This window comes from Pseudomonas sp. 32A (assembly GCF_052682255.1).
This window is the reverse complement of record NZ_JBQYLY010000001.1, coordinates 3,655,689-3,712,822: the sequence shown is the minus strand read 5'-3', so window position 1 is coordinate 3,712,822 and position 57,134 is coordinate 3,655,689. Positions and strand designations below refer to the sequence as shown.

The following is a 57,134-nucleotide window of genomic DNA, read 5'->3' as shown; positions in this document are numbered from 1 at the left end:
GATCGCGTTCTTTGACCTGCCGATGTCGGACTTCGCCCGCGGGCCGTCCGACCAGGCTTTGCTGCAAGCCAAGGGCTATCAGATTGCGCCATTCATTTGCTATGAAGTGGTGTACCCGGAGTTCGCCGCCGGCCTGTCGGCCCGTAGCGATTTGTTGCTGACCATCAGCAACGACACCTGGTTCGGCCGCTCCATCGGCCCGCTGCAGCATTTGCAGATGGCCCAGATGCGCGCCCTGGAAGCGGGTCGCTGGATGATTCGCGCCACCAACAATGGCGTGACCGGCCTGATCAACCCGTACGGGCAGATTACCGTGCAGATCCCGCAGTTTGAACGCGGGATTCTCTACGGTGAAGTGGTGCCGATGCACAACCTCACGCCCTATCTGGAATGGCGCTCGTGGCCGTTGATCATCCTGTGCCTTGGCCTGTTTGGCTGGGCGCTGTTGGCGGGCCGGATGTCGAAAACGGTTTAATAGAAATACTCGAATAAATGTGGGAGCTGGCTTGCCTGCGATAGCATCACCTCGGTGTAACTGACAAACCGAGGTGCCTGCATCGCGGGCAAGCCCGGCTCCCACAGAAGCCCGCTCCCACATTTGCCCGGCGGTGTTACCTGTAAAACATCCGGTAGCCCACCTGCCCCACCGCTTCATTCAGCAACTGCCCGCTCTGCCAGATTGACTTGAATTCCGGCATCCAGCCACCCACTGGCCGGGCATTGTCTAAACCGAGAAACCCCATCGGCGCCGGAACCACCGTAAACCCAGCCTTTTCGAAGCTCCATCGCGAACGCGGCATGTGCCAGGCCTGGGTTACGACGACCACACGCTTGATCCCCTGCGGCAATAAAATCTCGGCGCTCATCTGCGCGTTTTCCCAGGTGGTGCGGCTGCGCTCTTCCTTCCAGCGCACGCTCACGCCAAAGTCATCCTGCATCGACACCGCCATCAACTCCGCCTCACTCGGTGGCGTGCCGTAGTGCAAACCACCGCTGGTCAGCACCGGCAAGCCCGAAGCCTTGGCCAAGCGGGCCGCATAGCGCTGGCGCTCAAGACCGATACCCGTGGGCTGATCGGAGCCCCACGCCGGATCCCCGCGCTCACGCCCGGAACCCAACACCACAATCGCATCAGCCCGCTGCGCCAGGGTCGCCCATTCGTCACGGGCCAAAGGCGGCTCGGTCTCCAGCGCCTTTGCCCCCCATTGCACCACCACCGGCAGGCTCATCAACCACATCCCGCCAAATCCCAGGGCAAAGCACACCGCCGCCAGTCGCGGCCGACTGCGGCGAAACCACCAGGCAAGCGCCAGCAACAGCAACAGAATGCCGGGCGGCAACAGCAATTGTTTAATGAAGTAACGAATAGGCATCGGGCATCTCCAAAGATGCCCGAAGCCTAAGGTGAAACGAGGTTTAGCGACAATCTTTACAAGAACAAACGTTGAGAAGGCTACAGATCACTAACGCGGTGCTTCACTTGAAACGCACGGACCGGAGTTTTTCCGGGCTGCGACCGGCCGAGAAATCCTTGAGCCATACCACCTTGGCCGAGCGCGAAAACTCCTGGGCTGGCGGGGAGGCCATGCCATGGGGCGCGCGATGCTCATTTAACTCCAGATACACCCTGATCACGTCCAGCTCTGCCTGGCTCAAGCCACGCAGTTCCAACTCCAGAGGCCGTTCATCACACAATCGGCCTGCGGTTTTTGCTGCATCCAGTGCTCGACCCAAACGGTCGATCAGCCCTTCGTACACCTGCGGTTTCGTTAAAGTCCTCTGCAAATCAACCATCCCTCACCTCATTAAAGATAAGACCCACTCCCCACTAAACAGCGTAGTCCTGCTGGCCCCGCCTGCGCGACGCCGCGACCAACGGCCTCGGCCGCGCAATCAGGGTTTCCCTCGATAGAGTGGGGTCATGTATGCTACGGCGCTTCCTGTAACTCCACTTCCCGCAGGGTTTGGGCACGGACGCGCCGCTTTTTGGTGTCGATCAACCTGAACGTTGCACCGAAGAGGATTAGGCCACCCCTATTCAGTTCAAAAGTAGCCATGCACGAACAATATCAGCCCCGTGAAATAGAAAATGCCGCCCAGTCGTTCTGGGATGAGCAAAAGTCCTTTGAAGTCAGTGAACAGCCAGGCAAGGAGACTTTCTATTGCCTATCGATGTTCCCTTACCCCAGCGGCAAGCTACACATGGGGCATGTGCGCAACTACACCATCGGCGACGTCATTTCCCGCTACCAGCGCATGCTGGGCAAGAATGTCCTGCAACCCATGGGTTGGGACGCCTTCGGCATGCCGGCGGAAAACGCCGCGATGAAGAACAACGTAGCGCCCGCCAAGTGGACCTACGAAAACATCGCCTACATGAAGACCCAGCTGCGCAGCCTGGGCCTGGCGGTGGACTGGTCCCGCGAGGTGACCACCTGCAAGCCTGATTACTACCGCTGGGAACAATGGCTGTTCACTCGCCTGTTCGAAAAAGGTGTGATCTACAAGAAGAGCGGCACCGTGAACTGGGACCCGGTGGACCAGACCGTACTGGCCAACGAGCAAGTGATCGACGGCCGCGGCTGGCGCTCCGGCGCGCTGATCGAAAAGCGCGAAATCCCGATGTACTACTTCAAGATCACCGCCTACGCGGATGAACTCTTGTCGAGCCTCGACGATTTGCCGGGCTGGCCCGAGCAGGTCAAGACCATGCAACGCAACTGGATCGGCAAGTCCAAGGGCATGGAAGTGCAGTTCCCCTACAACGTCGACTCCATCGGCGCAGAAGGCGTACTGAAAGTCTTCACCACCCGTCCGGACACCCTGATGGGCGCGACCTACGTCGCCGTGGCCGCTGAACACCCGCTGGCCACCCAGGCTGCACAGAACAACCCCGAACTGCAGGCGTTCATCGCCGAATGCAAAGGCGGCAGCGTGGCCGAAGCCGACGTCGCCACCCAGGAGAAAAAAGGCCTGCCGACCGGGCTGTTCGTCGAGCACCCACTGACCGGCGAGAAGCTGCCGGTATGGGTCGCCAACTACGTGTTGATGCACTACGGCGATGGCGCGGTAATGGCCGTGCCAGCCCACGACGAACGCGATTTCGAATTCGCCACCAAGTACAGCCTGCCCATCAAGTCCGTGGTGCGCACCAGCTCCGGTGACACCAACCCGGCCCCGTGGCAAGACGCCTACGGCGAGCACGGCACCCTGATCAATTCCGGCGAGTTCGATGGCCTGGATTTCGAAGGGGCCTTCGACGCTATCGAAGTCGCGCTGATCAAGAAAAACCTCGGTGCCTCGCGCACCCAGTTCCGCCTGCGTGACTGGGGCATCAGCCGCCAGCGCTACTGGGGCTGCCCGATCCCGATCATCCACTGCGAAACCTGCGGTGACGTGCCGGTGCCGGAAGACCAATTGCCCGTCGTGCTGCCGGAAGACGTGGTGCCGGACGGCGCCGGTTCGCCCTTGGCGCGCATGCCTGAATTCTACGAATGCACTTGCCCGAACTGCGGCGCCCCGGCCAAGCGTGAAACCGACACCATGGACACCTTCGTGGAGTCCTCGTGGTACTACGCCCGCTACGCCTCGCCGCACTATGAAGGCGGCCTGGTGGAAAAATCCGCGGCCGACCACTGGTTGCCGGTTGACCAGTACATCGGCGGTATCGAACACGCCATCCTTCACCTGCTGTACGCGCGCTTCTTCCACAAGCTGATGCGTGACGAAGGCCTGGTGAGCTCCGATGAGCCGTTCAAGAACCTGCTGACCCAGGGCATGGTGATTGCCGAAACTTACTACCGTCGCGAAGCCAATGGCGCCTACACCTGGTTCAACCCGGCGGACGTCGAGCTGGTGCGTGACAGCAAGGCCAAGGTGATCAGCGCCAAGTTGATCTCCGACGGCCTGCCGGTGGAAATCGGCGGCACCGAGAAGATGGCCAAGTCGAAGAACAACGGCGTCGACCCACAGTCGATGATCGACCAGTTCGGCGCAGATACCTGCCGCCTGTTCATGATGTTCGCCTCGCCGCCCGACATGAGCGCGGAATGGTCCGACTCCGGCGTAGAGGGTTCGCACCGTTTCCTCAAGCGCGTCTGGCGCCTGGCGCATGCCCATGTCAGCCAGGGCTTGCCGGGCAAACTGGACGTGGCAGCCTTGAGCGATGAGCAAAAAGCCATTCGCCGCAGCACCCACCTGGCCATCAAGCACGCCAGCCAGGACGTGGGCCAGCACCACAAATTCAACACCGCCATCGCCCAGGTGATGACGCTGATGAACGTGCTGGAAAAAGCACCGCAGGCCACCGAGCAGGACCGCGCGCTGGTACAGGAAGGCCTGGAAACGGTCACCCTGCTGCTGGCACCGATCACGCCTCACATCTGCCACGACCTATGGAGCCGTTTGGGCCACAGTGGCGCCGTCATCGATGCCGGCTGGCCGGTACAGGATGACAGCGCCCTGGTACAGGACACGCTGCAACTGGTGATTCAGGTCAACGGCAAGCTGCGTGGCCAGATCGACATGCCAGCCAGCGCCAGCCGTGAAGAAGTCGAAGCCGCCGCCCGTGCCAATGAGAACGTGCTGCGCTTCACCGAAGGCCTGACGATCCGCAAAGTGATCGTGGTGCCCGGCAAACTGGTCAATATCGTCGCTAGCTAATCGGATCGGGCGCCAAGGGAATAACCCTGGCGCCGAACAAAACCTCCAGGGCCTCGATAAGGCCCACATGGTTTCAAGGGGAGCATCAAAATGATCAAACGCAATCTGCTGGTTATGGGCCTTGCCGTGCTACTGAGCGCTTGCGGCTTCCAGCTGCGCGGCACCGGCCACACCGAACTGGCGATCAAGGAACTGGACGTCACCGCCCGTAACTCCTACGGCGAGACCGTTCAACAGCTGCGCCAGGTCCTGGAAAGCAGTGGTGTCAAAGTCTATTCAGGCGCAGCTTACAAACTGAACCTGGTGGATGAGAAAGAAGATCAGCGCAACCTCAGCTACGCCAGTGCCGGGCGTGCTTCGGACATTGAGCTGAGCACCACGCTCTTCTTCGAAATCCAGGGCCATGACAACCTGCCGCTGATGGGCGACAAGATCCAGGTACAGAAAGTCGTGAGCCACGACGGCAACAACCTGGTGGGTTCGGACTCCGAAACCATCCAGGTGCGCAAGGAAATGCGTCGTGAGCTGGTGCAGCGCATGGTTCTGCGCCTGCAACTGATCACCCCGGAAAAACTGGATCAACTGCAGCAAACGGCAGATAACAAGGCCAAGGCAGATGCCGATGCGCTGAAAGCGGCGCAAGAGTATGAAAACAGCCAGCCTAAACAGTCGCCTGTCGAAGTCCCTGTCGAGTAAGCCAGACGGGGCGCCCCAGGCGCCCCGTTCGCCCTGCCTATGAAACTTGCCCCCGCCCAACTCGCCAAGCATCTGCAAGGCAGCCTCGCGCCCGTCTACATCGTCAGCGGTGATGACCCGCTGCTGTGCCAGGAGGCTGCGGACGCGATTCGCACGGCCGCCCGGCAACAGGGCTTCGATGAACGCCAGGTATTCAGCGCCGACGCCAGTTTCGACTGGGGCACGCTGCTGCAAGCCGGGGCGAGCATGTCGCTGTTTGCCGAAAAACGCCTGCTGGAACTGCGCCTGCCTTCGGGCAAGCCTGGCGATAAAGGCGCGGCAGCATTGATGGAGTACTGCGCACGCCCTGCCGAAGACACGTTGCTGCTGATCAGCCTGCCCAAGCTTGATGGCAGCGCGCAGAAAACCAAGTGGGGCAAGGCGCTGGTGGAAGGCGGTCAGACCCAGTTCATACAGATCTGGCCAGTGGACAGCAGCCAGCTGCCGCAATGGATTCGTCAGCGCCTGTCGCAATCCGGGCTGACTGCCAGCCAGGACGCCGTAGAGCTGATCGCGGCGCGGGTGGAAGGCAACCTGTTGGCAGCCGCCCAGGAAATCGAAAAGCTCAAGCTGATGGCTGAAGGCGGCCAGATCACCGTCGAAACCGTACAAGGCGCCGTGGCTGACAGCGCGCGCTTTGACGTATTTGGCCTGGTGGACGCGATCCTCAACGGCGAACCCGCCCACGCCTTGCGCATGCTCGAAGGGCTGCGCGGCGAAGGCGTCGAGCCACCGGTGATTCTCTGGGCCCTGGCTCGGGAATTACGCCTGCTGGCCAATATTGCCCTGCAATACAGCCAGGGCATCCCGCTGGACAAGGCTTTCAGCCAGGCACGGCCACCGGTGTGGGACAAGCGCAAACCGCTGATCAGCAAAGCCCTGCAACGGTACTCGGCGCAACGCTGGGCGCAATTGCTGCTCGAGGCCCAGCGTATTGACGCGCAGATCAAGGGCCAGGCGGCTGGATCGCCGTGGATGAGCTTGAGTCGTTTGTCACTTTTGATGTCAGGACAGCGCTTGGCGCTGCCTGCTGAATAGTCCTACGTATCGCTGGGCTGGACAGAATCCAAACTTCGGCCGATGATTCGCACCGCATCATCAACCCGCCAAAGAGTACCCATCATGAGCAAAAAGCCATCCAAGCATGGCCCCAACAAGGCCAAATCCATCATCGCCCAGCCGTTGTTCCGCAGTCGCCAGGAACGAGCCGGCAAAGGCAAAGGCAGCTACCGCCGCGAAGCCTTCCAGTCTAATAGCTGGGAGGCTTCTTACTTTCTGGCTGCCTGAAGGCAAGCGCCCCTCTGGCATGATAAGGTCTGTACCTGATTCGTACTCCCTGGACCTGTGCATGCCCTCTAGTCTTTCCCGTCGTTGGCACCTTCGCCAACTGATCGCTGCCTCCAGCCTCATTCTGTTAGTCGCCTGCGCGGAAAAACCCACCGCCGCCGATGCTCAACCCCTGCCCCCGCTCCAGACTGCACCGGTAGCCGCGCCTGCCGTCGTTGCGCCACTGGCGGTGGACAACCTTGATATCCAGCCGACCCAGACCTTTGCTGAATGGCAGGCAGGCTTTCGCGTGGAAGCCCTGAAGGCCGGGATCACGCCCCAGGTTTTCGACACAGCCTTCGCCAATGTCGTACCCGACATGGCGGTGATCCGCGCCGACCGCAGCCAGCCGGAGTTCTCCCGCCCGGTATGGGAATACCTGGATGGCGCCCTGTCCCCACTGCGTGTACGCAATGGCCAGGCGTTGCTGGTGAAGTACGCCGACATTCTGCAACGCATCGAAGATCGTTATGGCGTCGACCGCCAGGCGCTGGTCTCGGTGTGGGGCATGGAAAGTAACTTCGGCCAGTTCCAGGGCAACAATTCAGTGATCCGCTCCCTGGCGACCCTGGCGTATGAAGGCCGTCGCCCGGCGTTCGCCCACGCTCAACTGCTGGCGGCGCTGCAAATCATCCAGCATGGCGACATCGCCGCTGACCAGATGAAAGGCTCCTGGGCCGGCGCCATGGGCCAGACCCAGTTCATCCCGACCACCTACAACACCCACGCCGTGGACTTCGACGGCGACGGTCGCCGCGACATCTGGAACAGCCCGGCCGACGCCCTCGCTTCCACCGCGCACTACCTGCAAAGCTCCGGCTGGCAGAAAGGCCAGCCGTGGGGTTTTGAGGTGCAGCAACTGCCGTTGAATTTCGATTACGCCTTGGCCGATGGCAGCGTGCGTAAAACCGTAGGCGAATGGCTGAAGCTCGGCATCCAGGTACCGCCTGGCGCCAGCGTGCCGGCCAATGTCGACCAGCTTTCTGCCGCCCTGCTGCTGCCCGCCGGCTATCGTGGCCCGGCGTTCCTGGTGCTGGATAACTTCCGCGCGATCCTCAAGTACAACAACTCGTCGTCCTATGCGTTGGCGGTTGGCTTGTTGTCGGAACGGTTCGGTGGCGGTGGTGTGATTCGTGGGGGCTGGCCGAAAGATGAACTGCCGTTGAGCCGCTCACAGCGGATTGATTTGCAGACGGTGCTCAGCGCTCATGGTTACGATGCGGGCAACCCGGACGGGATCATCGGCGCCAACACCCGCAAGGCGATTCGTGCGGCACAGCAATCGCTGGGCTGGCCGGCCGATGGGTATCCGACGGTGAAGTTGCTGGAGTCGCTGCAAAGCCGATAGATCGGCGTATGGCTGCTACCGCATTCGCGAGCAAGCCCGCTCCCACATTTTGACCGTGCACTTCCTGAAGGAACGCGATCGAAATGTGGGAGCGGGCTTGCTCGCGAAGAGGCCTTTATCGGCGCTACAAAGTTCAGGCCTTAAACACCACATCCTGCTCCAACACCAACCGCCTCTCCCCCGCATCCAGCCGCACCCTCGCGCCCATCGGCAAGGTCAGGTTCGGATTGCAGTGCCCACTGCGCCAGCCGGACAGCACCGGAATGCAAAACGGCTCGAAGGTCTGCTTCAGCAAGCGCTCAAGTGCAGCACCATCAACCCCCGCCACATCCCCCACCACCACACCCGCCACCTGAGCCAACTTGCCGGCCAGGCGCAAATGGGTGAGCAACCGATCAATGCGGTACAACGGCTCGTTAACATCTTCGATAAACAGAATGATGCCCTCGGCATCAATCTCATATGCCGTGCCCATCACCGCTGCGATCATCGATAGATTGCCGCCCAGCAGACGCCCACAGGCGATGCCCGGCTCGACGGTGGTCAGCGGGTAGGCCACTGGGTGAGTCAGCTGGCTACCGGCTTTCACCTGCCCCCGCAGCATGCTGAACAGCGACGACTCGGTAGGTTGTTGCTTTTCGCCCAACAGGTCAGCGTTGTACATCGGCCCGTGGAAGGTGACGAAACCGGCATAGCGGTTGATCGCCAGGTGTAAGGCGGTGATATCGCTGTAGCCGACAAATGGCTTGGGATTGGCCCGCAGCAGGTCAAAGTCCAGGCGGTCCAGCAGGCGTGGGGTGCCGTAGCCGCCGCGCAGGCAGAAAATCGCGTCGATGGACGGATCGGCGAACGCCGCGTGCAGGTCATTAAGGCGTACGTCATCGCTGCCGGCCAGGTAACCATCCCGCTCGCCTACACCCGGGAAAATCCGCAGTGTGTAGCCCCGGGCGCGCATCCATTGCGTGGCCTTGTCGATATCCAGCTCGGCCGGCCCGGCAGGGGCAATCAGCCCGATCACGCCTTCGGCGCGCAGCGCAGGTACCGCACAAGTGGTCAATTGAGTCGTCATCCATGGTTCTCCTCGTGTGGATTGCCCAAGGCACTCTAAACAGCAATGGTTGCAAACAGAAGAGGATGACTTAACGGTAACCTGTAGGAGCGAGCTTGCTCGCGAAGGTCGTAAACGATAACGCGCGCATCCTGGATGCGCGCGGTGCTTTTGAGTTCTTCGCGAGCAAGCTCGCTCCTACAGTGAGGGCGAGACTTACGAAACCAGGCTGGCCTTGACCAGTTTCGCCTGCTCGTCGGCGTGGTACGAGGAGCGTACCAGCGGGCCGGAAGCGACGTTCTTGAAGCCCATCTTGTAGCCTTCTTCGGCAAACCAGGCGAACACGTCCGGGTGCACGAAGCGCTGTACTGGCAAGTGGCTACGGGATGGCTGCAGGTACTGGCCGAGGGTCAGCATGTCGATGTCGTGTTCGCGCATGCGCTTCATGACTTCGATGACTTCTTCGTCGGTTTCGCCCAGGCCCAGCATCAGGCCGGACTTGGTCGGAATGTGCGGCATCATCTGCTTGAATTTCTGCAGCAGGGTCAGCGACCACTGGTAATCCGAACCCGGACGCGCAGCCTTGTACAGGCGCGGTACGGTTTCCAGGTTGTGGTTGAACACATCCGGCGGCTCGGCGGCGGTGATTTCCAGCGCCACGTCCATACGGCCACGGTAGTCCGGGACCAGGGTTTCGAGCATCACGTTCGGCGACAGCTTGCGGATCTCGCGGATGCAGTCGGCAAAGTGCTGGGCACCGCCGTCGCGCAGGTCGTCACGGTCTACCGAGGTGATCACGACGTACTTGAGTTTGAGGTCGGCGATGGCGATGGCCAGGCTTTCCGGCTCGTTGACGTCCAGTGGCTTCGGCCGGCCGTGGCCAACGTCGCAGAACGGGCAGCGACGGGTGCAGATGTCACCCATGATCATGAAGGTCGCGGTGCCACCGGAGAAGCACTCGCCCAGGTTCGGGCAGGACGCTTCTTCGCACACGCTGTGCAGCTTGTGTTTGCGCAGCAGGGCCTTGATGCGGTCGACTTCCGGCGAAACCGGGATACGCACGCGAATCCAGTCAGGCTTTTTCGGCAGTTCGGTGGTCGGAATGATCTTCACCGGGATGCGTGCAACCTTCTCGGCGCCGCGCAGCTTGACGCCGGCTTCTACCTTGGCACGCGGGGCCGGACGCTCGGTAACATCCAGCGTCGGGATCATGGTTTGCACTGCATCAGTAGTCATAATCAGTCGATTCCGCCCGTTAGGGTCGTCTGCTCAGCATAGTCGAGGTGTTTGACGAGCTGCGCGCGCAGCCGGACACTTACCTCGGCAAATTCTAGTGGTGTTGCGTGATCACTCAACTGGGTCATCGCCAAACCGGCGTAACCGCAGGGATTGATCCGTCGAAACGGCGCCAGGTCCATGTCCACGTTCAAGGCCAGGCCGTGAAAGGAACAGCCGTGGCGAATCCGCAGGCCCAGGGAGGCGATTTTCGCGCCCTCTACGTAAACCCCCGGTGCATCCGGCTTGGCCGCTGCGGTCACACCGTAGCTGGCCAGCAACTCGATCAGGCATGACTCCATGCGACTGACCAGCTCACGTACGCCAAAACCCAGCCTGCGCACGTCCAGCAACAGATAAGCCACCAATTGGCCTGGGCCATGGTAAGTCACCTGCCCGCCGCGGTCGACCTGCACCACCGGGATTTCTCCCGGCAGCAGCAAATGCTCGGCCTTGCCGGCCTGGCCCTGGGTGAAAACCGGCGGGTGTTCCACCAGCCAGATTTCATCCGGGGCTTCGGTGCCGCGCTCGTTGGTGAACCGCTGCATGGCGTGCCACACCGGCTCGTATGCCATTTGGCCGAGCTCGCGAAAGCCCAGGGTCTGTGACATCACAACACCATGTGCACGAAGCCGGTGGCCCGCAGTTCGCTGTTGATGTTGTAGAGCTGGTCCTGGTCAGTCGCAACGATGTGCAACTGAATGGTGGTGTACTTGCCGTTGGTGCTTTGACGCTCATCCACACGGTCATGGTTGATCGTTGCGTGTTTCTTGACGATCTCGATGATCTTGTCTTTGTTGCCCACACCCGTATCGCTGATCACCTTGACGGGATAGTCCACGTTTGGGAATTCGATCTTTGGCGCCTTTACTTCGGTATCGGTCATGGCGTAACGGCCTCGTAAGCGTAAGCCGTGGCGACGGGCATAACCCCGCGCCGGATCAGCGCGGGGTCATGCAGGTGCACACTATCAGTTGAACAAGCTGTAGAAGAATAGACGGATGCTATCCCACACGCGCCGGAAGATACCACCTTCGTCGACGGCGTCCAGAGCGATCAGGTCGGCGCTGTGCACCACCTTGTCGTCCAGCTTCACTTCGACCTTACCGATGACATCGCCCTTGGCGATCGGTGCGACCAGCTGCGGGTTCATGGTCATGCTGGCCACCAGCTTCTTGAGCTGGCCTTTAGGCATGGTCAGGGTCAGGTCTTCAGCCAGGCCGGCCTTGACTTGATGGGTCGCGCCTTTCCACACAGGGGCTTGAGCCAGCTCGGTGCCTTTCTGGTAGAAGGTCTGAGTTTCGAAGAAACGGAAGCCATAGGTCAGCAGCTTCTGCGTCTCGGCCGCACGGGCCTGCTCGCTGTTGGTACCAAATACCACGGCAATCAGGCGCTGGCCGTCACGGACAGCGGACGACACCATGCAGTAGCCCGCTTCGTCGGTGTGACCGGTTTTCAGACCGTCGACGGTCTTGTCACGCCACAGCAACAGGTTGCGGTTAGGTTGCTTGATGTTGTTCCAGAAGAACTCTTTCTGGGAGTAGATGGCATAGTGCACCGGGTCGACACGAATGATCGCGCGGGCCAGGATTGCCATGTCGTGAGCCGACGAGTAGTGCTCCGGGTTCGGCAGGCCGGTCGGGTTCATGAAGTGGCTGTTGGTCATGCCCAGGTCGGCCACGGTTTTGTTCATCATGTCGGCGAACGCGTCTTCGCTGCCGGCGATGTGCTCGGCCAAGGCCACGCTGGCATCGTTACCGGACTGGATGATGATGCCGTGCAGCAGATCGCTGACAGTCACCTGCGAGCCGACCTTGATGAACATCCGCGAACCGCCGGTGCGCCAGGCGTTTTCGCTGACGGTCACCGGATCGTTTTCACCGATCTGGCCGCGACGGATTTCCAGGGTCGCGATATAGGCGGTCATCAGCTTGGTCAGGCTGGCTGGGGGCAGGCGCTGGTCACCGTTGTTCTCCACCAGCACGTTGCCGCTGGCGGCGTCCATCAGGACCCAGGCCTTGGCAGCCAGTTGCGGGGAAGCTGGCACCATTTCAACCGCCCAGGCGGCCGGGGTGATGATCAGCGAAAGAAGCAGGCACGTGCGTTTGGCTAAGGTGGTGATGTTCATCCGTCTCTCGAAATTGCTTATGGAAACTTGCCCTCGCGGGCAAAACTATTCAGACAGCCCGTCGCCAGACTGTCGCGTGTTCGGTTGTACGCCCACCCCTTGCCCCTGGGTTTTTATTGTTCAACGAGCCAACAACCAGGGTTCAAACCCGCGTGCGAGCCTGAACCATCAATCCTTTGTATCGCTTATTCGGCGGTGACCACGCTGGGTTGCCCCAGGTTGGCCAGGCGCACGCTGTTCTGTACTTGCGCAACCTCGCTCGGCGAGCCGATCGGGCCCATGCGCACACGGTGCAGGGTCTGCTGGTTACGCACAATAGAGCTGATAAAGACCGGCGCGTTGACCATCCCGCTGAGCTTGGACCTTAACAGCTCTGCCGCGTCCGGGTTGGCGAATGCGCCGACTTGCAGGTACTGCCCGCCCACGGTAGACGCCCCGGGCGCTGCATGCGGAACCACGACCGTATCCGGGGCATGCTGCGCCGGGGGGGGCGTCCACTGTTCGATCTTGCCGGCCGAAGCGGTCACTTGCGGTTGCGGGGTTTGCGGCTCGTTAAGCATCAACGGCGCCGGCTTGCCACGCTGGGCCCAGTACTGCGCCGGGTCGATGCCTTCAACCTTCACGCGCGCCGTGCCGATCTCGGCATACCCGAGCTTCTTCGCGGCGGCGTAGGACAAGTCGATGATCCGGTCCGAATAGAACGGCCCACGGTCATTGACCCGCAGGATTACCGAGCGGTTGTTGTCCAGGTTGGTCACGCGTACATAGCTGGGCAGTGGCAGGGTCTTGTGCGCCGCGCTCATGCCGTAGAGGTCATACACTTCGCCGTTGGCAGTGTTCTGGCCATGGAACTTGGTCCCGTACCAGGACGCCGTACCCGATTGCACGTAGGTCTTGGAGTCTTGCAGCGGGAAGTAGTTTTTGCCCAGCACGGTGTAGGGGTTGGCCTTGTACGGGCCGGTGTGCAGGGTCGGTGTGGCATCCGGGATCTTCGACACATCCACATCCCACCACGGCGCGCCGTCTTTGTGGGCGCGGTTGATGTCCAGCCCCGGTTGGGAGCGGACGGCAGTGCCACCGGTTTTCTGCACCGGCGCACGGCTGGTGGAACAACTGACCACCAATAACGACAATGCGGCGTAAGCCACCAGCTTCAGGGGTTTGTACATCGGTGATACCGGCATTACTTGACGCCCCGTGCTTGGACCAGCATGTCTGACAGCTGATGCACGGCCATGGCGTACATCACACTGCGGTTATAACGCGTGATTGCGTAGAAATTCTTCAGGCCCATCCAATATTCCGGGCCGTTCTCGCCTTCAAGGCGGAACGCCGTCACCGGCATATCATCGCGTGGCGCATTCTGACTCGACCAGCCCAGCGCCCGCAACTCCCCCACCGTCTTGACGGGCTCGATACCCTGGGTCAGGCCTTCGTCGGCGCGATCACCCGTGACATCGGCGCGGATCACCACCGGCTCGCCGGCTACCCACCCATGACGCTTGAAGTAGCTGGCAACACTGCCGATGGCATCATCGGGGTTGCTCCAGATATTGATATGGCCGTCGCCGTCAAAGTCCACGGCGTAGGCGCGAAAGCTGCTCGGCATGAACTGCGGCAAGCCCATGGCCCCGGCGTAGGAGCCCTTGAGGGTCAACGGGTCGACCTGCTCTTCACGGGCCAACAGCAGAAACTCGCGCAGCTCTTTGCGGAAGAATTCGGCACGCGGCGGGTAATCGAAGCCCAGGGTCGACAAGGCGTCGATCACCCGGTAGCTGCCGGTGTTGCGGCCGTAGAAAGTTTCGATGCCGATGATAGCCACGATCACTTGGGCCGGCACCCCGTATTCCTGCTCGGCGCGGGCCAGCACGGCTTCGTGCTGACGCCAGAAGTCCACACCACGCGCCACACGGGCATCGGTCAGGAACATCGGGCGATATTCCTTCCACTGCTTCACGCGTTCGGCGGGCCGGGAGATGGCGTCGAGAATTGCCTGCTTGCGCTGGGCCTCGCGGAACACGCCCATCAGCTGTTCACCGGCGAAACCATAGTCACGGGTCATCTCACCGACAAATTCGGCGACCTGGGGCGAGCCGTCGTAGTCGCCGGCCTGCGCTTCCTGCACAGCGGCCCCCAGCAGGCCCAACAGGCCCATCCAGGACACGTGCCGAGCAGCCCAGCCGCGCATTACTTGCATTGACATCTTCACCTTATTCAAACCTGTGCGATCCACTTACGATGGGTATGGATCGACATCAAAACCCCAAACGCTGACATCAATGTCACCAGCGAAGTTCCGCCGTAGCTAATGAACGGCAACGGCACCCCAACCACCGGCAACAGGCCACTGACCATACCGATGTTGACGAAAACGTAAACAAAAAACGTCATGGTGAGGCTGCCGGCGAGCAATTTGCCGAACAGCGTTTGCGCCTGGGCGGTAATCACCAGGCCGCGGCCGATCAGCAGCAAGTAAATCAGCAACAGTGCGCAGATGCCCACCAGGCCGAACTCCTCGCCCATCACCGCGATAATAAAGTCGGTGTGGCTTTCCGGCAAAAAGTCCAGGTGCGACTGGGTGCCCAGCAGCCAACCCTTGCCGAACACACCGCCGGAACCGATGGCGGCCTTGGACTGGATGATGTTCCAGCCGGTGCCCAGCGGATCGCTCTCCGGGTCGAGGAACGTGAGGATTCGCTGCTTCTGATAGTCGTGCATGAAAAAGAACCACATGGCCACGGCCACCGGCACGGCGGCGGCCAGCACGCTGAGGATCCAGCGCCAGCGCAAGCCACCCATAAACAGCACGAACGCGCCGCCCGCGAGGATCAGCAGCGAAGTGCCGAGGTCGGGCTGGCGCACGATCAGGATAAACGGCACCCCGATCAATATCAGGCTGATGCCCACGTGCTTGAGCTGCGGCGGCAATGTGCGTTTTGACAGGTACCAGGCGATGGTCGCCGGCATCAGGATCTTCATGAATTCCGACGGCTGGAAGCGAATCACCCCTGGGATGTTGATCCAGCGGGTCGCGCCCATGGCGTTGTGCCCCATCACATCCACCACCACCAGCAGCAACACCCCTGCGACATAACCCAGCGGCACCCAGCGCGCCATGAAGCGCGGCTCGAGCTGGGCGATCACCACCATCGACAACAGGCCCAGGCCAAACGAGGACGCCTGCTTGATCAGCAGGTCCCAGTTCTTGCCACTGGCCGAATACAAAACAAACAGGCTGCCGGCCGCCAGGGTCAGCAGCAGGATCAGCAACGGGCCATCAATGTGCATGCGCTGCAGCAAGGTGGCGCGACGGCGCATCACATCCTCGCTGGAGAGGATGCGGTCAAAGTTACTCTTCACGGGCCGTAGCCTCCACACTGGATGGGGTGCCGCCATATTCGGGCTTGAGCTTGCCGTCTTCGGTCAACAGCCAGGCATCCATGACTTGACGCACCACGGGCGCTGCCACGCCGGAACCGGATTCACCGTTCTCGACCATCACCGCCACGACGATCTTCGGGTTGTCGGCCGGGGCAAAACCGACGAACAAGGCGTGGTCACGGTGGCGCTCCTGAACCTTGGAGCGGTCGTACTTCTCGCCCTGCTTGATCGCGACCACCTGGGCCGTACCGCTCTTGCCGGCAATCCGGTATTGCGCGCCGACCGCCGCTTTACGCGCGGTACCCCGGGCGCCGTGCATCACTTGCTGCATGCCGTGGTTGACCTTGGTCCAGTCGGACGGGTCGCGCAGCACAATGTCGGGAATCGGGTTTTCATCCACCGGGCGTTCGCCCTCGATGGTCTTGGCCAGGTGCGGGCGGTTCCATACACCCTTGTTGGCCACCAGCGCGGTGGCCTGGGCCAGTTGCAGCGGCGTGGCCTGCATATAGCCCTGGCCGATCCCCAGGATCAGGGTTTCACCCGGGAACCACGCCTGCCTGCGGGTTGCTCGCTTCCACTCGCGGGACGGCATCAGGCCCGGGGATTCTTCGAACATGTCCAGGGAGACTTTCTGACCGAGGCCGAACTTGCCCATGTAGGCCGACAGCCGATCAATCCCCAGCTTGTGGGCCAGGTCATAGAAGTAGGTGTCGTTGGAACGCATGATCGCCGTGTCCAGGTCCACAAAGCCGTCGCCGGTGCGGTTCCAGTTACGGTATTTGTGATCGTAGTTGGGCAGCATGTAGTAGCCGGGGTCGAACACGCGGCTCGACGCCGTGACCACACCCGAGTCCAGGCCGGCAATCGCCACCGCCGGCTTGATGGTCGAGCCCGGTGGATACAGGCCGCGCAGCACGCGGTTGAACAGCGGCCGGTCAATGGAATCGCGCAGCTCGGCGTAGGCCTTGAAGCTGATCCCGGTGACAAACAGGTTCGGGTCAAAACTCGGCTGACTGACCATCGCCAGCACTTCGCCAGTACTCGGATCCAGCGCCACCACGGCGCCACGGCGACCACCCAGGGCCATCTCCGCCGCTTCCTGCAGCTTGATGTCCAGGCTCAGCACGATGTCCTTGCCGGGCACCGGATCCGTTCGCTTGAGCACCCGCAGCACGCGGCCTCGGGCGTTGGTCTCAACTTCCTCGTAACCCACCTGGCCGTGCAGTTCCGGCTCGTAGAAACGCTCGATGCCGGTCTTGCCGATATGGTGGGTGCCGCTGTAGTTGACCGGGTCGAGGGTCTTGAGCTCTTTCTCGTTGATCCGGCCCATGTAGCCGACCGAATGCGCGAAGTGCGCCCCTTGGGGGTAGTGCCGCACCAATTGCGCCACCACTTCCACACCCGGCAGCCGGAACTGGTTCACCGCGATCCGGGCGATCTGCTCTTCGGTCAGCTCGAACAGGATCGGCACCGGCTCGAACGGCCGGCGCCCCTGCTTCATACGTTTCTCGAAGATCACCCGGTCTTCCGGCGTCAGTTGCAGCACCTCGACGATCACATCAAGGATCTGCTGCCAGTCGCCGGAACGTTCGCGGGTCATGCTCAGGCTGAAGCTGGGCCGGTTATCCGCGACCACCACGCCATTGCGATCGAAAATCAGCCCACGGGTCGGCGGAATCGGCTGCACATGCACCCGGTTGTTTTCCGACAATGTGGAGTGATAGTCGTACTGGATCACCTGCAGGAAATACAGGCGCGCAATCAACACCCCCAGCAGCACCACCACCAAAATCGCGCCAAACACCACCCGCGCGCGTACAAGACGTGCGTCTTTCTCGTGGTCCTTGATGCGGATCGGCTGGGTCATCAGGCAGGGCGCAGATTATTTGTGGTAAGGGTGCCCGGACAGAACTGTCCAGGCGCGATACAGCTGTTCACCGATCAGGATTCTTACCAACGGGTGCGGCAGTGTCAGGGGCGACAGCGACCAGCGCTGGTCCGCCCGCGCGCACACTTCCGGCGCCAGCCCCTCGGGGCCGCCGACCATGAAGTTGACCGTGCGCGAATCCAGGCGCCAGCGATCCAGTTCCACCGCCAACTGCTCGGTGCTCCAGGGCTTGCCGTGCACTTCGAGGGTCACGATCCGCTCGTTGGGCCCGACCTTGGCCAGCATGGCTTCGCCTTCCTGACGGATAAAGCGGGCCACGTCGGCATTCTTGCCCCGGGTGTTGAGCGGTATTTCCACCAGTTCCAGCGCCAATTCGGATGGCAGGCGCTTGGCATATTCATGCCAGCCTTCTTCCACCCACTTGGGCATGCGTGAACCGACAGCGATCAGACGCAGGCGCACAGCCGTTCCTTATTCCTGGTCTTTGTTGAGCTTGTCGAAGTGCGCGTGGCCGACTTCAGGGCTGTGGTGCTTGCCATCCGCGGCACGGCTCTGCTCTGCGCCTTTCCACAGACGCTCCAGGTCGTAGAACTGACGGGCGTTGCTGGTCATCATGTGCACGATCACGTCGTCCATGTCCAACAGGACCCAGTCGCTGTCGCCCTTGCCTTCTTCACCCAATGGCTTGACGCCCTGGGCTTTGACCGCTTCGCGAACCTTGTCCAGCATCGCGCCGATCTGGCGGTTGGAGGTACCGGTGGCGATGATCATGAAGTCGGTGATGCTCTGCTTGTCGCGCACGTCCAGGACTTGAATGTCCTGGGCCTTCACGTCTTCCAGGGCAGCCACGGCAACCTTGACCAGCTCTTCGCCGGCCAGCTCAGGGCCGGTGTGGGCTTCTACTGGCAGAGGAGCGCTCTTGAACGTGCCTTTGCGCTTAACTTTGCTTACGTCTTTGTTCGTCATATAAAACTCGTTTTGCTCGTATGTTCGGGCGCTCGCTGCACGACTGTTCGTGCGTTCAAGCGCGCCTTTTCAGTTCGACGCACGGTAAAGCCCGTGCGCATCGATGTAGGCCAGGACCGCGTCAGGCACCAGGAAACGTACCGACTTCCCGCTGGCCAGCAGTTGACGGATCTGGGTGGCAGACACCGCAAGCGGGGTTTGCCAGACGAATGCAATATTCCCGCTCGGCCCGGTCAGGGCCAAAGGGTCACTTACCGACCGCGCTGCCAGCAGGTTGCGCAAGGCATCCGGCGATTCTGCGTCGGCATCCGGGCGTTGCAGCACCAGGATGTGGCAATGCTGGAGCAACTCTTCCCAGCGGTGCCAAGTGGGCAGGCCGCAAAACGCGTCCCAGCCCAAAAGTAGAAATAACTGGTCATCCGCGGCCAACTCGGCCCGCATCAGTTCCAGGGTGTCGACAGTGTAGGACGGTTTGTCGCGCTTGAGTTCGCGGTCGTCCACCACCAGCGGTGCAATGCCGGCCACCGCGAGGCGAACCATCTCCAGGCGCTGCTGCGCAGACACCTGCGGCGTGTCGCGATGGGGCGGCCGGGCATTCGGTGCCAGGCGCAGCTCATCCAGCCCGAGGGCGTCCGCGACTTCCAGTGCACTGCGCAAATGGCCGATGTGCACGGGGTCGAAGGTGCCGCCGAGCAGCCCGATGCGTTTACCCATCAAGTGCGCACATGACCGTCACCGAACACCACGTACTTCTCGCTGGTCAGCCCTTCCAGGCCAACCGGGCCGCGTGCGTGGAGCTTGTCGGTGGAGATACCGATCTCCGCCCCCAGGCCATACTCGAAGCCGTCGGCAAAACGCGTCGAAGCGTTGACCATCACCGAAGCGGAATCCACTTCGTTGAGGAAACGCCGGGCGTCGCTGAAATGCTCGGTGACAATGGCGTCGGTGTGCTTGGAGCCGTAGTGGTTGATGTGTTCGATGGCCTGGTCCAGGTCGTCGACGACGCGGATCGACAGGATCGGCGCCGTGTATTCGGTGTACCAGTCCTGCTCGGTGGCTTCGATCACGTCACTGCCGAGGATCGCCCGGGTACGTTCGCAGCCGCGCAGCTCAACGCCCTTGTCGCGGTAGATGGCAGCCAGCGGCGGCAGCACGCGATCGGCAATGCCGGCGTGCACCAACAGGGTTTCCATGGTGTTGCACGGGGCGTAGCGATGGGTCTTGGCGTTGTCGGCGATGCGGATCGCCTTGTCCAGGTCGGCGGCGATGTCGATGAACACGTGGCAGACGCCATCCAGGTGCTTGATAACGGGCACCTTGGCATCACGGCTCACGCGCTCGATCAGGCTCTTGCCGCCGCGCGGCACGATCACGTCAACGAATTCAGGCATGGTAATCAGCGCACCAACGGCAGCGCGGTCAGTGGTCTCGACCACTTGCACCACTTCGGCCGGCAGCTCGGCCACGGCCAGGCCCTGCTGAATGCACGCGGCGATGGCACGGTTGGAATTGATGGCCTCGGAACCGCCCCGCAGGATGGTGGCATTGCCGGACTTGAGGCACAGGCTTGCGGCGTCGATGGTCACGTTCGGGCGCGACTCATAGATGATGCCGATCACGCCCAGGGGCACGCGCATCTTGCCCACTTGGATACCCGATGGCAGGTAGCGCATGTCGCGGATTTCACCGATGGGGTCAGGCAGCTTGGCCACCTGACGCAAACCTTCGATCATGTCGTCGATGCGCGCCGGCGTCAGCGCCAGGCGATCCAGCAAGGCAGGCTCCAGACCATTGGCCCTGCCGTTGGCCAGGTCTTGCTCGTTGGCGGCGGTCAGCTCGGAGCGCGAAGCATCCAGAGCGTCGGCAGCCGCCAGCAAGGCGCGGTTCTTCTGCGCCGTGCTCGCACGGGCGATCAACCGCGAGGCCTGACGGGCAGCGCGACCCAGGCGGGTCATGTAGTCAAGAACGGACTCAGTCATGGTCTGGTGGGGTCTTGGCAAAGAGGAAAGCGGCAGATTATAGCTGTGACGCCGTCCTACGGACAGCGGTGAGGGGCGGATGGTCGAAATGAACTGTAAAAACCCGACGTTCAGCGGGAATTAAGGCTGGAGTTGTTATCATCCTGTCACATTTAGCCGTATTACCTTTGATCGCCATGTCCAGTTTTTCGCCACTGATCCCCGCCAACGCCCTGCCCGACGGCTTTTTCGACCGTGACGCGCAATTGCTTGCGCGCGAATTGCTGGGAAAAGTCATTCGCCACCGTGTCGGTGATTTGTGGCTGTCGGCGCGCATTATCGAAACCGAAGCCTATTACCTCGCCGAAAAAGGCAGCCACGCGTCCCTCGGCTACACAGAAAAGCGTAAGGCTTTGTTTCTGGATGGCGGCCACATCTATATGTACTACGCCCGTGGCGGCGACTCACTGAACTTCAGCGCCCATGGCCCAGGCAATGCGGTGCTGATCAAATCGGCCTATCCGTGGGTCGACGAAGTGTCCGGCCCGGCCAGCCTGGCGCAGATGCTGTTGAACAACCCGGACGCCAGCGGCAAGCCGCGCCCCTCGCAAAAGCTGTGTGCCGGCCAGACTTTGCTGTGCAAGGCGCTGGGTTTGAAGGTGCCGATGTGGGATGCCAAGCGCTTTGACCAGGAGCAGCTCTACGTGGAAGACGTGGGGCTGGCGCCGGCGCAGATCATCCAGACCACCCGCCTGGGCATCCCCGGCGGGCGCGATGAACACCTGATGTACCGCTTCGTGGATGCCGGTTATGCGCCGTATTGCACACGGAACCCGCTGCGCCGGGGCCAGGTCGAAGGCCGCGACTATTTTTTGATTTGAAACACTAGCCCCCTGTAGGAGCGAGCTTGCTCGCGAAGAACCCGAGAGCGCCGCGCTAAACCTGATAGCCCGCGTCAGCGTTAACGACCTTCGCGAGCAAGCTCGCTCCTACAGAGGGGGCAATATTCACAAAGGGAGTTTGATTGTATGGGCCCATGGCTCGATAGCATTACCGGCTGGCTGACCCTGAACCCGCAATGGCTGGCCGTGGCGGTGTTTATCGTGGCGTGCGTGGAGTGCCTGGCCATTGCCGGCCTGATCGTACCGGGCACGGTGTTGCTGTTTGCCATCGCCGCACTGGCCGGCAGCGGCGCACTGTCCCTGGGAGAAACCCTGTTGCTGGGTTTCCTCGGTGGCTTGCTGGGTGACGTTGCTTCCTACTTCCTCGGTCGCCATTTCCACCAGAACATCCGGCGCCTGCCCGGCCTGCGGCATCACCCGGAATGGATGAGCGGCGCCGAGACTTACTTTCACAAATACGGCATTGCGAGCCTGCTGGTAGGACGCTTCATTGGCCCGCTGCGCCCGATGCTGCCGATGGTCGCGGGCATGTGCGACATGCCCTTCCCACGCTTTGCGGCCGTGAGCCTGCTGGCCGGCGCGGGATGGTCGGTGGCGTATCTGCTGCCGGGCTGGGCCACCGGCGCGGCCTTCCGCCTGCCATTGCCCGAGGGCTTCTGGCCGGAGGCCGGGATTGTCGCCGCCTGCCTGGCGGTGCTGATCGGCCTGAGCCTCAACAGCAGCCTGCGCGGCCACCGGCGCGCCACCCTGTGGATTGGTTGCATTGGCGGCACGCTGTTGCTCGCGTTGTTTATCGGCTACCCCTACCTGAACGACTTTGACCAGGGCTTGATGGCGCTGGTGCAGGAACACCGCGGCCCGGCGATCGACCGGGCGATGGTGATGGTGACCCAGCTCGGCGAGTTCAAGAAGATGTTTGTGGCCAGCGCCGTGTTGACCGGCCTGCTGGTGGTGGCGCGGCAATGGCGCCAGGCAATCTTTGTCGGCGCCACCCTGCTGGGCGCTGCGCTGATCAATACCGGCACCAAACTGTTTTTTGCGCGGATGCGCCCTGAAGTGCTGACCGACCCGCTCACCAGCTTCAGCATGCCCAGCGGCCACGCGTCCGGCTCGTTCGCGTTCTTCCTGGCCTTGGCAGTGCTGGCCGGCCGTGGTCAGCCGACCCGCCTGCGCCTGACCTGGCTGGTGCTCGGCTGCATCCCCGCTGCCACCATCGCCGTCTCCCGGGTCTACCTGGGCGCGCATTGGCCGACAGACATTCTGGCTGGCACTCTGCTGGCAATGACGGTCTGCGCCTTCAGCCTGACGTTAAGCCAGCACCGCAGCCCGCTGCCACCGATGCCGCCGAAAGCCTGGTGGCTGATCTTGCCGGTGTGTGGCGCGGTGCTCGGGTTCATTGCGTTTACCGGCACCTCCCACGCGCTGCTCAGGTACGCCTACTGAGTAAACAGTTCGCCCTGCAACTCATCCAACAACAGCTGGATCGCATCCAGACGCTGTTGCGGGTCATCGAGTTGCAGCAGGTCGATCTTGTCGGCTTCGGTAAAGGGCAGCAGGTAGGCCAACTGATTGGCCAAGGCCTGCTGGCCATCGGCGTGGGTGCCCATGTCCAGGGACGCCACCATCGGGTGCTCGGCCAGGGCATGAAGCAACGCCAGCAAGTCGGCGTCTTCCTCTTCCAGGGGCTGCTCGGGATGTTCGTCCAGCCATTGCACCTCGGCCACCAGCAGTTGGTCCTTCTGCACACCGGCGTCACGTACGCGGAAACGCCGGCCACCTTCGACCCGAATCCCCAGCAGGCCATTGTCCTGCTGCTTGAAGTCGCGGATCAGCGCTTCGCAGCCAATCAACGCGTAGCCATCCGGCGCCAGCCCGACTTCCTTGCCGTCGAGGATGCACACCACGCCAAAGCTTTCGCCCTTCTTCATGCAGCGGCTGATCATGTCCAGGTAGCGCGCCTCGAACAATTGCAGGTCGAGGGTGCACCCGGGGAACAGCACGGTATTGAGCGGGAAAAGCGCCAGACTCATAAAGGTTTCCTTAAACCCGACTTAAATAACCAGCGACACGGCCAACGGCAAGAACACCGCCGTGGCCACGCCCATCAAACTCATGGCCAGCGCCGCAAAGGCGCCGGTTTCTTCGCTTTCCTGCAAGGCCACCGAGGTACCCACGGCGTGGGCGGTCATGCCCAGCGCCATGCCGCGCGCCTCGGGGCTGTGCACGCCCAGGCGCGATAAATACGCCGGGCCGATCATCGCGCCGATCACCCCGGTGATCAGCACAAACACCGCCGCCAATGCCGCCACGCCACCGATCTGCTCGGCCACCAGCATCGCAATCGGCGAGGTCACGGACTTGGGCACCATGGTCATCAGCATCATGTGTTCCGCGCCAAACCACCAGCCCAACAGCACGCACAGGCCGGTCGCCAATACGCCTCCCACCACCAGCGTAGTAAAAATCGGCCAGAACAATTGGCGAATCCGTCGCAGATTCAGGTAAAGCGGCACCGCCAGGGCCACCGTCGCCGGGCCCAGCAGGATGCTCATGATCTCGGTGCTCTTGCGGTACTCGACGTAGGTCAGGCCACAGCTGAGCAACACGCCGATCACCAGCAGCATCGACACCAGCACCGGCTGCAGGAAAATCCAGCGGGTTTTCTCGAAGCCGGCCAGCACCAACTGATAGGCGCCGAGGGTGATGCCGATGCCGAACAGCGGGTGATGGATGACCGCCGACCACGCGCCCTGCCAGTCGAAGATCATTGATCCTTCTCCTTGCGCTTGACCATCTGCTGCATCAGCACGCCGACAAACCCCATGGCGATCACCAACGACAACACCAACGCGCCGACGATAGCCCAGAAGTCGGCGGCGATGTCCTTGGCATACACCATCACGCCGACCGCAGGCGGCACCAGCAGTAGCGGCAAATAACGCAGCAGACTGCTGGCCGCCAGGCTCAGGGGCTCACCGACTTCGCCGCGCCACACCAGGAAGGCCAGCATCAGGAGCAGCCCGATAATCGGCCCCGGCAACACCGGGACAAACAAATGATTGATCGCCGTGCCGAGTAATTGAAACAGCACCAGCCATGTCAGACCGCGTAACAGCATCCGTTCTTCCCCCCAAAAGCGTGTCGGCATTATAAGCACGCTGCCTCTATGGAGCGGCATTCGCCAAAAGCATGGTGGGTTGACCGGGCCAAGTGCCCGTGATGATCTACATTGGTTCTCTGGACCTGTCCAAAACTACAAAAACGATGAAGCCAACCGAGCAAAGAAGGAGAGTCGCAATGCCCTCAGTACCCGTAGAGCAACTCAAGGATTATGTCGGCAAGGACCTGGGACGTTCCGCATGGCTCACCATCGACCAGGAGCGCATCAACCTGTTCGCGGAAGCCACCGGCGATTTTCAGTTCATCCACGTCGACCCGGTGAAAGCCGCCAAGACGCCGTTTGGCGGCACCATCGCCCACGGTTTCCTGTCGCTGTCGCTGATACCCAAGCTGATCGAAGACATCCTGATCATGCCCGAAGGCCTGAAAATGGCAGTCAACTATGGCCTGGACAGCGTGCGCTTCATCCAGCCGGTGAAGGTCGACTCCAAAGTACGCCTGGCCGTGACCCTCACCGACGCCACCGAGAAAAAACCGGGGCAGTGGCTGCTTAAGGCCACCTGCACCCTGGAAATCGATGGCCAGGAGAAACCTGCGTATATAGCCGAGTCGTTGTCACTCTGCTTTGTCTGAGCCTGGCTGTGGTGAGCCCGCCCGCTCACCACAATTCATGTAAATTTATGTATAGATCTCGCAGCTGCGGCATACTCGGCGCTCAATTATCCGGATCCCGCTATGCGCCCACTCGCTCCCCTTGCTCTTGTCCTTTTGCTCACCGCGTGCGGCGACGGCGAATCGCTGTTGCCGCCCGATGCGCGGCTGCCCGATGGCGGTCGTTACCGGGGCGATGTGGTCAATGGCTTGCTGCAAGGCCAGGGCCGAGTGGATTACCCCAACGGCAGCTGGTACGCCGGCCAGTTCGATAAGGGCCAGTGGCACGGCCAGGGCGAATGGCATGGCAGCAATGGCGAAGTCTATAAAGGCCAGTTCCAGCAAGGCCTGTTCGACGGCCAAGGCACCCTGACCACGGCGGCCAACAGCTACGTCGGCGGGTTCAAGCAAGGCAAACGCAACGGCGAAGGCACCCTCAAAGAAGGGCAGATGACCTATCGCGGCGAATTCAAGGACGACCAGTATTCTGGCCTCGGCCGCCTCGAGCTGGCCGACGGCAGCCAGTACCAGGGCCAGTTCGCCCACGGCAAGCCCAACGGCGAAGGCCAGCGCAACGACGACAGCGGCAACCAGTTCAGCGGCCACTTCGTCGATGGCCAGCTGGAGGGCAACGGCACCTTCAACAGCGCCGAAGGCGACATGTACATCGGCCACTTCAAACAGAACCAGCTCAATGGCAAGGGCCGTTATGAAAACGCCGACGGCGACGTGTGGATCGGTGAATTCAAGGAAGGCGCCCTCAGCGGCAAGGGCGAACTGATCGGCGTCGACGGCAGCCACTATGTCGGCCAGTTCGTTGACTGGCGCTTCACCGGCCCGGGCCGCCTGAACCTCACCGACGGCAGCTTCTATATCGGCGGCTTTGACAGCGACAGCTATCAAGGGCGCGGCACCCTGGTGCTCGCCGATGGCACCGTGCAGGCGGGCACTTGGGTCAACGGCATGCGCGTGCGCGACGCCGATGGCAAATTATTGCCTGACCCACTGGAGATCGGCCTGTTTGCACAAGGCCGCTTATTGGATGAGGCCCTCGCCGCCGTGCCCGCGTCCAAATCGGGCGTGGAGCTGTACACCCTGGTGGTAGCCGGCGACGGCAAACAAAGTGTGTTCCTGCGTGAAGCCGACTACGTCAGCAACATGCTCGCCACCCGCTTCGGCGCCTACGGCCAGATCCGCCTGGTGAACCATCGCGACCATATCGCCGACCGCCCCATGGCCACCCGCGAAAGCCTGCGCCGCTCGGTCCAGACCCTGGCCGAACGCAGTGGCCCGCAAGACCTGGTGTTCATCTACCTGACCAGCCACGGCACCCACGAACACGAACTGGTGCTCGACCAGCCGCGCATGGAGCTGGCCGACCTGCCGGCCGATGAGCTGGCCGCCGTGCTGGCACCGCTGAAGAACCGCGACAAGATCATCGTGATTTCGGCCTGCTACTCCGGCGGGTTCATCCCGGCCCTGAAAGACGAACACACCCTGATCATGACCGCCTCACGGGCCGACCGCGTATCGTTCGGCTGCTCCGAAGAGGCCGACTTCACCTACTTCGGCGACGCCCTCTTCGCCCAGGCCTTCAACCAGACCGACGATTTGCAGCAAGCCTTCAAGCTGGCGCAGACCCACGTGGCCGAACGCGAACAGGCGGATAACTTCGAAGCCTCCGAACCGCAGATCTGGGCCCCCAAAGGCGTGATCGCCCATTGGCAATTATTACGCAAACAGCAGGCACGAAAGGCGCTCGAAAGCGTCTCAATGAATAGCACGGAAGCCAAGAGCAACTAAGCTGAATCTGTATAAAGGGGGAAACACCATGTACCTGACGCCTCAGCATATTTTGCTCGCCGGAGCCTCCGGCCTAACCGGGGAGCACCTGCTGGACCGCCTGCTCAACGAGCCGACCGTGACCCGGGTGCTGGCACCCAGCCGCAAGCCGCTGGCCGAGCATCCACACCTGGAAAACCCGGTGGGCGACCCGGCGGTATTCCTGCCGCAGTTGAGCGGTCAGGTGGACATCGCCTTCTGCTGCCTGGGCACCACCATCAAACAGGCCGGGTCCGAAGCAGCCTTCCGCGCCGTCGACCTGGACATGGTCGTGGCCTTTGCCAAGCGCGCCCGGGAACTGGGCGCACGGCACCTGATTGTGATCAGCGCGATTGGTGCCGATCCGAAATCCTCGATCTTCTACAACCGGGTCAAGGGCGAGATGGAACAGGCGCTGAAGGCTCAGGATTGGCCACAATTGACCATCGTGCGGCCTTCGCTGTTGCTGGGTGAGCGGTTGGAGCCACGCCTGGCCGAGCAACTGGCCGGGCCATTGTCGCGGCTGATTCCGGGCAAGTACCACGGCATTGAAGTGTGTGAACTGGCGCGCGCAATGTGGCGGCTGGCGCTGGAAGAGCAGGATGGGGTGCGGGTTGTGGAGTCGGATGAGTTGCGCAAGCTCGGCAAATAACCCGAATTCCAGGCCGGACACAATCAAAATGTGGGAGCGGGCTTGCTCGCGAATGCGCAGTGTCAGTCAATACATCAGTGACTGGTCCACCGCATTCGCGAGCAAGCCCGCTCCCACATTAGAGAGTTGGTGCTCCTGAGGTTGAGTACTAGAGCCCACCCGTCGCGTTAAACCCAACCCCCAACACCGTCAGAACCGACAGCGGCAACAGCAGCGTGTCGAGCAGCGCGCTGGCCGGCAGGTCCACATGGGGATAGCTCGGCGCCTCGGCCCCAAAGCGGTCCATCGCGCAACACCCGCCCTGAATCGCATACATATCCAGACGCGTCCCGGCATACACCACCGGCGCCCCGGGTTGCGCTGCGTCCAGCGTGCGCGCCGTCGCGCACCCCGTCAGTTGCAGCGCCAGCAAGGTCATCAGTAGTTTATTCATCACTGCTCAAATGGTGCTCGCCCCAGCGCGGCAGCATGTCCTGGGGGATGTTCAGCAGGTTGAGAATCCGCGCCACCACAAAGTCCACCAGGTCATCGATGGTCTGCGGCTGGTGATAGAAGCCCGGCGACGCCGGCAGGATGGTCACGCCCATGTTCGACAGCTTGAGCATGTGCTCCAGATGGATGCTCGAATACGGCGCCTCACGCGGCACCAGTATCAGCTGGCGACGCTCCTTCAACGTCACGTCCGCCGCGCGCTCAATCAGGTTGTTGCAGGCCCCCGTGGCAATCGCCGACAAGGTTCCGGTGGAACACGGCACCACCACCATCGCGGCCGGCGCGCCGGAGCCCGAAGCCACCGGCGACATCCAGTCTTCCTTGCCATAGACCTTGATCTGCCCCGCCGCCGCACCGGTGTACTCGGTGAGGAAGGCCTGCATCATCTGCACCTTGGGCGGCAACGCGACATCGGTCTCGGTGGCCAGTACCAGTTGCGCCGCCTTGGAGATCAGGAAGTGCACCTCGCGGTCTTCGCGCACCAGGCAGTCCAGCAGGCGCAAGCCATAGGGCGCGCCAGACGCGCCGGTCATCGCCAGGGTAACGCGTTCCGGGCCGCTCACTTCAGGGCCTCGGCGAGTTTGCCGTGCAGGCCGCCGAAGCCGCCGTTGCTCATGATCACCACGTGAGCGCCGGGCTTGGCCTGGTGTTTCACGTGCTCGATGATGCCTTCCAGTGAGTCGCAGCAAATCGACGGTACGGTGCACAGCGCGGCGATGGCGGGCAGGTCCCAGCCGAGGTTGGCCGGTGCATACCACACAGCCTGGTCTGCATCGTTCACGCTTTCTGGCAAACCATCACGGTGGGCGCCCAGCTTCATGGAGTTGGAGCGCGGTTCGATAATCGCGATTACCTGGGCATCACCCACGCGCTTGCGCAGGCCATCCAGGGTGGTGGCGATGGCCGTCGGGTGGTGGGCAAAGTCGTCGTAGATGGTAATCCCATTCACTTCGGCGACCTTTTCCATACGGCGCTTCACGCTCTTGAATGCGCTCAAGGCGGCGATGCCCATGGATGGCACCACGCCGACATGCCGCGCGGCCGCCAGGGTGACCAAGGCGTTGGCGACGTTGTGCTGGCCCGTCATGTCCCAATCGACGATGCCCTGGGCGACGCCTTCGAACAGCACTTCAAATTTTGAACCGTCTTCACTCAGCAGCTTGACCTGCCATTGGCCGCCCGCGCCGGTGGTTTGTACCGGGGTCCAGCAGCCCATCTCGATGACCCGCTGCAGGGCTGGCTCGGTGGTCGGGTGAATCACCAGGCCTTCGCTGGGGATTGTGCGCACCAAGTGGTGGAACTGCCGCTCGATGGCCGCCAGATCGGGGAAGATGTCCGCGTGATCGAACTCCAGGTTGTTCAGGATCGCGGTGCGCGGGCGGTAGTGAACGAACTTGGAGCGCTTGTCGAAGAATGCGCTGTCATATTCATCGGCTTCGATGACAAAGAACGGGGTGTCGCCGAGGCGCGCCGACACCGAGAAATTCTGCGGTACGCCGCCGATCAGGAAGCCCGGGCTCATGCCCGCGTGCTCCAGCACCCAGGCCAGCATGCTGCTGGTGGTGGTCTTGCCGTGGGTTCCGGCAACCGCCAGCACCCAACGGCCTTGCAACACGTGGTCTGCCAGCCATTGCGGGCCAGACACGTAAGGCAAACCTTTATTCAGTACATACTCGACCGCCGGGTTACCGCGGCTCATGGCATTGCCGATCACCACCAGGTCCGGGACCGGGTCGAACTGCGCGGGGTCGTAGCCTTGGGTCAGCTCAATGCCCTGGGCCTGCAGCTGCGTGCTCATGGGTGGGTAAACGTTGGCATCGGAGCCAGTAACATGATGGCCCAGTTCTTTGGCGAGAACCGCCATCGAGCCCATGAACGTGCCGCAAATACCGAGAATATGAATGTGCATAGTCGACCTCGTAAAACATCGAGGCAGGTTAGCGTAGGGTGGGAAAAATCGCACCCTTTAGCTAACGGGCGATCCCGTGTTTGCGCAGTTTTCTATACAAGGTGTTACGGCTAACCCCCAGTTGCTCTGCCGTATGGCTCATGTGCCAGCGCTGTTGCTCCAGGGCATTGAGCAGCGCCAGGCGCTCTGCATCGTCCAAGGGCGAATCCGAACGGTCCTCCACTACTGCAGGCTGCGGGCGCACCTGGCGAATGACTGCCGGCAGGTCCTCAAGCCCAATCCGTCCGTCGTCACATAACGCCGCCAACGTGCGCAATACCGTGCGCAACTGCCGCACATTGCCCGGCCAGGCAAAGGCCAACAGTGCCTGACGCGCAGGACCGTCCAGCAACACCGGCTGGTCGCCCGCCTCCTCCGCCAGCAGAAAGTCCAGCAACTGCGACTTGTCGCTGCGCTCCCGCAACGGCGGCAAGGCGATTTCCAGACCGTTCAGCCGGTAGTACAGGTCTTCGCGAAAACTGCCGTCCTCTACCCGCCCCAGCAAATTACGGTGGGTGGCGCTGATGATTCTGACGTTCACCGCCTGGGGCTCGCCGCCGATGGGCACGACAAGTCGGTCTTCCAAAACCCTTAACAGGCGCGTTTGCAAAGCGAGGGGCATATCGCCGATTTCATCCAGAAACAACGTGCCACCATCCGCTTGTTGCAGCTTGCCGCGCATGCCTTCCTTGCGGGCGCCGGTGAAACTGCCGCCGCGATAGCCGAACAGCTCGCTCTCGATCAGGCTTTCCGGGATGGCCGCGCAGTTCAGGGCGATAAAGGCTTTGTCGGCCCGGAGGCTGGCATGGTGCACCGCCTTGGCAAACGCCTCCTTACCGGAGCCGGTTTCGCCATTGATCAGCAACGGCACGTCGCGCTCAAACACACGCAACGCCTTACGGAAATCGTTTTGCAGCGCCGCATCACCCAGGCAAATGCCCGGCAACCGTGGTCGTTCGGGCAAGGGCTGTGGAGCTGGCACCGGTACGCTGCGGGGCTGGCCGCGCAACACCGCGAACAACCCACGGCCATCGCGGGTACGCAGGGGCCAACTGGCGCTGGCATTCGCGCTGGCACGCCCGAGCAACTCGTCCAGGGAGCAATCGAAAAACGCCTCCACCGGCTGCCCCAACAGGCCGCCACGGATCTGCCCGAGCAGGTTCAACGCACTCTGGTTCACCGCGCAAATGCGCCCTTCGCCATCGAACGCCAGCAACCCTTCGCTGAACAGGCCCACAGACTCCGCCTGCAAATGAAAGCGCAGCAGCCAGTGGTGCTCAAAATGCCGCAGGAAGTAGCAGCTCTCGATCATCTTCGCCGAAAGATTGACCAGCGCCATGGTGTGGAACTGGCTCTGGCGCGACACCGCCTCCCGGGCCGAGGACACATCCAGCACCGCCAGCAGTTCGCCATGGGGGTCGAATACCGGGCTGGCCGAGCAGGTCAGGCCGGTATGTCGGCCACGAAAGTGTTCATCACGATGAATCGTCAGGGACTGGCGCTCCACCAGGCAGGTGCCGATGCCGTTGGTGCCTTCGCAGGCCTCGCTCCAGTCGGCCCCCAACCACAGGCCGGCACGTTCGAAAATCTTGCGCTCGCTGGGGGCGGTGACGCAGTTGAGGATCACCCCACGGGCATCAGTCAGCAGCACTGCGTGACCGGCGCCGGAGAGCTGTTGGTGCAGGCTGTTCATTTCGCTGCCGGCGATGCTCAGCACTTGTTGCAGGCGTTCGCGACTTTCCAACAGACGACCATGTTCGAGCACCGTGGGCGCGATGGTCAGCGCAGGGTCGAGGTGATAGTCCTCCAGGCAACGCAGCCAGGAGCGGGCGATGGAGGGATCGCTGCCGGGGCCGTGCAACGGGTCCTGCCCACGGGTGACCGTCAGGACTTGCTGGGCATGGCGACTGAAATGATCGTTTTGCATGTTCTTATTATTCTCCCTGCGTGAACTACCGCGCGCGAGTGCCCAGCATCCTCCAGCCTCCCGACCATTGCAATCCCGGGCAGACCCACCGGTCACAGGCTGTACCGTTTGTGGCACAAACTGTCACCCAGGCTGTACCAAGCCTGCCACAGCAACGGTTTGCAACAACCTCTAAACCCTTGATTTACAGGCTCTACGAGGCACTGGCCCGACCTTTGCTCTACGCTTTAACAAGCACAACCGTGCGCCCTCCAATAAACACAAAAAAGCCAGGAGATACCCACCATGCGTTACGCACACCCCGGTACTGAAGGCGCTATCGTTTCGTTCAAGGCCAAGTACGGCAACTACATCGGCGGTGAATTTGTCGCGCCGGTCGATGGCAACTATTTCACCAATACCTCGCCGGTCAACGGCAAGCCCATCGCCGAATTCCCGCGTTCCACGGCCAAAGATATCGACAAGGCCCTGGACGCCGCCCACGCCGCCGCTGACGCCTGGGGCAAAACCTCGGCCCAGGACCGCTCGCTGGTGCTGCTGAAAATCGCCGACCGCATCGAACAGAACCTCGAACTGCTGGCCATCACCGAAACCTGGGACAACGGCAAGGCCGTTCGTGAAACCCTGAACGCCGACATCCCGCTGGCCGCTGACCACTTCCGCTACTTCGCCGGCTGCATCCGCGCCCAGGAAGGCAGCAGCGCCGAAATCAACGAACACACCGCCGCCTATCACTTCCACGAGCCGCTGGGCGTGGTCGGCCAGATCATCCCGTGGAACTTCCCGCTGCTGATGGCCGCCTGGAAACTCGCGCCAGCCCTGGCTGCCGGTAACTGCGTGGTGCTCAAACCCGCCGAGCAAACCCCGCTGGGCATCAACGTACTGATGGAACTGATCGGCGACCTGCTGCCGCCGGGCGTACTCAACGTGGTGCACGGCTACGGCAAAGAAGCCGGCGAAGCCCTGGCCACCAGCAAGCGCATCGCCAAGATCGCCTTTACCGGGTCCACGCCTGTTGGCTCGCACATCATGCATGCGGCCGCCGAGAACATCATTCCGTCCACCGTTGAACTGGGCGGCAAGTCGCCGAACATATTCTTCGCCGACATCATGAAAGCCGAACCGCAATTCATCGAGAAAGCTGCCGAAGGTTTGGTGCTGGCGTTCTTCAACCAGGGCGAAGTCTGCACCTGCCCTTCCCGCGCACTGGTGGAAGAGTCGATCTACGACGACTTCATGAAAGTGGTGATGAAGAAGGTCGAGTCGATCAAACGTGGCGACCCGCTGGACACCGACACCATGGTCGGCGCCCAGGCGTCCGAGCAGCAGTTCGACAAGATTTTGTCCTACCTCGAAATCGCCAAGGGCGAAGGCGCCGAGCTGCTGACCGGTGGCAAGGTCGAGAAGCTGACCGGCGACCTGGCCACCGGCTATTACATCCAGCCAACCCTGCTCAAAGGCACCAACAAGATGCGGGTGTTCCAGGAAGAAATCTTTGGCCCGGTGGTGAGCATCACCACGTTCAAGGATGAAGCCGAAGCCCTGGCGATCGCCAACGACACCGAGTTCGGCCTGGGTGCCGGCCTGTGGACCCGCGACATCAACCGCGCCTACCGCATGGGCCGGGCGATCAAGGCCGGGCGTGTGTGGACCAACTGCTACCACCTGTACCCGGCGCATGCCGCGTTCGGTGGTTACAAGAAGTCCGGTGTGGGCCGTGAGACTCACAAGATGATGCTTGATCACTATCAGCAGACCAAAAACCTGCTGGTGAGCTACGACATCAACCCACTGGGCTTCTTCTAACTCACTACCCGCTCCCACATTTGAAATGCAATAAAAATGTGGGAGCGGGCTTGCTCGCGAATGCGGTGTATCAGTGACTGAGTTTTCAACTGACCCACCGCATTCGCGAGCAAGCCCGCTCCCACACTTGATCTTCACAAGACCTTGCTACTCATTCGGCTTACTTAAGTAAGCCGGGATAAAACAATAAGAAAGGGATTCCATCATGCCCAGCGAACCGAATGGCGCTCCGGCGTCCGGGTCTTCCGTCGACTTTGAAAAGGTCGGCAACGAATATTTCCAACAACGGGAACTGAAAAAAGGCGCTGCCGGCTGGGTGCTTCTGGTCGGTCTCGGGGTTGCGTACGTGATCTCCGGCGACTACGCCGGCTGGAACTTCGGCCTCGCCCAGGGTGGCTGGGGCGGCATGTTCCTCGCCACACTGCTGATGGCCACCATGTACCTGTGCATGTGTTTCTCCCTGGCCGAACTGTCCTCCATGATTCCTACCGCCGGCGGCGGCTACGGCTTTGCCCGCAGCGCATTCGGCCCCTGGGGCGGGTTCTTGACCGGCACCGCGATCCTCATCGAATACGCCATCGCCCCCGCCGCCATCGCGGTGTTTATCGGCGCCTATTGCGAGTCGCTGTTCGGCATTGGCGGCTGGATGATCTACCTGGCGTTCTACATCATCTTTATCGGCATCCACATCTTCGGTGTGGGTGAAGCGCTGAAGCTGATGTTTGTGATTACTGCCGTCGCCGCGATTGCCCTGGGCGTGTTCCTGGTGGCGATGGTGCCGCACTTCAGTGTTGCCAACCTGCTGGATATTCCAGTGACCGAGGCCAAGGGCGCCAGCAGCTTCCTGCCGTTCGGGTATGTCGGCGTGTGGGCGGCGATTCCCTATGCCATCTGGTTCTTCCTGGCGGTCGAAGGCGTGCCGCTGGCCGCCGAAGAAACCAAGAACCCGAAACGCGACCTGCCCCGCGGCCTGATCGGCGCCATAGTGGTACTGACCAGTTTCGCTCTGCTGATTCTGGTGATCGCCCCGGGCGGTGCCGGCGCCTATGCGCTGATGGCGTCGGGCAATCCGCTGGTGGAGGCCTTGTCCAAAGCCTATGGCGGTTCCACCTGGATGAGCCACTTCGTCAATCTGGTGGGCCTGGCCGGGCTGATCGCGAGTTTCTTCTCGATCATCTACGCCTACTCCCGGCAGATCTTCGCCCTGTCCCGCGCCGGCTACCTGCCGCGCAAGCTGTCGCAGACCAATAAAAGCAAGGCGCCGGTCCTGGCCCTGGTGATCCCCGGCATCATCGGGTTTGGCCTGTCGCTGACCGGCCAGGGTGATTTGCTGATCCTGGTGGCCGTGTTCGGCGCGACCATTTCCTACGTGCTGATGATGGCCGCGCACATCACCTTGCGCATCCGCCGCCCCAAAATGGACCGCCCTTACCGCACACCGGGCGGTATCTTCACCTCGGGCGTCGCCCTGGTACTGGCCTGCATCGCTGTCGTGGCGGGCTTTCTGGTGGATCCGCGCGTGGTGATTGGCGCCGCGATCATCTATGGAGTATTAATTGCTTACTTTGCTTTCTACAGTCGGCATCACTTGGTAGCAGGCACGCCGGAAGAAGAGTTTGCGGCGATCCAGGCCGCAGAGGCCGCCTTGCACTAAACGCCGTAAACCTCGGCGCGGGCGCTTTACTCACATTCTGCCCGCGCCGAAAAGGAGACTCTGTATGGCAAGCTTTTCCCACGCGGTCGGTGCATTGACCTACCGCTTCGACAGCCTCAAGGACGTGATGGCCAAGGCCAGCCCGGCGCGTTCCGGGGATTTCCTCGCCGGCGTTGCCGCGCAGAACGACGGTGAGCGGGTCGCGGCGCAAATGGCCCTGGCCAATATTCCGTTGAAGCACTTTCTTGAAGAAGCGTTGATCCCGTACGAAAGCGACGAAGTCACCCGGCTGATTATCGACACCCACGATAAACAGGCGTTTTCCGTGGTCAGCCACCTGACCGTCGGGGGCTTGCGGGATTGGCTGCTCAGCGACGCGGCCGACGAACAAAGCCTGCGCGCCCTGGCACCCGGGCTGACACCGGAAATGGCCGCCGCCGTGTCGAAGATCATGCGCGTGCAGGACCTGGTACTGGTGGCGCAGAAGATCCGCGTCGTCACACAGTTTCGCGGCACGATGGGCCTGCGCGGGCGCTTGTCCACCCGCCTGCAACCCAACCACCCCACCGATGAACCGGCGGGCATCGCCGCGAGCATTCTCGACGGCCTGCTCTACGGCAACGGCGACGCAATGATCGGCATCAACCCGGCCACCGACAGCATCGCTTCAATCTGCGCCATGCTGGAAATGCTCGACGCGATCATCCAGCGCTACGAGATTCCGACCCAGGCCTGCGTGCTGACCCACGTCACCACCTCCATCGAAGCCATCAACCGTGGCGTGCCGCTGGACCTGGTGTTCCAGTCGATCGCCGGCACTGAAGCGGCCAACGCCAGTTTCGGCATCAGCCTGAGCGTGTTGCAGGAAGGCTATGACGCGGGCCTAAGCCTGAATCGCGGTACCCTCGGGCAAAACCTGATGTATTTCGAGACCGGCCAGGGCAGCGCCTTGTCGGCCAATGCGCACTTTGGCGTCGACCAGCAAACCTGTGAGACCCGCGCCTACGCCGTGGCCCGGCACTTCAAACCGTTTTTGGTGAACACCGTGGTCGGTTTTATCGGCCCCGAGTACCTGTACAACGGCAAGCAGATCATCCGCGCCGGCCTCGAAGACCACTTCTGCGGCAAGCTGCTGGGCGTGCCGATGGGGTGCGACATCTGCTACACCAACCATGCCGAAGCCGACCAGGACGACATGGACACCCTGCTCACCCTGCTGGGCGTGGCCGGGATCAACTTCATCATGGGCATCCCGGGCTCCGACGACATCATGCTCAACTACCAGACCACCTCGTTCCACGACGCGCTGTACGCCCGGCAAACATTGGGTTTAAAGCCGGCGCCGGAGTTTGAACAGTGGCTGGCGAAAATGGGCATCTTCACGCAAGCCGACGGCAAGGTGCACTTCGGCAACAGCCTGCCACCGGCATTCCGCCACGCCTTGGCGCAACTGGGATGAAGAAGGAACCGCCTGTGCACATCGACACCCCGGAAAACAACGTGGACAACCCGTGGCTGGAACTGCGGCGCCTGACCCCGGCGCGGATTGCCCTGGGCCGCACCGGCACCAGCATTCCTACCGGTGCGCAGCTGGATTTCCAGTTCGCCCACGCCCAGGCGCGGGACGCGGTACACCTGCCGTTTGACCATGTAGGACTCAGCAGCCAACTGGCCGAACGTGGTCGTGACAGCCTGCTGCTGCACAGTGCCGCCGTCGACCGTCACAGCTACCTGCAACGCCCGGACCTTGGGCGGCGCCTCAGTGATGAATCGGCCCAGGCCCTGCGGGACTATGCCGAAGCCAACCCGGGCGGCGTGGACTTGGCAGTTGTGGTAGCCGACGGTTTGTCGGCCCTGGCGGTGCATAAACATACGTTGCCGTTTCTTACACGTATGGAGGAACAAACCCACGCGGAGGGTTGGTCGCTGTCGCCGGTGATTCTGGTGGAACAGGGGCGCGTCGCCGTGGCGGATGAAGTCGGCCAATTGCTGGGGGCGAAGATGGTGGTGATCCTGATCGGCGAGCGGCCGGGGCTCAGTTCGCCGGACAGCCTGGGCCTGTATTTCACCTACAACCCCAAGGTGGGCCTGACCGATGCGTACCGCAACTGCATCTCCAATGTGCGCCTGGAGGGCTTGAGCTACGGCATGGCCGCTCACCGCTTGCTTTACTTGATGCGTGAGGCTTGCCGCCGGCAATTGTCGGGGGTCAACCTCAAGGATGAAGCCCAGGTACAAACCCTCGAGTCGGATGATCCCGACCTGATGAAAGACAATTTCCTGCTCAGCCCGCCGAAGGACTAATCCTTGCACGATTGCGCTTTTTCTCCGCTTTAGGCAGCATCGAAACACGGCCGCTTGTGTGGTCATACCCCATTTGGAAGTTGAGGCCTGGCATGCGGATAACTCAAGCGACCCTGGAACACCTGGACCTGTTGACCCCGCTTTTCGTCAAATACCGCGAGTTCTACGGCGCGCTGCCTTTCCCTGATTCGAGCCGTGCCTTTCTGGAAAAACGCCTGCGCCGCAAGGAGTCCGTGATCTATCTGGCGCTGGCCGACGATGACGACAAGAAACTGCTCGGTTTCTGCCAGCTGTATCCAAGCTTTTCATCGTTGTCCCTCAAGCGCGTGTGGATCCTCAACGACATCTACGTCGCCGAAGACGCACGCCGGCAGTTGGTGGCCGACAACCTGATGCGTACCGCGAAGAAGATGGCCAAGGAAACTCACGCCGTGCGCCTGCGTGTGTCCACCAGCAGCGACAACCAGGTGGCGCAGAAGACCTACGAATCCATCGGTTTTCGGGAAGACACCGAGTTCAAGAACTACGTGTTGCCCATCAGCGATGACTGACATCTATTAACCAAACCTCGTGCATCAGGTGTGGGAGCCCCCTCCCACACTGACTCGCTGCCTACAATAAGACCCATGTCGCGACATCCCCCGCTACAAAACCAACACGCTTTTCACGACTCTATCCGTATAATGCGGACCTTTCAGGGTCGTAAGAATTACGCCACAACCTTGTAGCCCTTATTACCCGAAGCCTCCGCACAGGCCCGCTGAGCCAGGCCATTCACACAGGTGCCATCCATGGATTTCAACCCGCTCGACCTTATCCTGCATCTCGACGTGTACCTCGACATGCTGGTGAGAAACTACGGAGTGTGGATATACGCCATTCTGTTCCTGGTTATCTTTTGCGAAACCGGCCTGGTGGTCATGCCCTTCCTGCCGGGTGATTCCTTGCTGTTTATCGCCGGCGCCATCGCCGCAGGCGGCGGCATGGACCCTATATTGCTGGGCGGTTTGCTGATGCTCGCAGCCATCCTGGGTGACAGTACCAACTACGTCATCGGACGAACGGCGGGGGAACGCTTGTTCAGCAACCCCAACTCGAAGATATTCCGCCGCGACTACCTGCAAAAAACCCACGACTTTTACGACAAGCACGGCGGCAAAACCGTGACCCTGGCGCGCTTCCTGCCGATCCTGCGGACTTTCGCACCGTTCGTCGCCGGCATCGCGAAAATGCCTTACCCGCGCTTCTTCGGTTTCAGCGTGTTCGGCACCATCCTGTGGGTCGGCGGCCTGGTGACACTGGGCTACTTCTTCGGCAACGTGCCGTTCATCAAGAAAAACCTGTCGCTGCTGGTGGTGTTCATCATCCTGCTGTCGCTGGTACCGATGATCATCGGCGTGTTCCGCAGCCGCTTTGGCCGCAGCTCTTCCGAAGCCAAGCCGCAGTAACCTGCGATGTGGTCCCTGAGCGCCTGGCGTCGCCGGCGCCTGCTGGCCAAGCACCCGATTGCCGATGAAACCTGGCAACGGGTGCGCCATCACCTGACCTTCCTCGACGGCATCACCGCCGAGCAAGACCAGTGGCTGCGGGAAGCCTGCGTGGTGTTCCTCGCCGAAAAACACCTCACCGCCCTGCCCGGCGTCGAACTGCACCAGGAACAACGCCTGCTGCTCGCCGCCCAGGCACAACTGCCGCTGATGAACCTCGGCGACCTCGACTGGTACCAAGGCTTCCACGAGATCGTGCTGTACCCCGACGACTTCCTCAGCCCCCAGCGCCATCGCGACGCCAGCGGCGTGGAACACGAGTGGGACGGCGAACACAGCGGCGAAGCCTGGCAGCAAGGTCCGGTGATCCTCGCCTGGCCCGGCGTACTGGCCAGCGGCAACTGGGAAGGCTACAACCTGGTGATCCACGAGCTGGCCCACAAGCTGGACATGCTCAACGGCGACGCCAACGGCCTGCCGCCGTTGCACCACGACATGCGGGTGCAGGAATGGGCCAGCGTCATGCAAAGCGCCTTCGACGACCTCAACCGCCAGCTCGACCGCAACCCAGACGCAGAGACCGCCATCGACCCCTACGCCGCGGAAAACCCGGCCGAGTTCTTTGCCGTCACCAGCGAATATTTCTTCAGTGCCCCGGATTTGCTGGTCAGCAGTTATCCACAGGTATACGAACAACTGAGCCACTTCTACCGCCAGGATCCCCTGGCGCGCCTGCATCAGCTGCAGGCCGCCGACGTGCGGTATCAGACTGAACGCCAAGCGCCGTACGACGTCTGACGCATGGCATCGGCGTCAGAATATGCCTATAATCGCCGCCACTTTTAGGCCAATCCGGCCATGTTTCATGGCCAACTACGGGGGCAACGCCCAATGAGCTACAGCAAGATTCCGGCTGGCAAAGACCTGCCGAACGACATCTACGTCGCCATCGAGATTCCGGCCAACCACGCGCCGATCAAATACGAAATCGACAAAGACAGCGACTGCCTGTTCGTTGACCGTTTCATGGCCACCCCGATGTTCTACCCGGCCAACTACGGTTTCATCCCCAACACCCTGGCTGACGACGGTGACCCCCTCGACGTGCTGGTCGTGACCCCTTACCCGGTTACCCCAGGCTCGGTTATCCGCGCACGCCCGGTCGGCATCCTGAACATGACTGACGACGGCGGCGGCGATGCCAAAGTTATCGCAGTGCCACACGACAAGCTGTCCCAGCTGTATGTCGACGTGAAGGAATACACCGATCTGCCGCCACTGCTGCTGGAACAGATCAAACACTTCTTCGAGAACTACAAAGACCTCGAAAAAGGCAAATGGGTGAAGATCGACGGTTGGGGCAACGCAGACGCCGCCCGCGCCGAGATCATGAAGTCGGTCGCTGCCTACAAAGGCTGATACCGCTACACGCTCAAAAAAAGCCCCGATTAATCGGGGCTTTTTTTTGTGGGAAAAATATAAACATTCGAGCACTTTAATAAACGCATTTACAGCAACTGTTTAATTAACTTAGTTAACCAGTAGAACATTCCCGCAATAAGGAAACACCTACATACGGCAACTCAACGCATGGTTTATTTGATCTCTTTTTACGGCCAGTAAACTCTGCGTTTATGAATACATCAGGTGATCGCTTAAGAGCGCTATTACGGGAAGTTCATCTTTCCGCTTCCGACTTCGCCAAGAACCGCGATGTTACGCCTCAACACGTAAACAACTGGTTCAAACGCGGCGTCCCCATGGGCCGGCTCAACGAGTTCGCAGAACTGCTGTGCGTCACCAGCCGTTGGCTGCGTACCGGCGAAGGCCCCAAACATCCACCCGCCAACTACCAACTGGACGGCCCCGATGCAGACAACTCCCACCGTATTGCCAGGGAAAGCACAGGCAACTACATCACCCACCCGGTCTCCGGCCCGGTAAAAATCGACGTGGAGATTCCCCTCCACCCCACCTTCACCTCAACCGAAAGCATCCGCCTCTCCCTGCACGCCCTTGAAAGCATCGGCGTAAACCCGGAGCGGGCACTCGGTGCCTACATGGTTGGCAACAGCATGATCGACATCATCCAGGACGGAAGTACCCTCGCCATCGACTGTGGCCGCAAACAGATCATCGACGGCGAAATCTACGCGGTAGAGCACGACGGAATGCTGCGCATCAAATACCTCTACAACCGCCCCGGAGGCGGCCTGCGGATGCGCAGCCACAACAGCGCCGAGCATCCGGACGAGTTTCTGACTTACGAACAACGGCACGAGCAGAACTTTGAGATTCTGGGCTGGGTGTTCTGGTGGGCGACACTGAATAACCGCCGCCCGCCGGTGCCGCTGGATGAGCATTTATTGGCCTACGAAGGCTCTAAATCGGATCTGGAGCTGGGAAATTGAAGTGAATGTGGGTATTATCCGCCGCACATTTGGTAGGGGGTTGGCGTGAAGCCGGTCCGCCCTGCCTGGCGATGCGGAGGAGTTCCCGCTGATGCCCCTTATCACTCAGGCGCGAGTCCGGGTGAACGATTTGAAGGCTGGTGAGGCTTACCAAAAATAAGCTGAACCAGTCCCCGAGAAGCCGGCCACAAGCCGGCTTTTTAATGCCTGGAAGAAATGCGCTACACCTGCCAGGCATCGAGCTATTTGAGAACGCGCCAACCGCTCCAAGGCACGCAAGCCGTCTTTTCCATCCTCAGGACATTCGCCTGATACGTCGCTAAAAGCCCGTCCCAAGAACACGTTTCGCATACCTGTCGTTACCAACGACATGACATCAAGACGTGTCGCAGAAATCAAAATATAGCGACACGTAGTGCACACCCGCGAGCTGGTAGACGTCATTTTCGAACAGCCCTACTGCCGCATCAGCAACGTCGTCGACAAACAGATTGCCCAGCGTCAAGCAGCCTCCCGTTACCTCAAAGAACTAGTCGCCATCGGCGTTCTGCAAGAGGTTCAGGTTGGCAAGGAAAAGCTCTTCATCCATCCCAAGCTGATGCAGTTACTCACTCGCGACAACAACGACTTCAAGCCATACGCCTGAGGGGAGAGCGTTACTCGATGACAATCGTCTGCCGGGATCTGCGCCCCTGAGCCGTGATGATTAGCATTTGGTCAGTAGGTTGCTGACCAAATGCATCGTTACCTCAGTGTCGGCTTAGGATCCTCACCTCGGCTGCAAGCAATCCAACGCCCTATCCACCACCACCTTCGACATCTCCACCAAATGCATCACCGCCCGCTGCGCGCCGTTCAGCGGCTCGGTCGACGCCTGGGCGGTCGCCACGGCGCAATGCAACAGCTCGGCAGCATGAGCCAAAGCATCTTCGAAACTCAGTTCGTCATCAACGGTAAACGGGTTGGGTGAAGGCTGTGCGTCCGGCGCTTTGAGGTAGTGATCAATCACTCGGCGCGAGGCGTCAGTGTCACGAAGTAAGGATTTATGGAATGCGGGTGGATCGGGGGTAACTTTGACCATGGTAGAACTCCTAGCAGTGAGTTAAACCACTAACCTCTCGCGACTAAACGATCAGAAGGTGGCAGCTGTACGCAGGTTAGTCGACCGGCCGCTAGGCACCGGCGCACCCGAAGGTGCCCTGCGCACAGCCACCATAAAGTGCAGGCGATAAATACCTGGCTTTGAGATGGCGCTGTACGCCTAGCGTTGTCCGGGCGACTAAACCCGATCACCGAATATGCAGTGACGGAACGCAGACTAGTCGCGGGATTTTGCTGGCGCAAGCGCTTGGAATTCTCTAGGAAACGTCCTGCAAATGAAAGGGATCAGTCTTCCTGGCCATTCCCAATCACCGCCTCTTCTTGACTCTCCCCCTAAGGTCACACCTCACCCTGAACCCCCAACTTTCAGGACCCCACCGCCATGAGCCAACGCATCCTGGTCATCCTCGGCCATCCTTCCAGCACCAGCTTCTGCTCTGCCCTCACTGACACCTACATCACCAGCGCCAAAACAGCCGGCCACGAAGTACGCGTCCTGCGCCTGGGCGATCTGACTTTCGATCCCATCCTGCACAACGGCTACAACCAAACCCAACCCCTGGAACCCGACCTGCTCAACGCCCAATCCGACATCCTCTGGGCCAATCACCTGACGTTTGTCTTCCCCATCTGGTGGGGTGGCATCCCGGCTTTGATGAAGGGCTTTATCGACCGAATTCTCCTGTCTGGTTTCGCCTTCAAATACCGCAAAGGCAAAGCCTTCCCCGACAAACTCCTGAAGGGCCGAACTGCGCATTTGCTGGTGACCCTGGACACGCCAGCGTGGTATTACAGGTGGTTTTACCGCATGCCCGCGCTGCACCAGATGCGCAAGACAACACTGGCGTTTTGTGGCATTCAGCCGATCAAGACGTTGCTATTCGGGCCGGTGTTGGGCTCTACGCCAGCACAGCGGGAACAGTGGCTGAAACAGGCCGGCGCACTCTTTGGGAAAAGGACTTTTCATGTACATCGGCAAAGCCGCGCAACTATCGGGCACAACCATCAAAGCGATTCGTCACTATGAGGCCATTGGCCTGTTGCCAGCGCCACAACGGGAAGGTCGTTATCGCATTTATTCCCCGCAGAGCGTCGAACTGCTGAGTTTTATCAAGTGCGCCCAGCAGTTGGGTTTCAAGCTCAAGGAGTTGCAGGTGATTCTGGGTGGGCATCCTGGTGATGGATTGCCTTGGGAGCTGGCGGACATGGCAATCACCAACAAAAAGCAAGAACTGGTGAGGCAAATCGAAGCGCTGCAGAAGATGCACAGGGGATTGGTCGAATTTGAAGCCAACCTCAAGGACGCTCAGGGTCAATGCAGCGCACCACTGAAAACCTCGCTGCAGTCAATGAGCTGAATCGCTGTTTTACGTAGTGCCGGGCAGCCGCTCGGTACGGAAAAAATCGCCCTCCTCGTAAGCCCAATCTGATTTTCCGGACCACTCGTCCAGGCCCCATTTTGCTGTTGCAGACTCCGACGCCTCCCCTTTGCAGAGACGTCATGGATGACTGCTTCTTCGTCCCACATTGCCCATATCGAACACGAACTGGATGGCTTTCATCAGAGCCTGGCGGTGTATCGCCAGCAGGTGGGCGCCTGGTATTCGCAAGCGCTGGATAAGGTCAGCCATGCGGCAGATTTGCCGTCGTTGCTGGGAATGGACCGAATCATTCGGGTGGGGGATTCGAGCACGTCGGTGAGCATGACCGATGACAACTTCTCGACGGTGGCGCGTTGTGAGGAAAGTGGCGTACTGGAGATCGAGAGCAAGTTCGAGTCGGTGTACGACGTGCCGCTGGGAGGCATCCCGGTTGAGGTGATTGGGCTGGATGACGGCAGTTCTACCGTCATCATTCTCGATGAACAGGGGAAAGGTTCTCACCCCTGTGTGGCCGGCAAGCGTTACCAGGTGCGAGTGCAAGGTGGCGTGTCGGACGAGCAGGTCGAGGCGCTGTTTTCGTCTTACGACGGTTTGACCGCAGACCTGGAAAGCTGGCTGCGCATGCAATGGGGTGGTTTCCGGCCGCATTGGGAAAGGTCCACTTCAAGCGCGATTGGCAATGGCGTGCTGGCGGGAAGTTGGGCGGCGATCACCGGGGTGTGGGACGCCATCAAGCAGGTGCAGGAGATCTTCAAGGACCCCGGCAAGCTGTTTGAAAGCCTCGGGGCGAAAGCCAGCGAATTGATGGAGCTGGCTCGCACTGCGCCAAAAGTTATGGAACAGGCGATGCTGCTGGCCAGTGATGAGGCGGCGCTGTACCTGATGTTGCGCACGGCGATGATTTGGCTGTCGGCGTTGCCGCCCAGTGAGGTGGCCGGGAGTACCGCCGAGGCGGTGGCCGGGTTTGTGGTGTCGTTGCTGATCGACTTGTTGGTGGCGGCGTTGCTGACGGTTGTTTTGCCGGCGGCGGGCATCGCTTATCTGAGTTCGCGTGCGCTGAGGTATGGCGCCCGGATTGTCGAGGCTGCCATTGAGTTTGTGAAGGGTATTTTCGACGTTCTTCAGAGCTTTATGGGGGCAGTGAATCGCTATAAGGCCGTGGCGGTTCGGGGCGCTGTGGAGGGGTTGAAAAAAGGTGGCGTGCAGATGCGCTGGGGGCCGCGTCAAAACACTGTGGTTCGCGAGAAAGCGCATGTCGATGATGTTCCCTCCCCTGCGAAGAACCCCGGCGGTGACGCGGCGGCGCCCGCAGATAAGACCGCAACCAATGGCTGCCCGGTATCGATGGTTACCGGTGAGGAGCTGCTGACCCTCACAGACGGCTCGTTGGAGGGTGTACTGCCGTTTGCCTGGACGCGGTTGTATCGCAGCAGTGCGGTGGAAGTGGATTGCGGGTTGGGGTTTGGCTGGAGTCATGCGCTGGCTCAGCGGTTGGTGGTGAGCGGTGAATCGGTGGTGTGGACCGATCACGAGAACCGCAGCACTACCTTTCCCCTGCCTTCTGCTGCGCGGCCGGCCATCACCAATAGCCTGGCGGAAGCGGCGATTTATCTGGGTGCTTTGCCCGATGAGTTGGTGCTGGCTCAAGCCTCCCTTTTCTACCACTTCCGCGACGGTGTGCTGACGTCGATCAGCGATGCGTATGACAACCGGCTGCGTATTGCCCGCGACTATTCCGGGCGGATTCAGCGGATCGATAACCACGTTGGCCAGGGATTGCTGCTGCGATATGACCGTGGACACATCGTTGCGGTCGACTATCAGGTGCAGCGGGAAATCGGCTGGGTTACCGAGCAGAACGTTGTTGCCTACTCGTACGACGATGCGTGGCGGTTGGTTGAGGCGACCAACGCTGTCGGCGAAAGCGAACGTTATCGCTACGACGATCAACAGGTGATCCTGGAGCGGGAACTGGCCGGTGGGGCGAGTTTCTTCTGGGAGTGGGAACGGTCTGGCAAGGCTGCAAGGTGTGTCCGCCACTGGGCCAGTTTTTCGCAGATGGACACACGGTATGTGTGGGATGACAACGGCACTGTCACCGTACACAACGCCGATGGCAGCCAGGAAGTCTACGTCCACGACCAGCGCGCTCGGCTGGTGCAGCGGATCGATCCGGACGGCGCGCAGCACTTCAAATCCTACGATGAAAAAGGCCGGCTGACGGTCGAGCAGGACCCGCTGGGGGCGGTGACGGCCTATCAGTACGACGAAGCCGGTCGGTTGATTGCGCTGTTTCCCGGTGACGATGCGCCCACGTCCTACGAGCATGACAACGGGTTCGTACGGGTTGTGCGCCGTGGTGACGCGGTGTGGAAATACCAGCGTAACGATCAAGGCGATATCACCCGTAAGACTGATCCGGACGGCAATTACACCGAATACACCTACACCCAACACGGAAAGCTCAGCGGCGTCTGGTATCCGGATAACAGCAGCCAGCGGTTGATCTGGGACGAACGTGGTCAGCTCATTGAGGAGAAGCTGGCGAATGGTGGCGTAAGGCACTATCGCTACGACGACCTGGGGCGGCAGGTTGCTTGCGAGGATGAGTATGGCGCGCTGACCCAGTATCAGTGGGACGCCGTGGGGCGCTTGCTGAAAGTGATTCAGCCCGACGGCGCCACTCGCGAATTCAGCTACAACCCGTACGGAAAAATCACTGCCGAACGCGACGAGCTGGGTCGGGTTACGCGCTATGAGTATGCCGACGGCCTGCACCTGATCAGCCGTCGGATTAATCCGGACGGCACGCAACTCAAATACCGCTACGACAATGTTCGGTTGTTACTGACCGAGATCGAAAATGAGGTTGGGGAAACCTACCGGCTTGAGTACCACGCCAACGGCCTGATACAGCAGGAAACCGGGTTTGATGGCCGCCGCACCGCCTACGTCTACGATCTCGCCGGGCACCTGCTGGAAAAGACCGAATACGGCGATGACGGCAGTCAGCTGGTTACCGGTTATGCGCGCGATGCGGCCGGGCGCCTCGTAAGAAAAACCCTGCCCGACCGCAGCATTGTCGATTACACCTACGACCGCCTCGGCAATCTCCTCAGCGTCGACGACGGCCACTGGCCGCTCCACTACGAATACGACCTGCAAAACCGCCTCACTGCCGAGCACCAGGGCTGGGGCACCTTGCGCTATGGCTACGACGAATGCGGCCAACTCAACTACCTGCGCCTGCCCGACAACAACCGCCTGGCCTTCCACCACGACAAAGGCGGCGACCTTGCCTCCATCGAGCTGAATGGCAAAACGCTGACCTCGCACTTGTTCAAATCCGGCCGTGAACATCAGCGCCAGCAAGGCCAACTTCTCAGCCACTACCACTACGACGACCAGGGCCGCCTGCACGCCCACGCCATCACCCAACAGGAACAACGCCACCAGCGCCGCCAATACGACTACGACAAACGCGGCAACCTCACCCGCATCCTCGACACCCGTAAAGGCCAGCACGACTACCACTACGACCCACTCGACCGCCTGACCCGCGCCAACCATTCGCACGACCTGCAGGAACGCTTCGTCCACGACCCGGCGGGCAACCTGCTGATGCAAGACCGCGTCGGCCCCAGCATCGTCAAAGGCAACCGCCTGTTGATGCAAGGCGACCGTCATTACGACTACGACGCCTTCGGCAACCTCCTGCGCGAACGTCGAGGCCGGGCGCAGCAGTTGATCACCGAATACCGCTACGACTGCCAGCACCGCCTGATCAGCGTCACCCAGCCGGACGGTACCGAGGCCGCATATCGCTACGATCCGTTTGGACGGCGTATCGCCAAAATCCTCAACGGCCAGACCACCGAGTTTTTCTGGCAAGGCGACTCCCTAATCGCCGAACACTGCGCCGCTTACCACCAAAGCTATATCTACGAGCCCAACAGCTTCCGCCCGCTAGCGCTGCTCAAAGGCTATGGCCCGGAAGACGTAAAACCCTTCCACTACCAACTCGACCACCTCGGCACCCCGCAGGAACTCACCGCGCCCGACGGCGAAATCGTTTGGTCCGCCCATTACCGCGCCTACGGCCAAATCGCGAAGCTGGACGTCAACACCCTCACCAACCCGCTGCGCTTCCAAGGCCAATACTTCGACCCGGAAAGCGGGCTGCACTACAACCGTCATCGCTACTACAATCCGGACATTGGCCGCTATCTGACGCCCGATCCCGTGAAGCTGGCGGGTGGGCTGAACGGATACCAGTACGTGCCCAACCCGACCGGGTGGGTGGATCCGTTAGGGTTGAATAACTGTCCGGGTGGGGATGGATGTAAGCCAACCCCCGAGGTCGAAGATCCGTACAAAGCAGCACGTGTTGAAACAAGTGAAGCTGAACTACCAACGACGGGTGGTGCGGCTCGGGCGGCTAAGTACTCGGCTAACTGGCCGACGGCGAACCTAGATGAGAGCATCGTAAAATTTGGCGGACACAACCCAATAGTGACGACTACTGACAAAGGCAAGAAAATCTATAAGAACCCACAAACAGGCATAGAAGTTATTGAGGACTTAAATGGTGGCTACTTTAGAGTCTACGATCCATCGCTGCCCGGAACCAGGAGATATTTAAGTTTGAACGGTACGGTACCAAACAATAAAATCTTGCAGTCCGGCAAACAGATGGGTAGAACACAAAGCGAATATAACGAAGTCACTCACTTCAAAAAGGAACCGCTTGAATGAAGCTGATAACTGTACCTTTGACCCAGGAAGCCTTGAAACTTCTAGACTTGGACGCTTGCCCTAAGAACAAACTAGAACAACTGGACCTGAGCGAAGACGAATACCAACAACTAACTAAATCAGGAATCATTGAAAACATAAACTCAAAACTCGGAAAACTAATAGACGACTATGAAGATGAAAGTATACAGAGTGTTACCGAACTGACGAATATGCTCGAAATCCTAATGATCGCGGCAATCCCCGAGAACCCTGACCTATTAAAAAAACTAATAAAACTCACCAATACAGCGCTGAAAAATAATACAGGCATATTCTTCTTTTTCTGAGCCCCCCACACCCAATTACCAACGCTCTGCACAGCGACCAATAGTAAGCATGCTCCTTTCACAACCATCTGCTCAGGCTACTCATCCTTTTTTGCGGAAAATCTCATCGCTCTACCATTCCCCACCTCAACCATTCCCCCACAAATGCCGCCCTGCCATGCCCGACTCCCCTCGCAGCCGCAACCTCGGCGCGCTCCACCGCCGTCACCGCAGTGAACTCATGGCGTACTTCACCCGCAGGGTAAAACTGCCGCGAAATCGCCAACGACTGTGCATGACGCCTTCATCCACCAGATCAACAGCGAAGTCGCGAAGATCGGCGACGTTCGCGCTTTTCTCTATCGCATCGCCAATAACCTAATCATCGACCACGCCCGGCGCGACCGCGTGCGTCACATCAACGGTGACCAAGATTTGCCCTCACCCGTCGCATCTTGATCGTGCGCAGCTGACTGGACGATGAGCCGAATAGCTTGCACAATCGGCTCACCAAATGAGCCGAATAAGCCCCCTATTCGGCTCACGCACAGAGCATGCCTCTATGGATCACCCGAACTGGATCTGGCAACAACCCGACTGGCCGCACTTTCACTGGCAACCAGAGCGCCTCGCAGCGTTGTTGCGAGAGTGCACGCAGGCGCAAGGAAAGTTGCTGGGCATGCTCGGTTCGGTCAGCCAGGCACAGAGCTCAGAGAATGAACTGGATGCGTTGCTGCAAAACATTCTGACCTCCTCGGCAATAGAGGGTGAGCAACTGAATGTGGGTTCCGTACGTTCCTCTTTGGCCCGACGCCTGGGCCTGGAGCAATTGCAAGGCGGCTCCGTGAGCCGGCGCAGCGAGGGTCTGGCTGACTTGATGCTGGACGCCACGCAACAGTTTGCTCAACCGTTTACCCTCACCCGTCTATTTAACTGGCATCGGTGGTTATTTCCCGCCGAGGAGGCCCGCTTTTCCACCCACGGCTTGAACGTAGGCGCGCTAAGGGGGGATGAGCCCATGCAGGTTGTGTCGGGACGACTGGACCGACCCACTGTGCATTTCGAGGCCCCACCCCGCCAAGGGCTAGAGCAGTCGCTGGACGATTTCATCGAATGGTTTGAAGCCAGTCGCCATCATGCGGCCCTTGACCCATTGCTGCGCGCAGGCCTGGCGCATTACTGGTTCGTCACCCTGCATCCCTTCGATGATGGCAACGGTCGTCTGACGCGGGCTATTACCGACCTCGCGCTTGCCCAGGCAGAGAACCAGGCGATCCGCTTCTATGCCATGTCGGCGAGCATCCTTGAAGACCGGGCGGGCTATTACCGCGCACTGGAAACCAGTCAAAAGGCCACGCTGGATGTCACCGATTGGCTTGAGTGGTTCCTGCAAACACTGCTTCGTAGCCTGCAACAAGCGATGATGCGGATTGACCGGGTGCTGGGCAAAACTCGCTTCTGGCAACAGCATCGGGATCACGCACTCAGCGCCGAACAGACCAAAGTCTTGAATCGCCTGCTCGACGGTGGCGAAAAGGGCTTTGAGCACGGGATCAGCGCCGCCCAGTATCAGGCAGTGGCCAAAGTGTCCAAGGCCACGGCGACCCGACATCTGGCCGATCTTCTGGAAAAAAACTGCCTGGTTCGGCTACCCGGCGGCGGCCGCAGCACCCGCTATCAAATCAACACTCAAGGCGATTGATTTTCAAGGCAAATCCCCCCACTCATTTGCCCCAATCCCCCATGTCTGCTAGTGTCGCGCCGGTTTACCGTCTACCGGAATAGCCGCCATGGCCCGCAAAAAAGTTGCACTCGATTTCGAACAATCCCTCGCCGACCTGCAAACCCTGGTCGAGCGTATGGAGAACGGCGAGTTGTCGCTGGAAGACTCGTTGACCGCATTCGAGCAAGGCATCGGACTGACCCGCGACTGCCAGAGCGCCCTGGCGCAGGCGGAGCAGAAGGTCCAGGTGTTGCTGGAACGCGATGGGGAGTTGGCCGAAGAACCTTTCGATGCGGAACAGCCTGAATGATCGACGCTTATCAGGCCGGCAGCCAGGCCAGGGTCAATGCTGCGCTGGAACCGCTGTTTATTGCGCCCAGCCCCGAGCTGAACCGTCTGTATGAGGCTATGCGCTACAGCGTGATGAACGGTGGCAAACGCGTTCGCCCCTTGCTCGCCTATGCGGCCTGCGAAGCACTCGGCGCTCAGGCGGAAGAAGCCAATGGCGCCGCCTGTGCGGTGGAGTTGATTCACGCTTATTCCCTGGTACACGACGATTTGCCGGCGATGGACGACGATGATCTGCGTCGCGGCCAGCCCACTACCCATAAAGCCTTTGATGAAGCCTGTGCGATTCTCGCCGGTGACGGTCTACAAAGCCTGGCGTTCAGCGCCCTGCTGGACCCGCGCCTGAGCAGCGTCAACGCCGAGATTCGCTTGCGCATGGTTACTGCGCTGGCGCTGGCCGCAGGGCCTGCCGGCATGGTCGGCGGCCAGGCGATTGACTTGGGCTCGGTCGGTTTGAAGCTTGATCAAAAAGCCCTGGAATACATGCACCGCCACAAGACCGGCGCGCTGATCGAAGCCGCCGTGCACCTCGGCGCCCTGGCCAGTGGCCGTGCCGAAGCCGCGCAACTGGCGGCGCTGCAAACCTACGCGCGGGCCATCGGCCTGGCGTTCCAGGTGCAGGACGATATTCTCGACGTTGAAAGTGATACCGCAACCCTCGGCAAACGCCAGGGTGCCGATATCGCACGGGACAAGCCGACTTATCCTTCACTGCTCGGCCTGGAAGCCGCCAAGGCTTACGCCCTGGAGCTGCGGGATCAGGCCCTGGATGCCCTGCGACCTTTCGACGCGGCTGCCGAGCCACTGCGTGACCTGGCGCGGTATATCGTCGAACGCCGCCACTGACAGCAGCGGCCTTTTCCACCGCATATCAGCCAAGTTCGGCGCTCTGCGTGGGCAGTTTGCGATGCTTGAGGTAAACTGCCGCCTCTTCTATACCTATAACGATTCGCCTGATGCCCACGACGTTTCAAGAGATTCCCCGCAAGCGCCCGGCCACGCCCCTGCTGGACCGTGCCAACACGCCAGCCGGCCTGCGCCGCCTGGGTGAAGCCGAGCTGGAAACCCTGGCCGATGAGTTGCGCCTGGAATTGCTCTACACGGTCGGCCAGACCGGTGGGCATTTCGGTGCTGGCCTGGGCGTCATCGAGCTGACCATCGCATTGCACTACGTGTTCGACACCCCGGATGACCGGCTGGTGTGGGACGTGGGTCATCAGGCCTATCCGCACAAGATCCTCACCGGACGCCGCGAGCGCATGGCCAGCCTGCGCCAGAAGGACGGCATCGCCGCCTTCCCGCGTCGCTCCGAGAGCGAGTACGACACCTTTGGCGTCGGCCACTCCAGCACCTCCATCAGTGCAGCGCTGGGCATGGCCATTGCCGCCCGCCTGCAGAACAGCGATCGCAAGGCGATTGCGGTGATCGGTGATGGCGCGTTGACCGCCGGCATGGCCTTCGAGGCGCTGAACCACGCGCCGGAAGTGAACGCCAACATGCTGGTAATCCTCAACGACAACGACATGTCGATCTCGCGCAATGTCGGTGGCCTGTCGAATTACCTGGCAAAAATCCTCTCCAGCCGCACTTACGCCAGCATGCGTGAAGGCAGCAAGAAGGTGCTCTCGCGTCTGCCCGGCGCGTGGGAAATTGCCCGTCGTACCGAAGAATATGCCAAGGGCATGCTGGTTCCCGGCACCCTGTTCGAAGAGCTGGGCTGGAACTACATCGGCCCGATCGACGGCCACGACCTGCCAACCCTGATCGCCACCCTGCGCAACATGCGTGACCTTAAAGGCCCGCAGTTCCTGCACATCGTCACCAAAAAAGGCAAAGGCTTCGCCCCGGCGGAAGTCGACCCGATTGGTTACCACGCGATCACCAAGCTTGAACCGCTGAACGCCCCGGCTGCTGCGCCCAAGAAAGCCAGCGGGCCGAAGTACTCTGGTGTGTTTGGCGAATGGTTGTGCGATATGGCCGCCGCCGATCCACGCCTGGTGGGCATCACCCCGGCGATGAAGGAAGGTTCCGACCTGGTGGAATTCAGCGAGCGTTTCCCGCTGCGCTATTTCGACGTGGCCATCGCCGAGCAACACGCGGTGACCTTCGCCGCCGGCATGGCCTGTGAAGGCGCCAAGCCGGTAGTCGCGATCTACTCCACGTTCCTGCAACGTGGTTATGACCAGTTGATTCATGACGTCGCGGTGCAGAACCTCGACGTCTTGTTCGCCATCGACCGTGCCGGTTTGGTGGGCGAAGACGGCCCGACCCACGCCGGCAGCTTCGACCTGTCGTACCTGCGCTGCATCCCCGGCATGCTGGTGATGACCCCGAGCGACGAGAACGAACTGCGCAAGATGCTCAGCACCGGCCACCTGTACAACGGCCCGGCGGCTGTGCGTTACCCGCGCGGCAACGGCCCGAATGCCGTGATCGAAAAGGACCTTGAGCCTATCGAGATCGGCAAGGGCATCGTCCGTCGCCAGGGCAGCAACGTTGCCTTGCTGGTGTTCGGCGTGCAATTGGCTGAAGCCTTGAAAGTGGCCGAGAAGATCGACGCCACGGTGGTGGACATGCGCTTCGTCAAACCACTGGACGAAGCCCTGGTGCGCGAGATCGCCGGCAGCCATGCGCTGCTGGTGACCCTTGAAGAAAACGCCATCATGGGCGGCGCCGGTGCGGCAGTCAGTGAGTTCCTGGCGCGGGAGAACATCCTCAAGTCGGTGCTGCATCTGGGCTTGCCGGACGTGTATGTCGAGCATGCCAAACCGGCGCAGATGCTGGCCGAGTGCGGGCTGGATGAAGCGGGGATTGAAGCTTCGGTTCGTCAGCGCATGGCCCTGCTGGGCCTGTAGAAACGCGATTAAAAATGTGGGAGCGGACTTGCTCGCGAAAGCGGTGGGTCAGTCAACAGATGTATTGACTGACACTGCGCCTTCGCGAGCAAGCCCGCTCCCACATTTGTTTTATGCCCACTTCAAATGCTACGGACAGCCCATGAACCGCCTTCGCCTTGCCCTGCCCCTTCTGTTATTGCCAGCCACCGACCTGCTCGCCGACAGCTTCGAACGCGACCAAGCCCTGAAGCTGCCCGATGTGGTGATCAGTGCCAACCGCCAGGTCCAGGCGCGCAACGACAGCAGCGCCGCCAACACCATCTTTACCCGCGACGACATCGACCGCCTGCAACCCACCAGCGTGACCGACCTGTTGAGCCGCGTGCCCGGCGTACAGGTTTCACAAGCCGGTGGCCGTGGCAGCCTGGCAAGCATTTACATTCGAGGCACCAAATCGGCCCAAAGCCTGGTGTTGGTCGATGGCCAGCGCATTGGCAACTCGACCTCCGGCGACAGCAACCTGCAGCACCTGAACATCCAACAGATCGAACGGGTGGAAGTGCTGCGCGGTTCGCGCTCGGTGATCTACGGCAGCGATGCGATTGGCGGGGTGATCCAGATCTTTACCCGGCGCAGCAACGAGTCCGGCCTGCAACCCCGCCTGCATGTGGGTTTTGGCAGCAACCAGACGTGGGAGCGCAGCCTGGGCCTGTCCGGCGGTGACGAGAAAACCCGCTTCAACCTCGGCGCCAGCCTGGATGACACCGCCGGGATCAATCGCACGTATGCCTCGTACCCCAGCGACCGCGACCATGACGCCTATCGCAACCAGTCCACCAGTTTCAGCCTGAGCCATGCCTTCAACGATGACCTCGAAGCGGGTGTAAACGTGCTGGATAATCGTGGCAAAAGCGAATTCGACAATCCGTTCGGTCGCTTCGATACGACCACCTTCCAAAGCTTCCAGCAAAAGCCCTATTCCAACTTCACCGTAAGCAGCGTCAGCAGCTATGTCGACGCGCGCATCAATGACGCGTGGAAGTCCCGGCTGGAAGCAGGCCACAGCGAGAACCGCGAAGAAACCCGGGACAAGCTCAGCACCGAGCGCAGCGTGTTCAACACCTACCGCAACTCGCTGAACTGGCAAAACGACCTCACTCTCAACGAGCAGAACAGCCTGATCCTGGGCGGCGACTGGTACGAGGACCGGGTCAACAGCAGCACCGCGTTCGCCGAAGACAGTCGCTGGAATAGGGCCGCGTTTATCCAGCACCGTTTCCAGGCGCAATCTTTCTCCACAGAACTGGGCCTGCGCCGCGACCAGAACCAACAGTTCGGCGGCCACAACAGCTGGAGCGGCACCTTCACCCTGCCGCTGAACCCGGACAATGACCTGTTGCTGAGCTACAGCGAAGGCTTCCGCGCACCGACGTTCAACGACCTCTACTACCCGGACGAATTCGGCTTCAAAAACAGCAACCCGAACCTCAAGCCCGAAACCTCGAAAAGCTACGAAGTGCAGTGGCGCAGCCAACTGAGCGACACCAGCCGACTGGAAGCCTCGCTGTACCGCACCGATATTCAGGATGCGATCGTGTTCGCCAGCAATGGCCCGCAAAACGTCAGCTCCGCGCGCATCAACGGCTTTGAAGCGGCGCTCAAGCAAGAGCTGTTCGGCTGGCAAAGCAGCCTCGGTATCGCACTGATCGACCCACGGGACCGCGACACCGGGCGCACACTGGCCCGTCGAGCCAAGCGCACCCTGAGCCTGGACCTGGACCGCCAATTCGATCAGTTCGGCGTCGGCGCCAGTTGGCAAGCGGTGAGCAGCAGCTACGACGATGCGGCGAACCAGCAACGCCTGGACGGGTACGGTTTACTCGGACTACGGGGCAGTTGGGCGGTGAATCGTGAGGTCACACTGGAAATGAAGCTCGATAACCTGCTGAACAAAGAATACAGCCGGGCGCTGTATCAGTATCAAGGCCAGCAATATGGCTATCGGGAAGAAGGCCGGGCGCTGATGTTCGGAATGACCTGGACACCAGAACTCTAAGTCGTCTGCTCCGGCCTCATCGCGGGCAAGCCCGGCTCCCACAGGGGACCGTGTTTATCCAGACGACTCGGTCAAATGTGGGAGCTGGCTTGCCTGCGATAGCGGTCTCACAGCCCCGGTGCAATCACCTGACACAACCGCGCCACCGCTTCCAGCATCTGCCCGCTGGGCCGTTCCAGGCCCTTGTCGGGCACCACCAGCAAATGCCCGTTCGCCACTGCCGCCACTTGGGGCCAGGCCTTCCACGCATCCAGTTGCGATTGATCACCCGCCAGAATCACCTCGGGATCGCGCTGCAGCACCGACTCAATGCTGACCTGCGGTGCCGGTAATTTCAGATCATCGAACACATTACGCGCGCCGCACACACTCAGCGCGTCGCTGATGATCTGCCCGCCGCCCACGGTGTACAGCGGCTGGTTCCACACCTGATAAAACACCCGCAACGGCTCGGCCCGGTGATAGCGCAAGCGCAACTCGGCCAGGCGCTGACGCAGCTGCGCGGCCAATTGCCGACCGGCATCAGCCCGCCCCAGTTGCCGGCCGATGGTTTCAACTTGCGAGGTGAGTTGTTCGAGGCTGTGGGGTTCGGCGACAAACACCGGGATGTTCAGGCGTTGGAGCTGCTCACGCTGGGCCGGGCCGACGCTGCCGGGCCAGAGCAGGATCAAGTCCGGCTTGAGGCTGAGCAGCCGTTCCATGTCCAACTGCCCGTAGCTTCCCACCGAAGGCAC

Annotated in this window: 53 protein-coding genes and 1 pseudogene (2 of these 54 cut by a window edge); 30 read left to right on the top strand and 24 right to left on the bottom strand. The window is 60.9% G+C overall.

What is annotated here, in order from left to right:
• Positions 1–475: the final stretch of an apolipoprotein N-acyltransferase gene (gene lnt, locus ACUN0G_RS17005; RefSeq protein ID WP_445573868.1), read on the top strand. 1,049 nt of this gene lie to the left of the window's left edge; only the last 475 of its 1,524 coding nucleotides appear in the window; its start codon lies off the left edge, out of view; it ends in the stop codon at positions 473–475.
• 136 nt (positions 476–611) lie between these two features.
• On the opposite strand, the gene ACUN0G_RS17000 is transcribed toward lnt, so the two are convergent.
• The gene (locus tag ACUN0G_RS17000) at positions 612–1,373 is read right to left on the bottom strand and encodes a YdcF family protein (RefSeq protein ID WP_445573867.1); all 762 of its coding nucleotides are present in this window, start codon (positions 1,371–1,373) and stop codon (positions 612–614) included.
• Between the two features lie 103 nt (positions 1,374–1,476).
• On the bottom strand, positions 1,477–1,794 hold the full coding sequence (locus tag ACUN0G_RS16995; protein WP_445573866.1) for a hypothetical protein: 318 nt from the start codon (positions 1,792–1,794) through the stop codon (positions 1,477–1,479).
• A 261-nt stretch (positions 1,795–2,055) separates the two neighbouring features.
• Here ACUN0G_RS16995 and leuS point away from each other — a divergent pair, with 261 nt between their 5' ends.
• The 5 genes from leuS to ACUN0G_RS16970 all read left to right on the top strand — a co-directional run bounded on the left by leuS (position 2,056) and on the right by ACUN0G_RS16970 (position 8,071).
• Positions 2,056–4,662 (top strand): leucine--tRNA ligase, encoded by a 2,607-nt coding sequence (gene leuS, locus ACUN0G_RS16990; RefSeq protein WP_445573865.1) that lies wholly within the window; start codon positions 2,056–2,058, stop codon positions 4,660–4,662.
• Positions 4,663–4,752: 90 nt separating this feature from the next.
• Positions 4,753–5,358, top strand: coding sequence for an LPS-assembly lipoprotein LptE (locus ACUN0G_RS16985; RefSeq protein WP_445573864.1), 606 nt, complete (start codon positions 4,753–4,755; stop codon positions 5,356–5,358).
• Between the two features lie 39 nt (positions 5,359–5,397).
• Positions 5,398–6,435 (top strand): DNA polymerase III subunit delta, encoded by a 1,038-nt coding sequence (holA, locus tag ACUN0G_RS16980; protein ID WP_445573863.1) that lies wholly within the window; start codon positions 5,398–5,400, stop codon positions 6,433–6,435.
• Positions 6,436–6,519: 84 nt separating this feature from the next.
• A complete protein-coding gene (arfA, locus tag ACUN0G_RS16975; RefSeq protein ID WP_003176285.1) occupies positions 6,520–6,684 on the top strand; it encodes an alternative ribosome rescue factor ArfA in 165 nt (54 codons plus the stop codon).
• A 61-nt stretch (positions 6,685–6,745) separates the two neighbouring features.
• Positions 6,746–8,071 (top strand): lytic murein transglycosylase, encoded by a 1,326-nt coding sequence (locus ACUN0G_RS16970; RefSeq protein WP_258348394.1) that lies wholly within the window; start codon positions 6,746–6,748, stop codon positions 8,069–8,071.
• A gap of 133 nt (positions 8,072–8,204) precedes the next feature.
• On the opposite strand, the gene ACUN0G_RS16965 is transcribed toward ACUN0G_RS16970, so the two are convergent.
• From ACUN0G_RS16965 to ACUN0G_RS16905, 13 genes are all read right to left on the bottom strand, one after another.
• On the bottom strand, positions 8,205–9,140 hold the full coding sequence (locus ACUN0G_RS16965; protein WP_445573862.1) for a S66 peptidase family protein: 936 nt from the start codon (positions 9,138–9,140) through the stop codon (positions 8,205–8,207).
• Positions 9,141–9,335: 195 nt separating this feature from the next.
• The gene (lipA, locus tag ACUN0G_RS16960) at positions 9,336–10,355 is read right to left on the bottom strand and encodes a lipoyl synthase (protein ID WP_003215441.1); all 1,020 of its coding nucleotides are present in this window, start codon (positions 10,353–10,355) and stop codon (positions 9,336–9,338) included.
• Positions 10,356–10,357: 2 nt separating this feature from the next.
• Positions 10,358–11,005 (bottom strand): lipoyl(octanoyl) transferase LipB, encoded by a 648-nt coding sequence (gene lipB, locus ACUN0G_RS16955; RefSeq protein WP_445573861.1) that lies wholly within the window; start codon positions 11,003–11,005, stop codon positions 10,358–10,360.
• Entirely contained in the window at positions 11,005–11,280 is a 276-nt protein-coding gene (locus ACUN0G_RS16950) for a DUF493 domain-containing protein (RefSeq protein ID WP_003215438.1), read from the bottom strand. Before ACUN0G_RS16950 ends, lipB begins: the two co-directional genes overlap by 1 nt.
• Before the next feature lie 84 nt (positions 11,281–11,364).
• On the bottom strand, positions 11,365–12,522 hold the full coding sequence (locus ACUN0G_RS16945; RefSeq protein WP_017476252.1) for a D-alanyl-D-alanine carboxypeptidase family protein: 1,158 nt from the start codon (positions 12,520–12,522) through the stop codon (positions 11,365–11,367).
• Between the two features lie 185 nt (positions 12,523–12,707).
• Complete coding sequence (locus ACUN0G_RS16940; protein WP_258348399.1) at positions 12,708–13,706, bottom strand: septal ring lytic transglycosylase RlpA family protein; 999 nt, start codon at positions 13,704–13,706, stop codon at positions 12,708–12,710.
• Positions 13,706–14,719, bottom strand: coding sequence for a lytic murein transglycosylase B (gene mltB / locus ACUN0G_RS16935; RefSeq protein WP_063026905.1), 1,014 nt, complete (start codon positions 14,717–14,719; stop codon positions 13,706–13,708). Before mltB ends, ACUN0G_RS16940 begins: the two co-directional genes overlap by 1 nt.
• 17 nt (positions 14,720–14,736) lie before the next feature.
• Complete coding sequence (gene rodA / locus ACUN0G_RS16930; protein WP_050543221.1) at positions 14,737–15,840, bottom strand: rod shape-determining protein RodA; 1,104 nt, start codon at positions 15,838–15,840, stop codon at positions 14,737–14,739.
• Between the two features lie 31 nt (positions 15,841–15,871).
• Positions 15,872–17,770: a penicillin-binding protein 2 gene (mrdA, locus tag ACUN0G_RS16925; protein ID WP_258348401.1), complete on the bottom strand. Its 1,899-nt coding sequence runs from the start codon at positions 17,768–17,770 to the stop codon at positions 15,872–15,874.
• Positions 17,771–17,785: 15 nt separating this feature from the next.
• Entirely contained in the window at positions 17,786–18,253 is a 468-nt protein-coding gene (rlmH, locus tag ACUN0G_RS16920) for a 23S rRNA (pseudouridine(1915)-N(3))-methyltransferase RlmH (protein WP_003185785.1), read from the bottom strand.
• Positions 18,254–18,262: 9 nt separating this feature from the next.
• Positions 18,263–18,757, bottom strand: coding sequence for a ribosome silencing factor (rsfS, locus tag ACUN0G_RS16915; protein ID WP_003215432.1), 495 nt, complete (start codon positions 18,755–18,757; stop codon positions 18,263–18,265).
• A gap of 69 nt (positions 18,758–18,826) precedes the next feature.
• Positions 18,827–19,471, bottom strand: coding sequence for a nicotinate-nucleotide adenylyltransferase (nadD, locus tag ACUN0G_RS16910; RefSeq protein WP_003215431.1), 645 nt, complete (start codon positions 19,469–19,471; stop codon positions 18,827–18,829).
• Positions 19,471–20,736 (bottom strand): glutamate-5-semialdehyde dehydrogenase, encoded by a 1,266-nt coding sequence (locus ACUN0G_RS16905; RefSeq protein WP_258348403.1) that lies wholly within the window; start codon positions 20,734–20,736, stop codon positions 19,471–19,473. Before ACUN0G_RS16905 ends, nadD begins: the two co-directional genes overlap by 1 nt.
• 176 nt (positions 20,737–20,912) lie before the next feature.
• On the opposite strand from ACUN0G_RS16905, the gene ACUN0G_RS16900 reads away from it, so the two are divergent.
• Both ACUN0G_RS16900 and ACUN0G_RS16895 read left to right on the top strand, forming a co-directional pair.
• A complete protein-coding gene (locus ACUN0G_RS16900; protein ID WP_421525049.1) occupies positions 20,913–21,596 on the top strand; it encodes a DNA-3-methyladenine glycosylase in 684 nt (227 codons plus the stop codon).
• A gap of 147 nt (positions 21,597–21,743) precedes the next feature.
• Entirely contained in the window at positions 21,744–23,060 is a 1,317-nt protein-coding gene (locus tag ACUN0G_RS16895) for a bifunctional DedA family/phosphatase PAP2 family protein (RefSeq protein ID WP_445573860.1), read from the top strand.
• Here the strand turns inward: ACUN0G_RS16895 and ACUN0G_RS16890 are convergent.
• Genes ACUN0G_RS16890 through ACUN0G_RS16880 form a run of 3 tightly spaced genes read right to left on the bottom strand, consistent with a single transcriptional unit; the run spans position 23,054 to position 24,735 of the window.
• A complete protein-coding gene (locus ACUN0G_RS16890; RefSeq protein ID WP_017476259.1) occupies positions 23,054–23,647 on the bottom strand; it encodes an LON peptidase substrate-binding domain-containing protein in 594 nt (197 codons plus the stop codon). The two genes, ACUN0G_RS16895 and ACUN0G_RS16890, sit on opposite strands and share 7 nt — an antisense overlap.
• Before the next feature lie 21 nt (positions 23,648–23,668).
• Entirely contained in the window at positions 23,669–24,385 is a 717-nt protein-coding gene (locus ACUN0G_RS16885; RefSeq protein ID WP_445573859.1) for an LrgB family protein, read from the bottom strand.
• Positions 24,382–24,735: a CidA/LrgA family protein gene (locus ACUN0G_RS16880; RefSeq protein WP_017476261.1), complete on the bottom strand. Its 354-nt coding sequence runs from the start codon at positions 24,733–24,735 to the stop codon at positions 24,382–24,384. The genes ACUN0G_RS16885 and ACUN0G_RS16880 overlap by 4 nt, the downstream gene beginning before the upstream one ends.
• A 179-nt stretch (positions 24,736–24,914) precedes the next feature.
• Between ACUN0G_RS16880 and ACUN0G_RS16875 the strand changes: the two genes are divergently transcribed.
• From ACUN0G_RS16875 to ACUN0G_RS16865, 3 genes are all read left to right on the top strand, one after another.
• On the top strand, positions 24,915–25,370 hold the full coding sequence (locus ACUN0G_RS16875; protein ID WP_258348411.1) for a MaoC family dehydratase: 456 nt from the start codon (positions 24,915–24,917) through the stop codon (positions 25,368–25,370).
• A gap of 102 nt (positions 25,371–25,472) precedes the next feature.
• Positions 25,473–27,191 (top strand): C13 family peptidase, encoded by a 1,719-nt coding sequence (locus tag ACUN0G_RS16870; protein ID WP_445573858.1) that lies wholly within the window; start codon positions 25,473–25,475, stop codon positions 27,189–27,191.
• 28 nt (positions 27,192–27,219) lie between these two features.
• Complete coding sequence (locus ACUN0G_RS16865; RefSeq protein WP_167665191.1) at positions 27,220–27,861, top strand: oxidoreductase; 642 nt, start codon at positions 27,220–27,222, stop codon at positions 27,859–27,861.
• 148 nt (positions 27,862–28,009) lie between these two features.
• On the opposite strand, the gene ACUN0G_RS16860 is transcribed toward ACUN0G_RS16865, so the two are convergent.
• The 4 genes from ACUN0G_RS16860 to ACUN0G_RS16845 all read right to left on the bottom strand — a co-directional run bounded on the left by ACUN0G_RS16860 (position 28,010) and on the right by ACUN0G_RS16845 (position 32,228).
• Complete coding sequence (locus ACUN0G_RS16860; protein WP_063026896.1) at positions 28,010–28,294, bottom strand: YceK/YidQ family lipoprotein; 285 nt, start codon at positions 28,292–28,294, stop codon at positions 28,010–28,012.
• Entirely contained in the window at positions 28,287–28,916 is a 630-nt protein-coding gene (gene ubiX, locus ACUN0G_RS16855) for a flavin prenyltransferase UbiX (RefSeq protein WP_003219402.1), read from the bottom strand. The genes ACUN0G_RS16860 and ubiX overlap by 8 nt, the downstream gene beginning before the upstream one ends.
• Positions 28,913–30,262: a UDP-N-acetylmuramate:L-alanyl-gamma-D-glutamyl-meso-diaminopimelate ligase gene (gene mpl, locus ACUN0G_RS16850; RefSeq protein ID WP_177026234.1), complete on the bottom strand. Its 1,350-nt coding sequence runs from the start codon at positions 30,260–30,262 to the stop codon at positions 28,913–28,915. The genes ubiX and mpl overlap by 4 nt, the downstream gene beginning before the upstream one ends.
• Before the next feature lie 61 nt (positions 30,263–30,323).
• Positions 30,324–32,228, bottom strand: a complete 1,905-nt coding sequence (locus ACUN0G_RS16845; RefSeq protein WP_445573857.1) for a sigma-54-dependent Fis family transcriptional regulator — start codon at positions 32,226–32,228, stop codon at positions 30,324–30,326.
• 285 nt (positions 32,229–32,513) lie between these two features.
• On the opposite strand from ACUN0G_RS16845, the gene exaC reads away from it, so the two are divergent.
• The 10 genes and pseudogenes from exaC to ACUN0G_RS16795 form a co-directional block, all read left to right on the top strand.
• Positions 32,514–34,034, top strand: a complete 1,521-nt coding sequence (gene exaC / locus ACUN0G_RS16840; protein ID WP_003219398.1) for an acetaldehyde dehydrogenase ExaC — start codon at positions 32,514–32,516, stop codon at positions 34,032–34,034.
• 205 nt (positions 34,035–34,239) lie between these two features.
• A complete protein-coding gene (eat, locus tag ACUN0G_RS16835) occupies positions 34,240–35,688 on the top strand; it encodes an ethanolamine permease (protein ID WP_421552813.1) in 1,449 nt (482 codons plus the stop codon).
• A gap of 64 nt (positions 35,689–35,752) precedes the next feature.
• Positions 35,753–37,147 carry an ethanolamine ammonia-lyase subunit EutB gene (locus ACUN0G_RS16830; protein WP_445573856.1) on the top strand — a complete coding sequence of 465 codons (1,395 nt, stop codon included), beginning with the start codon at positions 35,753–35,755 and terminating at the stop codon, positions 37,145–37,147.
• Positions 37,144–37,992 (top strand): ethanolamine ammonia-lyase subunit EutC, encoded by an 849-nt coding sequence (eutC, locus tag ACUN0G_RS16825; protein ID WP_445573855.1) that lies wholly within the window; start codon positions 37,144–37,146, stop codon positions 37,990–37,992. Before ACUN0G_RS16830 ends, eutC begins: the two co-directional genes overlap by 4 nt.
• A 92-nt stretch (positions 37,993–38,084) precedes the next feature.
• Positions 38,085–38,543: a GNAT family N-acetyltransferase gene (locus tag ACUN0G_RS16820; RefSeq protein WP_167665715.1), complete on the top strand. Its 459-nt coding sequence runs from the start codon at positions 38,085–38,087 to the stop codon at positions 38,541–38,543.
• A 240-nt stretch (positions 38,544–38,783) separates the two neighbouring features.
• Positions 38,784–39,440 (top strand): DedA family protein, encoded by a 657-nt coding sequence (locus ACUN0G_RS16815; RefSeq protein WP_003219387.1) that lies wholly within the window; start codon positions 38,784–38,786, stop codon positions 39,438–39,440.
• A 6-nt stretch (positions 39,441–39,446) separates the two neighbouring features.
• Entirely contained in the window at positions 39,447–40,277 is an 831-nt protein-coding gene (locus ACUN0G_RS16810; RefSeq protein ID WP_017476272.1) for a M90 family metallopeptidase, read from the top strand.
• A gap of 93 nt (positions 40,278–40,370) precedes the next feature.
• A complete protein-coding gene (gene ppa / locus ACUN0G_RS16805; RefSeq protein WP_003176323.1) occupies positions 40,371–40,898 on the top strand; it encodes an inorganic diphosphatase in 528 nt (175 codons plus the stop codon).
• A 215-nt stretch (positions 40,899–41,113) separates the two neighbouring features.
• Positions 41,114–41,890, top strand: a complete 777-nt coding sequence (locus ACUN0G_RS16800; RefSeq protein WP_445573854.1) for a LexA family transcriptional regulator — start codon at positions 41,114–41,116, stop codon at positions 41,888–41,890.
• A gap of 418 nt (positions 41,891–42,308) precedes the next feature.
• A pseudogene (locus tag ACUN0G_RS16795) lies at positions 42,309–42,536 on the top strand (Fic family protein); the annotation flags it as partial.
• A gap of 123 nt (positions 42,537–42,659) precedes the next feature.
• On the opposite strand, the gene ACUN0G_RS16790 reads toward ACUN0G_RS16795, so the two are convergent.
• Positions 42,660–42,971: a DUF6124 family protein gene (locus tag ACUN0G_RS16790; RefSeq protein ID WP_063026882.1), complete on the bottom strand. Its 312-nt coding sequence runs from the start codon at positions 42,969–42,971 to the stop codon at positions 42,660–42,662.
• Positions 42,972–43,373: 402 nt separating this feature from the next.
• On the opposite strand from ACUN0G_RS16790, the gene ACUN0G_RS16785 reads away from it, so the two are divergent.
• The 9 genes from ACUN0G_RS16785 (at position 43,374) to ACUN0G_RS16745 (ending at position 56,400) form a co-directional block, all read left to right on the top strand.
• Positions 43,374–44,018 (top strand): NAD(P)H-dependent oxidoreductase, encoded by a 645-nt coding sequence (locus tag ACUN0G_RS16785; protein ID WP_445573853.1) that lies wholly within the window; start codon positions 43,374–43,376, stop codon positions 44,016–44,018.
• Positions 43,957–44,349 (top strand): MerR family transcriptional regulator, encoded by a 393-nt coding sequence (locus ACUN0G_RS16780; RefSeq protein WP_445573852.1) that lies wholly within the window; start codon positions 43,957–43,959, stop codon positions 44,347–44,349. The genes ACUN0G_RS16785 and ACUN0G_RS16780 overlap by 62 nt, the downstream gene beginning before the upstream one ends.
• Before the next feature lie 147 nt (positions 44,350–44,496).
• The gene (locus ACUN0G_RS16775; RefSeq protein WP_445573851.1) at positions 44,497–49,128 is read left to right on the top strand and encodes an RHS repeat-associated core domain-containing protein; all 4,632 of its coding nucleotides are present in this window, start codon (positions 44,497–44,499) and stop codon (positions 49,126–49,128) included.
• Positions 49,125–49,457, top strand: a complete 333-nt coding sequence (locus ACUN0G_RS16770; protein ID WP_445573850.1) for a hypothetical protein — start codon at positions 49,125–49,127, stop codon at positions 49,455–49,457. The genes ACUN0G_RS16775 and ACUN0G_RS16770 overlap by 4 nt, the downstream gene beginning before the upstream one ends.
• Before the next feature lie 541 nt (positions 49,458–49,998).
• Positions 49,999–51,138 carry a Fic family protein gene (locus ACUN0G_RS16765; RefSeq protein ID WP_445573849.1) on the top strand — a complete coding sequence of 380 codons (1,140 nt, stop codon included), beginning with the start codon at positions 49,999–50,001 and terminating at the stop codon, positions 51,136–51,138.
• An 88-nt stretch (positions 51,139–51,226) separates the two neighbouring features.
• Complete coding sequence (locus tag ACUN0G_RS16760) at positions 51,227–51,469, top strand: exodeoxyribonuclease VII small subunit (protein WP_003209964.1); 243 nt, start codon at positions 51,227–51,229, stop codon at positions 51,467–51,469.
• Positions 51,466–52,353 (top strand): (2E,6E)-farnesyl diphosphate synthase, encoded by an 888-nt coding sequence (gene ispA, locus ACUN0G_RS16755; protein WP_445573848.1) that lies wholly within the window; start codon positions 51,466–51,468, stop codon positions 52,351–52,353. Before ACUN0G_RS16760 ends, ispA begins: the two co-directional genes overlap by 4 nt.
• A gap of 110 nt (positions 52,354–52,463) precedes the next feature.
• Positions 52,464–54,362 carry a 1-deoxy-D-xylulose-5-phosphate synthase gene (dxs, locus tag ACUN0G_RS16750; RefSeq protein ID WP_093204678.1) on the top strand — a complete coding sequence of 633 codons (1,899 nt, stop codon included), beginning with the start codon at positions 52,464–52,466 and terminating at the stop codon, positions 54,360–54,362.
• A 142-nt stretch (positions 54,363–54,504) separates the two neighbouring features.
• A complete protein-coding gene (locus tag ACUN0G_RS16745; RefSeq protein WP_445573847.1) occupies positions 54,505–56,400 on the top strand; it encodes a TonB-dependent receptor domain-containing protein in 1,896 nt (631 codons plus the stop codon).
• A 107-nt stretch (positions 56,401–56,507) separates the two neighbouring features.
• Here ACUN0G_RS16745 and ACUN0G_RS16740 read toward each other — a convergent pair whose 3' ends face one another.
• Positions 56,508–57,134, bottom strand: the 3' portion of a protein-coding gene (locus ACUN0G_RS16740) for a cobalamin-binding protein (protein ID WP_445573846.1). Its footprint extends 171 nt past the window's final position; 627 of the gene's 798 nt are visible here — the last part of the coding sequence; its start codon lies off the right edge, out of view; its stop codon occupies positions 56,508–56,510.

Coding starts and splice junctions, on each gene's coding strand:
- holA (WP_445573863.1), top strand. CDS start 5,398: ATGAAACTTGCCCCCGCCCAACTCGCCAAGCATCTGCAAGGCAGCCTC.
- ACUN0G_RS16865 (WP_167665191.1), top strand. CDS start 27,220: ATGTACCTGACGCCTCAGCATATTTTGCTCGCCGGAGCCTCCGGCCTA.
- rsfS (WP_003215432.1), bottom strand. CDS start 18,757: ATGACGAACAAAGACGTAAGCAAAGTTAAGCGCAAAGGCACGTTCAAG.
- ACUN0G_RS16970 (WP_258348394.1), top strand. CDS start 6,746: ATGCCCTCTAGTCTTTCCCGTCGTTGGCACCTTCGCCAACTGATCGCT.
- ACUN0G_RS16875 (WP_258348411.1), top strand. CDS start 24,915: ATGCCCTCAGTACCCGTAGAGCAACTCAAGGATTATGTCGGCAAGGAC.
- ACUN0G_RS16775 (WP_445573851.1), top strand. CDS start 44,497: ATGACTGCTTCTTCGTCCCACATTGCCCATATCGAACACGAACTGGAT.
- ACUN0G_RS16760 (WP_003209964.1), top strand. CDS start 51,227: ATGGCCCGCAAAAAAGTTGCACTCGATTTCGAACAATCCCTCGCCGAC.
- ACUN0G_RS16905 (WP_258348403.1), bottom strand. CDS start 20,736: ATGACTGAGTCCGTTCTTGACTACATGACCCGCCTGGGTCGCGCTGCC.
- ACUN0G_RS16985 (WP_445573864.1), top strand. CDS start 4,753: ATGATCAAACGCAATCTGCTGGTTATGGGCCTTGCCGTGCTACTGAGC.
- ACUN0G_RS16950 (WP_003215438.1), bottom strand. CDS start 11,280: ATGACCGATACCGAAGTAAAGGCGCCAAAGATCGAATTCCCAAACGTG.
- leuS (WP_445573865.1), top strand. CDS start 2,056: ATGCACGAACAATATCAGCCCCGTGAAATAGAAAATGCCGCCCAGTCG.
- ispA (WP_445573848.1), top strand. CDS start 51,466: ATGATCGACGCTTATCAGGCCGGCAGCCAGGCCAGGGTCAATGCTGCG.
- lipA (WP_003215441.1), bottom strand. CDS start 10,355: ATGACTACTGATGCAGTGCAAACCATGATCCCGACGCTGGATGTTACC.
- ACUN0G_RS16830 (WP_445573856.1), top strand. CDS start 35,753: ATGGCAAGCTTTTCCCACGCGGTCGGTGCATTGACCTACCGCTTCGAC.
- ACUN0G_RS16810 (WP_017476272.1), top strand. CDS start 39,447: ATGTGGTCCCTGAGCGCCTGGCGTCGCCGGCGCCTGCTGGCCAAGCAC.
- mrdA (WP_258348401.1), bottom strand. CDS start 17,770: ATGACCCAGCCGATCCGCATCAAGGACCACGAGAAAGACGCACGTCTT.
- ACUN0G_RS16940 (WP_258348399.1), bottom strand. CDS start 13,706: ATGCCGGTATCACCGATGTACAAACCCCTGAAGCTGGTGGCTTACGCC.
- ACUN0G_RS16900 (WP_421525049.1), top strand. CDS start 20,913: ATGTCCAGTTTTTCGCCACTGATCCCCGCCAACGCCCTGCCCGACGGC.
- mpl (WP_177026234.1), bottom strand. CDS start 30,262: ATGCACATTCATATTCTCGGTATTTGCGGCACGTTCATGGGCTCGATG.
- ACUN0G_RS16765 (WP_445573849.1), top strand. CDS start 49,999: ATGGATCACCCGAACTGGATCTGGCAACAACCCGACTGGCCGCACTTT.
- rodA (WP_050543221.1), bottom strand. CDS start 15,840: ATGCGCCGTCGCGCCACCTTGCTGCAGCGCATGCACATTGATGGCCCG.
- ACUN0G_RS16965 (WP_445573862.1), bottom strand. CDS start 9,140: ATGACGACTCAATTGACCACTTGTGCGGTACCTGCGCTGCGCGCCGAA.
- ACUN0G_RS16815 (WP_003219387.1), top strand. CDS start 38,784: ATGGATTTCAACCCGCTCGACCTTATCCTGCATCTCGACGTGTACCTC.
- ACUN0G_RS16790 (WP_063026882.1), bottom strand. CDS start 42,971: ATGGTCAAAGTTACCCCCGATCCACCCGCATTCCATAAATCCTTACTT.
- ACUN0G_RS16890 (WP_017476259.1), bottom strand. CDS start 23,647: ATGAGTCTGGCGCTTTTCCCGCTCAATACCGTGCTGTTCCCCGGGTGC.
- ACUN0G_RS16800 (WP_445573854.1), top strand. CDS start 41,114: ATGAATACATCAGGTGATCGCTTAAGAGCGCTATTACGGGAAGTTCAT.
- ACUN0G_RS16945 (WP_017476252.1), bottom strand. CDS start 12,522: ATGAACATCACCACCTTAGCCAAACGCACGTGCCTGCTTCTTTCGCTG.
- arfA (WP_003176285.1), top strand. CDS start 6,520: ATGAGCAAAAAGCCATCCAAGCATGGCCCCAACAAGGCCAAATCCATC.
- ACUN0G_RS16785 (WP_445573853.1), top strand. CDS start 43,374: ATGAGCCAACGCATCCTGGTCATCCTCGGCCATCCTTCCAGCACCAGC.
- eat (WP_421552813.1), top strand. CDS start 34,240: ATGCCCAGCGAACCGAATGGCGCTCCGGCGTCCGGGTCTTCCGTCGAC.
- ACUN0G_RS16880 (WP_017476261.1), bottom strand. CDS start 24,735: ATGCTGTTACGCGGTCTGACATGGCTGGTGCTGTTTCAATTACTCGGC.
- mltB (WP_063026905.1), bottom strand. CDS start 14,719: ATGCAAGTAATGCGCGGCTGGGCTGCTCGGCACGTGTCCTGGATGGGC.
- ACUN0G_RS16780 (WP_445573852.1), top strand. CDS start 43,957: ATGTACATCGGCAAAGCCGCGCAACTATCGGGCACAACCATCAAAGCG.
- eutC (WP_445573855.1), top strand. CDS start 37,144: ATGAAGAAGGAACCGCCTGTGCACATCGACACCCCGGAAAACAACGTG.
- lipB (WP_445573861.1), bottom strand. CDS start 11,005: ATGTCACAGACCCTGGGCTTTCGCGAGCTCGGCCAAATGGCATACGAG.
- ppa (WP_003176323.1), top strand. CDS start 40,371: ATGAGCTACAGCAAGATTCCGGCTGGCAAAGACCTGCCGAACGACATC.
- ACUN0G_RS16820 (WP_167665715.1), top strand. CDS start 38,085: ATGCGGATAACTCAAGCGACCCTGGAACACCTGGACCTGTTGACCCCG.
- dxs (WP_093204678.1), top strand. CDS start 52,464: ATGCCCACGACGTTTCAAGAGATTCCCCGCAAGCGCCCGGCCACGCCC.
- ACUN0G_RS16845 (WP_445573857.1), bottom strand. CDS start 32,228: ATGCAAAACGATCATTTCAGTCGCCATGCCCAGCAAGTCCTGACGGTC.
- ACUN0G_RS16995 (WP_445573866.1), bottom strand. CDS start 1,794: ATGGTTGATTTGCAGAGGACTTTAACGAAACCGCAGGTGTACGAAGGG.
- ACUN0G_RS16885 (WP_445573859.1), bottom strand. CDS start 24,385: ATGATCTTCGACTGGCAGGGCGCGTGGTCGGCGGTCATCCATCACCCG.
- ACUN0G_RS17000 (WP_445573867.1), bottom strand. CDS start 1,373: ATGCCTATTCGTTACTTCATTAAACAATTGCTGTTGCCGCCCGGCATT.
- exaC (WP_003219398.1), top strand. CDS start 32,514: ATGCGTTACGCACACCCCGGTACTGAAGGCGCTATCGTTTCGTTCAAG.
- ACUN0G_RS16745 (WP_445573847.1), top strand. CDS start 54,505: ATGAACCGCCTTCGCCTTGCCCTGCCCCTTCTGTTATTGCCAGCCACC.
- ACUN0G_RS16860 (WP_063026896.1), bottom strand. CDS start 28,294: ATGAATAAACTACTGATGACCTTGCTGGCGCTGCAACTGACGGGGTGC.
- ACUN0G_RS16770 (WP_445573850.1), top strand. CDS start 49,125: ATGAAGCTGATAACTGTACCTTTGACCCAGGAAGCCTTGAAACTTCTA.
- ACUN0G_RS16870 (WP_445573858.1), top strand. CDS start 25,473: ATGCGCCCACTCGCTCCCCTTGCTCTTGTCCTTTTGCTCACCGCGTGC.
- nadD (WP_003215431.1), bottom strand. CDS start 19,471: ATGGGTAAACGCATCGGGCTGCTCGGCGGCACCTTCGACCCCGTGCAC.
- ACUN0G_RS16895 (WP_445573860.1), top strand. CDS start 21,744: ATGGGCCCATGGCTCGATAGCATTACCGGCTGGCTGACCCTGAACCCG.